Genomic DNA, 55,707 nt, shown 5'->3' with positions numbered 1-55,707 from the left:
CTCAGCATCAGCTCGAAGTTGAAGCTGTAGTCGCTGGTGCGGTGCTTGGACAGGTCGGCGTATTTCACCGAGGCAATGCCGACCACGCGGGCGATCTCGCGCAGCTCGTCTTCGCCGAGGTTCGGGTTCTTGCCCTTGACCAGCGCATAGGCGCGCTGCTCGGCTTCATCGAGCAGTTCGACCAGCTTCACCGTGCCGCCGTCGCGGGTCTTGAACGGGCGGCCGTCCGGGCCGTTCATGGTGCCGAAGCCCATGTGCTCCATCTCGAAGCTGGCGGGCACGAAGCCGGCCAGGCGCGCGCAGGCGAAGACCATCTGGAAGTGCAGGGCCTGGCGCTGGTCGACAAAGTACAGGGCGCGGTCGGCCTTCAGCACGCCGGCGCGGTAGCGGGTGGCGGCCAGGTCGGTGGTGGCGTACAGGTAGCCACCGCCGGCCTTCTGCACGATCAGCGGCAGCGGGTTGCCCTCGGCATTCTTGAACTCGTCCATGAATACGCACTGGGCGCCGTTGTCCTCGGTCAGCAGGCCTTTGGCGGCGAGATCGGCGATGACGTTGGGCAGGTCGTCGTTGTAGGCGCTCTCGCCTTTGACGTCGGCCATCGACAGCTTCACGCCGAGACGGTCGTAGAGCGCCTGGCAGTGGCTCAGGGAGATATCGTTGAAGCGGTTCCACAGGCGCAGGCACTCGGCGTCGCCGGCCTGCAGCTTGACCACCAGCTCGCGGGCGCGGTCGGCGAACTCGGCGGATTCGTCGAAGCGCTTCTTGGCGGCGCGGTAGAAGCCTTCCAGGTCGGCCAGCTCGCTTTCGGCGGCGGCCGGGTTTTCCTGCATGTAGGCCAGCAGCATGCCGAACTGGGTGCCCCAGTCGCCGACGTGGTTCTGGCGGATCACCGTGTCGCCGAGGAACTCCAGCACGCGCGCCACGCCGTCGCCGATGATGGTCGAGCGCAGGTGGCCGACGTGCATTTCCTTGGCCAGGTTGGGCGCCGACAGGTCGACCACCACGCGCTGCGCCGGGCCGTTCTTGCGCACGCCGAGCCTGGCGTCGGCCAGTGCCGCTTCGAGGCGCTCGGCCAGGGCGTCGCTGTTCTGGAAGAAGTTGAGGAAGCCGGGGCCGGCGATTTCCACCTTGCTGATGCCGGCGTCGGCGGGCAGGGCGGCGATCAGCTTCTCGGCCAGGTCGCGCGGCTTCTGCCCGGCCGGCTTGGCCAGCATCATGGCGATGTTGCTGGCGAAGTCACCGTGGCTCTTGTCCTTGGTGTTCTCCACCTGGATCACCGGGCTCAGCCCTTCGGGCAGCACGCCCTCGGCGGTCAGGCGGGTCAGGGCTTGCTGAATCAGGTGGCGAATGGTGTCTTTCATGGTCTGCTCGGTCGGCCGCGGCTGGTCGAAAACTGCGCATTATAGAAGCAGCCGCCAGTTGCAGGCCACAGGCGAGCTGTAGTGCGCATGCAATCCGGGGCGGAGGTCAGAACAGGTCGATGGGGTCGACATCCAGCGACCAGCGCACGGCGCGCCCGGCCGGCATCGCTTCCAGCACCGGCAGCCAGTGCGCCAGCAGCTTGTGCAGCGGCGCGCGGCTGGCGCACTGCAGCAGCAGCTGGGCACGGAAACGCCCGGCGCGGCGCTCCATCGGTGCCGGCACCGGGCCGAGCAGCTCGATGCCGTTCAGCTTGAGCTCCGCGCACAGCTGTTCGGCGTAGGTGCAGGCGTCATCGAGGAAGGCCTCGGCCTGGCCCGGCTTGTGCGCCTCGCCGCGCAGCAAGGCGAGGTGGGCGAACGGCGGCAGGCCGGCGCCACGCCTTTCGCTCAGGGCCTGTTCGGCGAACGCCGGGTAGCCCTGCTCGGTGAGCTGGACCAGCAGCGGATGGTCGGCCAGGTGGCTCTGGATGATCACCTTGCCCGGCTCCTCGGCGCGACCGGCGCGGCCGGCCACCTGCACGGTGAGTTGGGCCATGCGCTCGCTGGCACGGAAGTCGGCGGAAAACAGGCCGCCATCGGCATCGAGGATCGCCACCAGGGTCACGCGCGGGAAGTGGTGGCCCTTGGCGAGCATCTGGGTGCCGACCAGGATGCACGGCTCGCCCTTGTTGATGGTGGCGAACAGCTTGTCCATGGCGCCCTTGCGCGAGGTGCTGTCGCGGTCGATGCGTAGCACCGGGAATTGCGGGAAGAGCAGGGCCAGACGCTCCTCGGCGCGCTCGGTGCCGGCGCCGACCGGGCGCAGGTCGACCTGGTTGCATTCCGGGCAGTTGCGCGGCAGGCGCTCGACGTGGCCGCAGTGGTGGCAGCGCAGCTCGTTATGGCGTTGGTGCAGGGTCATGCGCGCGTCGCAGCGCGGGCACTGGCTGATCCAGCCGCAGTCGTGGCACAGCAGGGTGGGGGCGAAGCCACGGCGGTTGAGGAACACCAGCACCTGCTGGCCGGCTTCCAGCGTCTGGCGGATCGCCTGCTGCAGCGGGCCGGAGATGCCGGCGTCGAGTGGCAGGCTCTTCACGTCCAGGCGCAGGAAGCGTGGCTGCTGGGCGCCGCCGGCGCGCAGGGTCAGCTTGAGCAGGGCGTAGCGCCCGGCATGGGCGTTGTGCAGGCTTTCCAGCGACGGCGTGGCCGAGCCGAGGACTATTGGCAGGTGCTCCTGGCGCGCCCGCACCAGGGCCAGGTCGCGGGCGTGGTAGCGCAGGCCTTCCTGCTGCTTGTAGGAGGCGTCGTGTTCCTCGTCGACGATGATCAGCCCGGGGTTCTTCAGTGGGGTGAACAGCGCCGAGCGGGTGCCGATGACGATATCGGCTTCGCCATCGCGCGCGGCCAGCCAGGCATCCAGGCGCTCGCGGTCGTTGACTCCGGAGTGCAGCAGGGCGATGCGCGCGTTGAAGCGGCGGGCGAAGCGCTCCACCGTCTGCGGCCCCAGGTTGATCTCCGGGATCAGCACCAGCGCCTGCTTGCCGGCCTCCAGGCAGTGGCGGATCAGCTGCAGGTAGACCTCGGTCTTGCCGCTGCCGGTGACACCATAAAGCAGGAAGGCGCCGAAACCCTGCATGCCGGATTGCACGGCATTGAAGGCGGCGCGCTGCTCGGCGTTGAGCGGCAGTTCCGGCTGCGCCAGCCAGCCGCCGTGGCGCACCAGCGGTGTACTGCGGCGTACCTCGACGCGCACCAGGCCCTTCTCCAGCAGCAGGTCGAGGCTGTCCTTGTTCAACTGCAGCTTGCTCAGCAGGCCGTGCGGCACGCCGTGATGGTGCTGCGCCAGGGTTCGCAGCGCTTCGCGCTGGCGCGGTGCGCGGGCCAGGCGCGGGTCGTCCGCGCTGGCGCCCTCGGTGGCGTGCCAGTAGCGCTCCTGGCGCACCTCGGCGGGCTCGCCCTGGCGCAGCAGCACCGGCAGGGCCCAGCTCAGCGTGTCGCCGAGGCTGTGCTGGTAGTACTGCGCCGTCCACAGGCACAGCTTGAACAGCGGCGCCGGTAGCGGCGGCGTGCGGTCGAGCAGTTGCAGGGCCGGTTTGAGTTTGTCCGCCGGTACCTCGCTGTGCTGCACCACCTCCACCAGCACGCCCACCACCTCGCGGCGACCGAACGGCACGCGCAGGCGCACGCCTGGCTGCAACGCCGCGTGCGGCACACCCTGCGGCGCCAGATAGTCGAACAGGCGGCGCAGCGGCGAGGGCAGGGCGAGGCGCAGGATGGTGTCGGGCACGGCGAACTCCGAAAATCGAGGTCGCGATGCTAGCACGGCCGCACGTCGCCCGGCCGCTGGTGCGGCTTGCGCGGCGGCGGCGGTCTGATATAGTGCGCGGCCTATTTCCGTGCGGTACCCGGCAACGAGCCGAGTGGCGGCACACACCACCGAGGAAAAAGCGATGAAAGCCGATACCCATCCGCAGTACGAAGAAATGGTTGCAACCTGCAGCTGTGGCAACGTGATCAAGACCCGTTCCACCCTGTGCAAGCCGATGAGCCTGGACGTGTGCTCCGAATGCCACCCGTTCTACACCGGCAAGCAGAAGATGCTGGATACCGGCGGCCGTATCGACCGCTTCAAGCAGCGTTTCGGCGTATTCGGCAGCAAGTAAGCCGGATGGTGGTTCAGACCACACTGCTGAAAAAGGCGTCCCTGGTGGGCGCCTTTTTCGTTTCTGTCTGCCTGCAATCCGCGGCATGGGCCTTCTGCCCGCTGCAGCCCGAGCTGCAGGCGCTGCGCGTGGCCAAGGTGGTGGACGGCGACACCCTGCGCCTGGCGGACGGCCGCAGCGTGCGCCTGATCGGCATCAATGCCCCCGAGCGGGCGCGGGACGGGCGTCCGGCCGAGCCTTTCGCCGAGGCGGCGCAGCGCCGCCTGCAGGTGCTGGTGGCGGCCAATGGCGGGCGTGTCGGCCTGCGCCTCGGGACCAAGCCGCGCGATCACTACGGTCGCACCCTGGCGCATGCCTACGATGACACCGGTCGTAACCTTGAGGCGCAACTGCTGGCTGAGGGCTTGGGATTTCGCGTGGCCTTCGAACCGGCCAATGGGCTCGAGGCCTGCCAGCGCGACGCAGAGACCGAGGCGCGGGCGCGTCAGCTAGGGGTGTGGCAGCAGGTGCAGTGGATCAGTCCGTTCGACCTGCGCCGTGGCGGTTTTGCCCTGGTGCGCGGTCGCATCGAAACGGTCCAGCGCAATCGCGGCGGGCTGTGGCTGGAGATGGAAGGGCCGCTGGTGCTGCGCGTCGAGCCGAAGCTGCTGCGCCACTTCGATGCGGCGGCCCTGCAGCGCCTGGTCGGGCGTGAGGTCGAGGCGCGCGGCTGGGTCATCGACCGTTCCCGGCGCGGCGGCCTGCAGGCCGACCAGGCGCGCTGGCTGTTGCCGCTGACGCATGCAGCCATGCTGGAGGTATTGCCATGATCTGGCGCCTGTTGCTGCTGTCGTCCCTGCTGTTCCAGCTGGTGGGGTGTGCGGTCAACCCGGCCACCGGCAAGACCGATTTCGTGATGATGAGCGAGCAGCAGGAGATCGAGCTGGGGCGCAACTACGCCCAGGAAATCGCCAAACAGTACCCGCGCTACGCCGACGAGAAGCTGCAGGCCTATGTGCAGCGAGTCGGCGAGCGTGTTGCCCGCTATGGCCATCGCAGCCACCTGAGCTACCGCTTCACGGTGGTCGACAGTCCGGAGATCAACGCCTTCGCCATTCCGGGCGGGCACATCCACATCCACCGCGGGCTGATGGCCTACCTCGGCTCCGAGGCGGAGCTGGCCGCCGTGCTCGGCCATGAGGTCGGCCACGTCACCGCCCGCCACAGCGTGCGCCAGCAGAGCCAGTCCGCTGCCTGGAACATTCTCGGTCAGGCCGTGGCCATCGGCACCGGCGTCGGCGCGGCCGGCGATGTCACCAGCGCGCTGGGCACTGCCCTGGTACGCGGCTACGGTCGCGACATGGAGCTGGAGGCCGACGGCTTCGGTGCCCAGTACCTGGCGCGCAGCGGCTATGACCCGCAGGCGATGATCGCAGTGGTCAAGGTGCTGAAGAACCAGGAAGACTTCGCACGCGCCGAGGCGCAAGCGCGCGGGCAGGAGGTGGCGCCGAGCGGCTACCACGGCCTGTTCGACACCCACCCGGACAACGATACCCGCCTGCACCAGGTCGTCGCCGCCGCCACGCCGCTGGCCACCGGGCAGGGCGAGGTGGGGCGTGAAACCTACCTGAAGATGATCGACGGCATGCCATTCGGCGATTCCGCCGAGGCCGGTGTGCGCCGTGGCCAGCGCTTCTATCATGTCGGCCTGGATTTCACCCTGGCCTTTCCCCAGGGCTGGGAACTGATCAATCGCCCCGATGCGCTGATCGTTCATCGCGCCGACGAGCAGGCCTTTCTGGTCATGAGCCTGGAGGGATTGCAGGGTGGTGGCGGCTCGCAGGCGTTCATCCGCCAGCGCACCGGTGGTCGTGGTCTGGCAGCCCAGCAGAGCTTCCTTCAGAACGGCCTGGACGTGACCACCGGTGTGCTGCCAGGACGTGATGCCAAGCGGGTTGCGGTGGTGGCGCGTGGGCAGGAGGCATTTCTGTTCGTCGGCGCGGTGAAGGGGCGTGCCTCGCTGGAGGCAGCCGACGAGCAGTTCATGGCGGTGATCCGCAGTTTCCGTCCGTTGCAGGCCGATGAGCGAGCCTTGGGCCAGTCCCGGCGCCTGCAGCTGATGCGCTTCAAGGCGGGGCAGAGCCTGGAGGAGTTGAGTCGGCAGATGGGGGGCGAGGGTGACTCGTTGCAGCGCCTGCGTCTGCTAAATGGTCTGTATCCGACCGGCCAGCCACTTCCTGGCGATTGGCTCAAAGTGGTCCGCTGAGGCGCTGCGAGCCCCGGCCTTGTGGGCCTCGGCCATCTTGCGTATGCTCGCTCGCCTGCCTTTCACAGCAAAGCGGAAATAGCCGAAATGTCCGATCTGAAAACTGCCGCTCTCGAGTATCACGCTCAGCCCCGTCCGGGAAAACTCAGCGTTGAACTGACCAAGCCCACCGTCACCGCCCGTGACCTTGCCCTGGCCTACAGCCCAGGTGTGGCTGAGCCGGTACGCGAGATCGCCCGCGACGCCGAACTGGCCTACCGCTACACCGGCAAGGGCAACCTGGTGGCAGTGATTTCCGACGGCACCGCCATTCTCGGCCTGGGCAACCTCGGCCCGCTGGCCTCCAAGCCGGTGATGGAAGGCAAGGGTGTGCTGTTCAAGCGCTTCGCCGGTATCGACGTGTTCGATATCGAGGTCGATGCCGAGAGTCCGCAAGCCTTCATCGATACCGTCAAGCGCATTTCCATCACCTTCGGTGGTATCAACCTGGAAGACATCAAGGCGCCCGAGTGCTTCGAGATCGAGCGCGCGCTGATCGAGCAGTGCGATATTCCGGTATTCCATGATGACCAGCACGGTACCGCCATCGTTACCGCCGCGGGCATGCTCAACGCCCTGGAAATCGCCGGCAAGACCCTGCCGGAAGCCAAGATCGTCTGCCTCGGTGCCGGTGCGGCCGCCATCTCCTGCATGAAGCTGCTGGTGAGCATGGGCGCCCAGGTCGAGAACATCTTCATGCTCGACCGCAAGGGCGTGATCCATGCCGGTCGTGACGACCTCAACCAGTACAAGGCGGTGTTTGCCCACGCCACCGACAAGCGCAGCCTGTCCGACGCCCTCGACGGCGCCGACGTGTTCGTCGGCCTGTCCGGCGCCAACCTGCTGAGCCCGGAAGACCTCAAGCGCATGGCTCCGAACCCGATCGTATTCGCCTGCTCCAACCCGGATCCGGAAATCAAGCCGGAGCTGGCTCGCGAGGCGCGCCCGGACGTGATCATGGCGACCGGTCGTTCGGACTACCCGAACCAGGTCAACAACGTGCTCGGCTTCCCCTTCATCTTCCGCGGTGCCCTGGACGTACGCGCCACTCGCATCAACGAGGAGATGAAGATCGCCGCCGCCAATGCCCTGCGCGAACTGGCCAAGCTGCCGGTGCCCAAGGAAGTCTGCGATGCCTATGGCGGCATCGAGCTGAGCTTCGGTCGCGAGTACATCATTCCGAAGCCGATGGACGCGCGCCTGATCACCGTGGTGGCCGATGCCGTGGCCAAGGCTGCGATCGAGAGCGGCGTGGCGACCCTGCCCTACCCGCCGCACTACCCGCTGAAGTCGGTGGATGAGGTGTTCAACGGCTGATCGCCGCTGCAATGAAAAAGCCCCGCGAATGCGGGGCTTTTTTGTGGCTGGACGAAAGTCCTCAGAACAGGTCGATCGGTGTCGCCTCGTCTGCCGGTAGCGGGCTGCCGGGAATGCCCAGCGCCGGGTCCAGTTCGCTCATCGGTGGCGGCGAGTCCTCGCTCTTGAACAGCTCGAAGTAGGCGTCGGGCGAACCTGGCGATGCGGCGCGGCCGCTTAGCGGATCAACGCGCAGGCTGAGCAGGCCGGCCGGCTCGGGCGGCAGGTGGTCCGGCTTGTCCTTGAGTGCGGCGCCCATGTAGCTCATCCAGATCGGCAGGGCCACGGTGCCGCCGTACTCATGGCGGCCGAGGCTTTCCGGCTGATCGAAGCCGACCCAGACGGTGGTCATGTAGTCGGCGTTGTAGCCGGAGAACCAGCTGTCCTTGGACTCGTTGGTGGTGCCGGTCTTGCCTGCCAGGTCACCACGGCCTAGCGCCAGGGCGCGGCGGCCGGTGCCGCGCTTGATCACGTCCTGCAGCATGCTGGTCATGATGTAGGCGGTGCGCTCGTCGATGATCTGCTCGGCGGCGACGGGTTTCACCACTTCGGCATTCGGCTCTTCGAGCAGCAGCGAAGCGTTCTGTTCCTCGACCAGTTGCAGGCGCTCCGGCGTACGCGGCGGATTGGCAGTGAACAGGGTCTTGCCGTCGCGGCTGTCGATGCGCTGGATCAGGTAGGGCTGGATCTTGCGTCCGCCATTGGCGAAGACGCTCCAGCCGCCGGCGATTTCCAGCGGGGTCAGGCCGGCGGTACCGAGTGCCAGGGACAGATTGCGCGGCAGCTCCTGCTTGTTGAAGCCGAAGGCGCTGATGTAGTCGAGCGCATAGTCGATGCCGATGGTCTGCAGGACGCGGATCGACACCAGGTTGCGCGACTTGTACAGCGCCTCGCGCAGACGGATCGGGCCGAGGAACGTATTGTTGTCGTTCTTCGGGCGCCAGGCTTCTTCCATGCCGGCTTCCTGGAACACGATGGGCGCATCGTTGACCAGGCTGGAGGCGGTGAAGCCGGCGTCCAGCGCCGCGCTGTAGATGAAGGGCTTGAAGCTGGAACCCGGCTGGCGCTTGGCCTGGGCGGCACGGTTGTAGTTGCTCTGCTCGAAGGAGAAGCCGCCGACCAGCGCGCGAATGGCGCCGTCCTGCGGGTCGAGCGAGACCAGCGCGCTCTGTGCGGCCGGGATCTGGCGGAACAGCAGGGCGCCGCTCTCCTTGTCCGGCTCGACTCGTACAAGGTCACCGATCTGTGCCACATCAGCCGGCTTCTGCGGGCGCGGGCCCAGGCTGTTGGTGTTGAGGAAGGGGCGTGCCCATTTCATGCTGTCCCAGGCGACCGGCTGCTCTTCGCCGTTGCGCAGCAGGACCATGATGCCGCTCTTCTCGACCTGGGTGACGATGGCCGGCTGCAAGCCGCCGATGCTCTTGTGCTTGGCGAGTTCCGCCAGCCAGGCTTCGCGGGTCAGGCCGGGCAGGCGGGTCTCGGGACCGCGGAAACCGTGGCGCTGGTCGTAGGCGATCAGGCCTTCATGCAGCGCGTTGCTGGCGGCGTCCTGCAATTGCGACGGCACCGTGGTGATGACGCGGAAGCCTTCGGTGTAGGCGTCGCTGCCATAGCGGCCGACCATCTCGGCGCGCGCCATCTCGGCGATATAGGGGGCATTGAGCTCGATCGGCTGCACATGGTGGCGGGCGTCGATGGGCTCGGCCAGGGCGGCATCGTAGCGAGCCTTGTCGATCGCGCCGAGCTTGTACATGCGCCCGAGGATCCAGTCGCGACGTTCCATGCTGCGCTGCGGGTTGACCAGCGGGTTGTAGCGCGACGGGGCCTTGGGCAGGCCGGCGATCATCGCCAGCTGTGCCAGGCTAAGGTCGCGGATCGACTTGCCGTAGTAGACCTGCGCTGCAGCCTCGACGCCGTAGGCGCGGTTGCCCAGATAAATCTTGTTGACGTAGAGCTCGAGGATCTCGTTTTTGCTCAGCTCGCGTTCGATTTGTAACGCCAGCAGGATTTCATTGATTTTGCGTGAGAAGCTGCGCTCATTGGTGAGGAAGAAGTTCTTCGCCACCTGCATGGTGATGGTGCTGCCGCCAGTCTGGATGTGACCGCTCGCCAATAACTGCGTAGCAGCGCGCACCAGGCTGGTGAAGTCGACGCCATAATGGTTGGCGAAATTGTCGTCCTCGGCGGCCAGCAGGGCTCTGATGAAGTCGGGCGGAATGTCTTCGAAGCGGATCGGCGAGCGACGCATCTCGCCGAACTCGGCGATCAGCTTGCCGTCACTGCTGTAGACGCGCAGCGGTATCTGCAGCTGGATGCTGCGCAGCGACTCGACTGAGGGGAGGCCGGGACTAAGATAGAGAAAGGCGCCGCTGAAACTGAGCACCAACCCGCAAAAAGCGGCGACACAAGACCACCAGAAAAACTTCAGCAAACGCATCAAGGTTCTTGGAATTCCAGGTAAAAGAATGGGTTAAGTGTTGCGCGGTGCGAAAAGGGGAAAACTGTTCACATTATAAGCGGTTTTTTTGCAGGGGAGCCATTTGCGCTTCTGTCAAGACTGTTATTTAATGTGGAAAAACATAAATAGTCCGTAAGTCTCGGATGCAGATAGGAAATCGGTCGTGCTAGGGCTCTTCAATAAGAAAGCGAACACGCTTCTGGGGATCGACATCAGTTCGACCTCGGTCAAGCTCCTTGAATTGAGTCGCTCCGGAAGCCGCTACAAGGTAGAGGCCTATGCTGTCGAGCCGCTCCCACCCAATGCTGTTGTCGAAAAGAACATCGCCGAGCTGGAGGGGGTCGGTCAGGCTCTTGCTCGCGTTCTAAGCAAGGCGAAAACCAGCGTGCGTACTGCGGCAGTGGCGGTGGCCGGCTCTGCGGTGATCACCAAGACCATTGAGATGGAAGCCGGTCTCAACGATGACGAGCTGGAGAACCAGCTGAAGATCGAGGCCGACCAGTACATTCCCTATCCATTGGAAGAGGTGGCTATCGACTTCGAGGTGCAGGGCCTTTCTCCGCGCAACCCCGAACGGGTCGAAGTCCTGCTGGCTGCCTGCCGTAAAGAGAACGTCGAGGTTCGCGAGGCGGCTCTTGGGCTCGCCGGTGTTACGGCCAAGGTTGTCGATGTGGAGGCTTATGCGCTCGAGCGCGCCTATGGCCTGCTCCAGTCACAGCTTGGCGGCAGCGTCGATGAGCTGACGGTTGCCGTGGTCGACATCGGTGCCACCATGACCACCCTGAGCGTGCTGCACAATGGTCGCACGATCTACACCCGGGAGCAGTTGTTCGGTGGGCGTCAGCTGACCGAAGAGATCCAGCGCCGCTACGGTCTCTCCGTCGAGGAGGCTGGTCTGGCCAAGAAGCAGGGTGGTCTGCCGGATGACTACGAAAGCGAAGTGCTGCAGCCCTTCAAGGAAGCGGTCGTGCAGCAGGTTTCGCGTTCGCTGCAATTCTTCTTCGCGGCCGGTCAGTTCAACGATGTCGACTACATCCTGCTGGCAGGTGGTACGGCCTCGATTCCTGACCTGGATCGAATGATTCAACAGAAGATTGGTACTCCTACCCTGGTGGCCAACCCCTTCGCCGACATGGCGCTGGGAAGCAAGGTCAATGCCGGAGCCCTGGCTAGCGATGCCCCGTCCTTGATGATTGCCTGTGGCCTGGCGATGAGGAGTTTCGACTGATGGCGCGGATCAACTTACTTCCATGGCGCGAGCAGTTGCGCGAAGAGCGCAAGCAGCGCTTCTTGGTTGCCCTGGGCGGGACGCTTGTTATTGCGGGTGGATTGGTTGTCCTGGCGGGGCAATATCTCGATGGTGCTATCGAGCAGCAATCTGCGCGCAATGATTTTATCAAGAAAGAAATTGCTGTTCTTGATGAGCGGATAAAAGCGATCAAAGAGCTGAAGGAGCGTCGTGCCCAGCTGCTGGAGCGAATGAAGATCATTCAGGACTTGCAGGGTAATAGGCCGGTAATTGGTCATGTATTCGATCAGTTAGTGCGCACGCTCCCCGATGGAGTGTATTTCACCGAGCTGAAGCGATCTGAAAAAGTAATTTCTATTGCTGGTGCTGCGGAGTCGAATAACCGGGTTTCGAGCCTTATGCGCAATCTGGATGCTTCCGAGTGGTTGGTTGCCCCTAATCTGACTGAGGTTAAGGCGGTGACTGCTGGTGCTATTGATCAGGCGAATGTCTTTCAGTTGACTGTTCAGCAGACTCAGCCTGGCGAGCAGGTAGACAATGCCTCGGTCAAGGGGGCTGCACAGGGCGCAGTGAAAGAGGCAAAGAACGGCGGTAAACAACCATGAGCCTTACCGAAGCAATAGATTCGTTAAAGAAAGTTGATCTTGCTGAGCTGGATCTAAATAACCTAGGCGCTTGGCCTGCTGCGGTTAAGGTGATCGCTTGCTGCTTACTGTTAATTGTTGCGCTTGCCCTCGGGTTTAATTTCTATCTTAAGGATCTCCAGGCTGATCTAGATCGCCAGCGAGCTGAAGAGCAGACCCTGAAAGATCAGTTCTCCGCTAAGGCTTTTCAGGCGGCGAATTTGGATGCTTACAAGTCGCAAATGGCTGAGATGGAAGAGTCTTTTGGTTCTTTGTTGCGTCAACTGCCTAGTGATACTGAAGTGCCTGGTTTGCTGGAAGATATCACTCGCACTGGTTTGGGTAGCGGTTTAGAGTTTGAGGAAATCAAGCTGGAGCCTGAGATGGTTCAGTAGTTTTATATAGAGCTGCCAATTCAAATAGCGGTTGTTGGTGGTTATCACGATCTTGCGACTTTTGTCAGTGGTGTGGCGAGCCTTCCGCGAATTGTCACGCTGCATGATTTCGAAATAAAGTCTGTTGAGGGTGAGGGGGTTGTTGGTTCATCTAAACTCCGTATGACTATCCTTGCGAAGACATATCGTTATAACGACGAGGGGCTGAAGAAATGACAGGGGTTCGGCTCTTTCTTATAACTGCCGTGGCACTTGCTCTGGCGGGCTGTTTAGGTGGAGATGATTTCTCCGATCTGCAAGCGTACATGGATGAGGTGCGGGCGCGGCCGCAAGGTGCCATTGAGCCGTTGCCAAAATTCCAACCTTATGAAGCTTTTACATATAGTGCTGCGGCACTTAGGAGTCCTTTCCAGCCTCCTGTTAAGGTTGATATTGCCAGGCAGCAAAAAGGTTCGAAAGACGTAAAGCCTGACGAGGCGAGGGTTAAGCAGTTCCTTGAAGGCTTTAATATTGAGACCTTTGAGATGGTTGGTACTCTCGCAAGAGATGGCGGTGCCTATGGTTTGGTGCGAGGTGCCGGTGGTGTCCACCGTGTGAAGGTGGGCGATTACCTCGGGCGTAATCATGGGCGCATAGTTTCCGTTGATGAGACCAAGATAGACGTTGTAGAGATCGTGCCTGATGGTGAGGGTGGTTGGCTCGAGCGTCCACGGAGCCTTACTCTAAAAGAGCGTACATAGTCACGGAATCCGTATGAAAAAAAATTACGAAATAGTTAATTGGAGCCGGCTTATGAATAGCGCCCTCTCTCGCGTTGCCATCTCATTGATTTCAGGGTTTATTGCTTCGGCTGCAGTAGCAGCAGACCTCAGTGGATTGGATGTGGCTGCGCTCCCTGGTGATAGGGTTGAGCTTAAGTTGCAGTTTGACAGCCCCGTGGTGGCTCCGCGTGGCTATACGATAGAGCAGCCCGCGCGCATTGCTTTGGATCTGCCCGGTGTGGCAAACAAGCTGGGTGTTAAGAATCGTGAGCTTGGTGTGGGAAATGCGCGAAGCGTGACCATCGTCGAGACAAAGGATCGGACCCGTCTGATAGTTAACTTGTCAACTCTGGTCCCCTACGCGACTAGGGCTGAGGGTAACAATCTATTTGTGGTTGTGGGTGAGGCTGCGACTTCAGCTTCCAATGCGGTTGCCACTCCAGCGCAATCGTTGACTAAATCTGTCCCTGTCTCCGGTCGAGCGATCCAAGGTGTTGATTTTCAACGTGGTGAGGAAGGCGAAGGGAATGTCGTCATTGCTTTGTCGGACTCCTCGGTGACGGCCGATATTCAGGAGCAAGGCGGGAAAATCCAGCTGTCCTTTCCTAAAGCTGCCCTCCCTGACAGCCTCAAGGTTCGTCTCGATGTGAAGGATTTTGCGACGCCTGTTCAATATGTGAGTGCGTCTGCCCAGGCTGATAAGGTAAATATAAGTATTGAGCCTCAGGGTTTTTACGATTACTTGGTCTTCCAGGCGGATAACAAGCTGACAGTCAGTGTTAAGCCCCTGTCTTCTGATGATGTCGAGAAGCGTAAGCTTGAGCGTTTTGCTTACACCGGTGAGAAGCTTTCTCTTAATTTTCAGGATATTGATGTTCGATCTGTGTTACAGCTGATTGCTGACTTCACTGATTTGAATCTGGTGGCGAGTGATACTGTTCAGGGTAACATTACCCTGCGGCTGCAAAATGTGCCGTGGGACCAAGCTTTGGATCTTGTGCTGAAGACGCGTGGCTTGGACAAGAGGAAGGTTGGGAACGTATTGCTTATTGCTCCCGCGGATGAGATAGCGGCACGTGAGCGTCAGGAGTTGGAGGCGCAAAATCAAATTGCAGAGCTTGCGCCGCTGCGTCGTGAGCTGATTCAGGTGAATTATGCTAAGGCATCTGATATTGCAGCTTTGTTCCAATCTGTTGCGGGTATCGGTGGTGAAGGCGCTAAGGAGGAGAGGGGTTCGGTTACAGTGGATGATCGAACTAACAGTATTATTGCTTATCAAACACAGGATAAATTAGATGAGTTGCGACGTATTGTTGCTCAGCTTGATATTCCTGTGCGGCAGGTAATGATTGAGGCGCGAATTGTTGAGGCCAATGTTGACTATGACAAGGAGCTCGGCGTTCGTTGGGGCGGCAGCACCAATCTGCAGGGTGATAAGAACTGGACTGTCTATGGTAATGACGATCGCGGTGACGAGGGCGGGCGCACTGGTGCAACCCAAGGGCCCAACGTTCCTTTTGTTGATCTCGGCGCTGCTGGTCGTACCTCTGGTATCGGTATTGGCTTCGTAACAGACAATGTTTTACTGGATCTCGAGTTGTCTGCTATGGAGAAGACCGGTAACGGTGAGGTCATCTCGCAACCTAAGGTGGTCACCTCCGATAAGGAAACCGCGAAGATCCTGAAGGGCACTGAAGTTCCCTACGAGGAGTCCAGTTCTAGCGGTGCTACGACTATTGCATTCAAAGAGGCTGCACTGTCTCTTGAAGTAACTCCGCAGATTACTCCTGATAACCGCATCATCATGGAGGTCAAAGTCAACAAGGATGAGCCGGACTATCAGAACGCCCTTGCCAACGTGCCTCCCATCAAGAAGAACGAGGTCAATGCAAAGGTCCTCGTTAATGATGGTGAGACAATAGTTATCGGCGGCGTCTTCTCGAACGAGCAGTCCAAGGCTGTTGACAAGGTGCCGCTCTTGGGGGACATGCCTTTTGTCGGTCGCCTGTTCCGTCGTGACGTGGTAAAGGATACGAAGAACGAACTGCTGGTCTTCATTACTCCGCGGATCATGAACAATCAGTCAATCGCGGTAAGCAACTGATAGTGCAGAACGTGATCCTGGTAGGCCCGATGGGGGCTGGTAAGAGCACCATTGGGCGGTTGTTGGCCAAAGAGCTGAGGCTGCACTTCAAGGATTCAGACAAGGAAATCGAGCAGCGAACCGGTGCCGATATCCCCTGGATCTTCGATGTGGAGGGTGAGCAGGGTTTCCGCGAGCGCGAGCAATCGATGGTCGTGGAGCTCTGCGAACTTGATGGCGTGGTGATTGCTACGGGCGGTGGTGTGGTACTGCGGCCGGAGAATCGCCAGGCGCTGCGTGACGGGGGGCGGGTGGTATACCTGCATGCCTCGGTCGAGCAGCAGTTGGAGCGTACTTCCCGGGATCGTAACCGTCCGCTGCTGCGCAATGCCGAGCCTGGCAAGGTGCTGCGCAACCTGATGGAGATTCGCGATCCTCTCTATCGTGAGATCGCCGATATCATCATCGAGACGGATGAGCGTCCGCCGCGGTTGGTGGTGCAGGAAATCATCGATCGCCTCAAGGCGTTGCCTCCCCGTTAAAGAGCGGGCCCATCTGCGTTATCCTACGCCCTTTCTGTTCGGGGGCTTCATGCAGACTCTTACCGTCGATCTTGGCGACCGCAGCTATCCCATCTACATCGGCGAAGGGCTGCTGGCTCGTCCAGAGTTGTTCAAGCCACACCTTGCCGGTCGCCAGGTAGCCATCGTCACCAATGAGACGGTTGCGCCTCTCTATCTGGATCTGTTGCAGCAATCTCTATCGGGTCAGGACATTGCAACTGTGGTTCTGCCTGATGGCGAGGTATTCAAAACCTGGGAAACGCTGCAGCTGATCTTCGATGGTCTGCTGCAGGCGCGCCATGATCGCAAGACCACCATCATCGCCCTCGGCGGTGGCGTGGTGGGTGACATGGCTGGTTTCGCTGCGGCTTGTTACCAGCGTGGCGTCGACTTCATTCAGGTCCCTACCACACTGCTGTCTCAGGTGGACTCGTCGGTAGGGGGCAAGACCGGCATTAACCACCCGCTTGGCAAGAACATGGTCGGTGCCTTCTATCAGCCCAATGCGGTGATCATCGACACGACCGTGCTGAATACCCTCCCGGCCAAGGAGTTGTCGGCGGGATTGGCCGAGGTGATCAAGTACGGCCTGATCTGTGATCCGCAGTTCCTTGGTTGGCTGGAGGAGCATGTCGAGTCCCTGCGTGAACTCCAGCCGGCAGCCCTGATCGAAGCCATCCAGCGCTCCTGTGCCGCCAAGGCGCGCGTGGTGGGGGCCGATGAGCGCGAGTCCGGGCTGCGCGCCATCCTCAACCTGGGGCATACCTTTGGCCATGCCATCGAGACGCACATGGGCTACGGTGAGTGGCTGCATGGCGAGGCGGTGGCGGCCGGCACGGTCATGGCGCTGGAAATGTCGTCGCGCCTGGGTTGGATCTCTGCCGCTGAGCGCGATCGCGGCATCCGCCTGCTGGTGCGCGCCGGGCTGCCGGTGGTGCCGCCTGCCGAAATGCGCCCCGAGGATTTTCTCGAGCATATGGCGGTCGACAAGAAGGTGCTCGACGGCCGTCTGCGGCTGGTGTTGCTGAAAGGTCTCGGTGAGGCCGTGATTACCGATGACTTCCCGCGGGAAGTCCTGGATGCCACGCTGCGCGCCGACTATCGCGCGCTGCTGGCTCAGCTTGGAGAATAAGAGAGCTACATGAGCAGTCTGCACGCCGACGAGGCCTTCCTCGCGCACTACCAGTTCAGTCATGACCCCTTCGCTGCGCGGGTGCCGGGCTTCCGTTTCTTTCCTGCCCAGCGCAAGCCGGTGCTGGGGCAGCTCCATCATCTGGCGCGCTACAGTCAGCTGCTGCTGGTAGTGACCGGGCCGCATGGCAGCGGCAAGACGCTGCTGCGCCAGGCGCTGGTGGCCAGCACCAACAAGCAGTCGGTGCAGTCGGTGGTGATTTCCGCGCGCGGCGCCGGTGACGTCGGTGGCGTGCTGCGCCAGGTGGCCCAGGGGTTGGGCATGCAGCAGATGGACGTGCGCAGCATTCTCGCGCAGGTGTCGCAGCTGGCGCTGACCGGGCAGGAGGTGTATCTGCTGGTCGACGATGCCGAACAGCTGGCCGATGCGGCGCTCGATGCGCTGTTCACGCTGGCGGCTGGCAATGCCGATGGTCGTCCGCACGTCTTCCTGTTTGCCGAGAGCGATATCCTGCCGCGGCTGGAGCTTCTGGCCGATGGGGAGGAGCGTTTCCATGCCATTGAGCTGCTGCCCTACAGCGAAGATGAGACTCGCGAATACCTGGCCCAGCGCCTTGATGGTGCGGGTCAGGGTATCGATCTGCTCAGCGATGAGCAGGTTACCGACATCCATCTGAGCTCAGGTGGCTGGCCGGGCGCGATCAACCAGGCGGCGCGCGAGGTGCTGGTCGAGTCCATGTTGGCCAGTCGCGCCGGTGGTGCCGCAGCGGCCGGTGGCGGCCTGCCGAAGAAGCATCTGCTCGCGGTTGCGGTCGTCGCGGTTGCTCTGGGGGCCGCATGGCTGATGCAGGGGCGTACGGAAAGTACGCCACCCATGGTGACCGAGGCGCCGATCGAGCTGGTGCCGCAGGGGGCCGTGCCTGCTCCAGTCGATACCGACAAACCTGTTGCGCAGGCCGCTGCGGCGTCGGGGCAGGGGGCTGCAGTGGAGTTCAGTGGTTCCAGTCAGCCGCTGCCGTTGCCGCTGGTGGGTGAGGCGCAGCCGGTGATTCGTGAGCCGTTGGCGCAAGCCTCCGGCATGCAGGAAGGCGAGGAGGGCGGCGTTGCCGAGGCGCAGGCGCCAGTGCCGGCAGTTGCGCCGTCCGCGCCGGTGGTAACTCCGGTTCCGGTCAGTGCGCCTGTGGTGCCGACCGTGGCCAGTGCGCCGCCGGCGCAAGCGGTTGCGCCCAAACCTGTGCCTGTTCAGGCTCCGGTGCAACCTGTTGCCGCGGCCAAGCCGGTGGCGCCTACCCCGGCGCCGAAACCCGCGCAGCCCAAGCCGTCCGCGCCCGTGGCCAAGCCTGTTCCAGCCGTTGCCAGTGCGGCGCCGGCGCCTGGCGGCGAGTGGTACGCCAGTCGTCCTGCCGGCAACTATGCGCTGCAAATCCTCGGCACCCGCTCGGAGAGTAGCGCCAAGGCCTTCGTCAGCAAGAATGGCGGTGAGTACCGCTACTTCAAGAAGTTGCACCAAGGGCAACCACTTTACGTAGTGACCTACGGGCAGTTCTCCAGTCGCGCTGCTGCTCAGGCGGCCATCAAGTCGCTGCCGGCCGCCGTTCAGGCTGGCAAGCCCTGGCCGCGTAGCTTCGCCAGCATCCAGCAGGAAGCCGTGCGAGCCCGCTAAGAGGCGCGTGAATCGCCTTTCAATTGGTGACCGGCGGGTCCTAGCACGGGCCTCCGGTCGCCGCCTTTCGTCCAGGCGACAGAAGTTTTCATTTGGCCGTCACAAAAATTTGTGAGGGCCGGGGTCGCTATGTAAAATGATCCCCCTTTGCCTGCGCCAAGCCGGGGCCTACCCGTGCGCGGCCGGCAGCTAGGTCGATGAATTAGAAAGCAATTTGCCTCCCTGAGGCAGCCTGGTGAGAGTGTCTATGAAAGCAGGTCTGTACCATCCTGATCAGTTCAAGGATAACTGCGGCTTCGGCTTGATCGCCCACATGCAGGGCGAGGCAAGTCATCACTTGCTGAAGACCGCCATTGAAGCCCTGACCTGCATGACCCACCGCGGCGGTATCAACGCCGACGGCAAGACCGGTGACGGTTGTGGTCTGTTGATTCAGAAGCCCGATCTGTTCCTGCGCGCCATTGCCAAGGAGCAATTCGGCCGCGAGCTGCCGCAGCAGTACGCGGTGGGCATGGTGTTCTTCAACCAGGACCCGGCCAAGGCCGAGGCCGCCCGCACCAACATGAACCGCGAGATCGAGGCCGCCGGCCTGCAGCTGATCGGCTGGCGCAAGGTGCCGGTAGATACCAGCGTGCTCGGCCGCCTGGCCCTGGAGCGTCTGCCGCAGATCGAGCAGGTGTTCATCGGCGGCGCCGGCCTGGATGACCAGCAGTTCGCCATCAAGCTGTTCAGCGCCCGTCGGCGTTCCTCGGTGGCCAACGCCGCCGACACCGACCACTACATCTGCAGCTTCTCGCCGAAGACCATCATCTACAAAGGCCTGATGATGCCGGCGGACCTGCAGCAGTTCTATCCGGATCTCGGTGACGAGCGCCTGCAGACCGCGATCTGCGTATTCCATCAGCGCTTCTCCACCAACACCCTGCCGAAATGGCCGCTGGCGCAGCCGTTCCGCTTCCTCGCCCACAACGGCGAGATCAACACCATCACCGGCAACCGCAACTGGGCCGTGGCCCGTCGCCTGAAGTTCGCCAACGAGCTGATTCCGGACCTGGAAGAGCTGGGCCCGCTGGTCAATCGCGTCGGCTCCGACTCCTCGAGCATGGACAACATGCTCGAGCTGATGGTCACCGGCGGCATCGACCTGTTCCGCGGCGTGCGCATGATCATCCCGCCGGCCTGGCAGAACATGGAGACCATGGACGCCGACCTGCGCGCGTTCTACGAGTACAACTCCATGCACATGGAGCCGTGGGATGGCCCCGCCGGCGTGGTGCTGACCGATGGTCGTCACGCCGTCTGCCTGCTCGACCGCAACGGCCTGCGCCCTGCACGCTGGGTCACCACCAAGAACGGCTACATCACCCTGGCGTCGGAAATCGGCGTCTGGGACTACAAGCCGGAAGATGTGATCGCCAAGGGCCGTGTCGGCCCGGGCCAGATCCTCGCGGTGGACACCGAGACCGGCCAGGTGCTGGACACCGATGCTATCGACAACCGCCTGAAGTCGCGCCACCCCTACAAGCAGTGGCTGCGCCAGAACGCCGTGCGCATCCAGGCCAAGCTCGATGACGACCACGGCGTGGCCAGCTACGACGCTGACCAGCTCAAGCAGTACATGAAGATGTTCCAGGTCACCTTCGAGGAGCGTGACCAGGTGCTGCGTCCGCTCGGCGAGCAGGGCCAGGAAGCCGTGGGCTCGATGGGCGACGACACGCCGATGGCCGTGCTGTCGCAGCGTATCCGCTCGCCGTTCGACTACTTCCGCCAGCAGTTCGCCCAGGTGACCAACCCGCCGATCGACCCGCTGCGCGAGTCGATCGTGATGTCCCTGGAAATCTGCCTGGGCGCCGAGCGCAACATCTTCGAGGAATCCCCGGCCCACGCCAGCCGCGTCATGCTGAGCAGCCCGGTGATCTCCCCAGCCAAGTGGCGTGCGCTGATGAGCCTGACCACCCCGGGCTTCGAGCGTCACGTCATCGACCTCAACTACGACCCGGCCATCGGTCTGGAAGCCGCGGTGCGCAACATCGCCGACCAGGCCGAGGAAGCCGTGCGTGCCGGCAAGGTGCTGCTGGTCCTCACCGACCGCCACATCGCCCCGGGCAAGCTGCCGGCGCATGCCGCTCTGGCCACCGGCGCCGTGCACCATCGCCTGACCGAGAAGGGCCTGCGTTGCGACTGCAACATCCTGGTCGAGACCGCTACCGCGCGTGACCCGCACCACTTCGCCGTGCTGGTGGGCTTCGGCGCCTCCGCCATCTACCCCTTCCTGGCCTACGAAGTGCTGGCCGACCTGATCCGCACCGGTGAAGTGCTGGGCGACCTCTACGAGGTGTTCAAGTACTACCGCAAGGGCATCTCCAAGGGCCTGCTGAAGATCCTGTCGAAGATGGGTATCTCCACCATCGCCTCCTATCGCGGTGCCCAGCTGTTCGAGGCCGTCGGCCTGTCCGACGAAGTCACCGAGTTGTGCTTCCGCGGCGTTGCCAGCCGCATTCAGGGCGCGCGCTTCGTCGACATCGAAGACGAGCAGAAGCTGCTGGCCAACGAGGCCTGGAACAACCGCAAGGCCATCCAGCAGGGCGGTCTGCTCAAGTTCGTCTACGGCGGCGAGTACCACGCCTACAACCCGGACGTGGTCAACACCCTGCAGGCCGCCGTGCAGCAGGGCAGCTACGAGAAGTACAAGGAGTACGCGGCGCTGGTCGACCAGCGTCCGGTGTCGATGATCCGCGACCTGCTCAAGCTCAAGCTGGCCGACCAGCCGCTGAGTCTGGACGAGGTCGAGCCGCTGAACGAGGTGCTCAAGCGCTTCGACTCCGCCGGTATCTCCCTCGGCGCCCTGTCGCCGGAGGCCCACGAGGCCATCGCCGAGGCGATGAACCGCCTGGGCGCGCGCTCCAACTCCGGCGAGGGCGGTGAAGACCCGGCCCGCTACGGCACCGTGCGCAGCTCGAAGATCAAGCAGGTGGCCACCGGCCGCTTCGGCGTCACCCCGGAATACCTGGTCAACGCCGAAGTGCTGCAGATCAAGGTGGCCCAAGGCGCCAAGCCCGGCGAGGGCGGCCAGCTGCCCGGCGGCAAGGTCAACGGCCTGATCGCCCGGCTGCGCTATGCCGTGCCCGGTGTGACCCTGATCTCGCCGCCGCCGCACCACGACATCTACTCGATCGAGGACCTGTCGCAGCTGATCTTCGACCTCAAGCAGGTCAACCCGGCTGCGCTGGTGTCGGTCAAGCTGGTGGCGGAAGCTGGTGTCGGCACCATCGCCGCCGGCGTGGCCAAGGCCTACGCCGACCTGATCACCATCTCCGGCTACGACGGTGGCACCGGCGCTTCGCCGCTGACCTCGATCAAGTACGCCGGCAGCCCGTGGGAACTCGGCCTGGCTGAAACCCACCAGACCCTGCGCGGCAACGACCTGCGCGGCAAGGTACGGGTGCAGACCGACGGCGGCCTGAAGACCGGCCTCGACGTGATCAAGGCCGCCATCCTCGGCGCCGAAAGCTTCGGCTTCGGCACCGGCCCGATGGTCGCTCTGGGCTGCAAGTACCTGCGCATCTGCCATCTGAACAACTGCGCCACCGGCGTGGCCACGCAGAACGACAAGCTGCGCAAGGACCACTTCATCGGCACCGTCGAAATGGTGATGAACTACTTCACCTACGTCGCCGAAGACACCCGCGAGTGGCTGGCCAAGCTGGGCGTGCGCAGCCTCGGCGAGCTGATCGGGCGTACCGATCTGCTCGACGTGCTGCCGGGCGAAACCGGCAAGCAGGGCAACCTGGACCTGACTCCGCTGCTCGGCAGCGATCACATTCCGGCCGACAAGCCGCAGTTCTGCGAAGTCGAGAAGAACCCGCCGTTCGACCAGGGCCTGCTGGCCGAGAAGATGGTCGAGCTGGCCAAGGCCGCCATCGCCGGCAAGACCGGTGGCGAGTTCGAACTGGATATCTGCAACTGCGACCGCTCCATCGGCGCACGCGTGTCCGGCGAGATCGCCAAGCAGCATGGCAACCAGGGCATGAAGGACGCGCCGATCACCTTCCGCTTCAAGGGCACTGCGGGCCAGAGCTTCGGCGTGTGGAACGCCGGCGGCCTGCACCTGCGCCTGGAAGGCGACGCCAACGACTACGTCGGCAAGGGCATGACCGGCGGCAAGCTGGTGATCACCCCGCCGGCCGGCAGCCCGTTCAAGACCCAGGAGTCGGCCATCGTCGGCAACACCTGCCTGTACGGGGCCACCGGTGGCCGCCTGTTCGCTGCCGGTACCGCCGGTGAGCGTTTCGCCGTGCGCAACTCCGGCGCCCACGCCGTGGTGGAAGGCACCGGTGACCACTGCTGCGAGTACATGACCGGCGGTTTCGTCTGCGTACTGGGCAAGACCGGGGTCAACTTCGGCTCGGGCATGACCGGCGGCTTCGCCTACGTGCTCGACCTGGACAACAGCTTCGTCGACCGCGTCAACCACGAGCTGGTGGAAATCCAGCGCATCAGCAACGAGGCCATGGAGGCCTATCGCAGCCACCTGCGTGAAGTGCTGGTCGAATACGTGGCGGAGACTTCCAGTCCCTGGGGCACTCACCTGCTCGAGAACCTGGAGGATTACCTGCGCAAGTTCTGGCTGGTCAAGCCGAAGGCCGCGAGCCTCGGTTCGCTGCTCTCCAGCACCCGTGCCAATCCGCAATAACGCGCCTGAAGTGGTTTGATGAGGTTTTGAAATGACTGAACGTCTGAACAACGACTTCCAGTTCATCGAGGTCGGGCGCAAGGATCCGAAGAAGAAGCTCCTGCGCCAGCGCAAGAAGGAGTTCGTGGAAATCTACGAACCCTTCAAACCGGCCCAGGCCGCCGACCAGGCACATCGTTGCCTGGGCTGCGGCAACCCTTACTGCGAGTGGAAGTGCCCGGTGCACAACTTCATTCCGAACTGGTTGAAGCTGGTTTCCGAAGGCAACATCCTGGCCGCCGCCGAGCTGAGCCACCAGACCAACACCCTGCCGGAAGTCTGCGGCCGCGTGTGCCCGCAGGACCGTCTGTGCGAGGGTGCCTGCACCCTCAACGACGGCTTCGGCGCGGTGACCATCGGTTCGGTGGAGAAGTACATCACCGACACCGCCTTCGCCATGGGCTGGCGTCCGGACATGTCCAAGGTCAAGCCGACCGGCAAGCGCGTCGCCGTAATCGGTGCCGGCCCGGCCGGCCTGGGCTGCGCCGACGTGCTGGTGCGCAACGGTGTGACCCCGGTGGTGTTCGACAAGAACCCGGAAATCGGCGGCCTGCTGACCTTCGGCATCCCCGAGTTCAAGCTGGAAAAGACCGTGATGAGCCGTCGTCGCGAAGTCTTCACCGGCATGGGCATCGAGTTCCGCCTGAACACCGAGATCGGCAAGGACGTGACCATGCAGCAGTTGCTGGATGAGTACGATGCCGTGTTCATGGGCATGGGCACCTACACCTACATGAAGGGTGGCTTCCCGGGCGAAGACCTGCCGGGCGTGACCGACGCGCTGGACTTCCTGATCGCCAACGTCAACCGCAACCTCGGCTTCGAGAAGGCGCCGGAAGACTTCATCGACATGAAGGGCAAGCGCGTGGTCGTGCTCGGCGGTGGCGACACCGCGATGGACTGCAACCGCACCTCCATCCGCCAGGGCGCCAAGGCCGTGACCTGCGCCTACCGTCGTGACGAAGAGAACATGCCGGGCTCGCGCAAGGAAGTGAAGAACGCCAAGGAAGAGGGCGTGAAGTTCCTCTTCAACCGCCAGCCCATCGCCATCGTCGGCGAGGACAAGGTGGAAGGCGTCAAGGTGGTCGAGACCCGTCTCGGCGAGCCGGACGCCCGTGGCCGCCGTAGCCCCGAGCCGATCCCGGGCTCCGAGGAAATCATCCCGGCGGAAGCCGTGCTGATCGCCTTCGGTTTCCGCCCGAGCCCGGCCGCCTGGTTCAGCGACTTCAAGATCGAAACCGACAGCCAGGGCCGTGTGGTGGCGCCGGAGAAGAACCAGTTCAAGCACCAGACCAGCAACCCGAAGATCTTCGCCGGTGGCGACATGGTCCGCGGTTCCGACCTGGTGGTGACGGCGATCTTCGAAGGCCGCAACGCTGCCGAAGGCATCCTCGACTACCTGGGCGTCTGATTGGTGCCCGGCGTGAGCTGGGACAAATCGTCGCGATAGACAAAAGGCACGGCACTCGCCGTGCCTTTTGTTTTGTGGTCTGCGAAAATGCCCGCACTTTTTCTGCGCCAAGGCGCGCGGGTGCCTGTGATCCAGGGGCCCGCCCGGAGGAAGGGGGGCGCCGCCGCGCGGCCATCGCATACTCCCGCCGCAACGCTTCCCTGCCGATTTTCCAGGAACCCTGCCGATGTCCGCCCTGAAGAACGACCGTTTCCTGCGCGCCCTGCTCAAGCAACCCGTCGACGTCACGCCCGTGTGGATGATGCGCCAGGCCGGTCGTTACCTGCCGGAATATCGCGCCACCCGCGCCAAGGCGGGTGACTTCGTCAGCCTGATGAAGAACCCCGAGCTGGCCTGTGAAGTGACCATCCAGCCGCTGGATCGCTACCCGCAGATCGACGCCGCGATCCTCTTCTCCGACATCCTCACCATCCCCGATGCCATGGGCCAGGGCCTGTACTTCGAAACCGGCGAGGGTCCGCGCTTCAAGAAGGTGGTGTCGAGCATGGCTGATATCGAGGCCCTGCCGATTCCCGACGCCGAGCAGGACCTGGGCTACGTGATGGATGCCGTGCGCACCATTCGCCGCGAGCTGAACGGCCGCGTACCGCTGATCGGCTTCACCGGCAGCCCCTGGACCCTGGCCACCTACATGGTCGAGGGCGGCTCCAGCCGCGACTTCCGCAAGTCCAAGGCGATGCTCTACGACAACCCGCAGGCCATGCACGCGCTGCTCGACAAGCTGGCCCGCTCGATCACCGTCTACCTCAACGGGCAGATCCAGGCCGGTGCCCAGGCGGTACAGATCTTCGACTCCTGGGGCGGTGCGCTGTCCTCTGCGGCCTACCAGGAGTTCTCCCTGCGCTACATGAAGCAGATCATCGACGGCCTGATCCGCGAACACGACGGGCGCCGCGTGCCGGTGATCCTGTTCACCAAGGGCGGTGGCCTGTGGCTGGAATCCATGGCCGACACCGGCGCCGAAGCCCTGGGCCTGGACTGGACCTGCGACATCGGCAGCGCGCGCCAGCGCGTGGGCGATAAGGTCGCCCTGCAGGGCAACATGGACCCCGCCGTGCTGCATGCCAAGCCGGCAGCCATCCGTGCCGAGGTGGCGCGTATCCTCGCTGCCTACGGGCCGGGCAATGGCCAGGTGTTCAACCTCGGCCACGGCATCACCCCGGAAGTGCCGCCGGAGCACGCCAAGGCCTTCTTCGAGGCGGTGCACGAGCTGTCGGCGCAGTACCACGCCTGATCGAAACGCCCGGCTCATGCCGGGCGTTTTGTCTGGACGCCGATTCAGCTTGGTTTCAGCCTGGCTGGATAGTCTGATCCCACACCCACCCAGTAAGGATCGGAACCATGCAAGCTCGCTATCTCACTCTGCTCATCGCCCCTCTGTTCAGCACCGCCGTACTGGCCGCCGGTTACACCGGCCCGGGCGCCCAGGCCAGCAACAGCGTCTCGGCGGCCCAGGCGGCCGGTGACGATGCGCATGTGGTGCTGCAGGGCCACATCACCCGCAAGCTCGGCGACGAGAAGTACGAGTTCAAGGACAGCACCGGCACCATCACCGTGGAAATCGATGATGAAGACCTGCCGCCGGTGGCTTTCGATGACAAGACCCTGGTCAAGCTGACCGGGGAGGTCGATAAGGGCCTGCTGCAGCGGGAAGTGGACGTGGATCGGCTCGAGATCACCCAGTAAGGCAACGCCGGCGCTAGCCGGCGTTTCTGTCTTGGCCTGCTTGAAAGCGCAGCACACTGGATGCCTAGGGCCTTGCGGCCAGCAACTGGTCGATCACCGGCGTCATCTTGGTCTCGGTGCTCTGCCACTTTTTTACGGCGAGGAGGCCGCGGCCGCGGAAACGGTAGTAGGCGCTGGCCAGCTGGCGCCCTTCCTCATCGCGGATGCGCAGTTCGGCTAGCGACAGGTAGGTGACCACCGACCAGGAGCGCCGCGCCGTATAGCTGAGTACCTGCGGGCAGCCGCTGGCGGGGATCTGCTTGTACAGGCGGGTGTCGATGCCGTGACGGGCGAAGCCGCGCTGCAGGGTGCCGAGGAAGTCGTCCACCTGTACCGCGGGGTTCTCTTCGATACACAACGAGGCGAGCGGCGTCTTCAGCGGCTCGACGCGGATGGTGGTGCAGGCGCTGGAAAGCACGATCAGCGGCAACAGCAGGCACAGGCGCAGGGACATGCGGTGATCCTCGCAAGGGCCGCACGTGGACTGCGGATGCGCCCGGATGGGTAAGCCGGCCGCGCAGCCGCGGCCGGCATGGTGTTGCTGTTACTTGACGTTGGCCAGGTCGGCCTTCAGCGCGACACCGGCCATGATGGCGCCGGCGTGGCACTCGTACTTCTGCGCGTCGGAATAGACCACGTTCTTGTAGTTGCTGACGATGTTGACCACCGCATTGGCGCCAGCCTGCTTGGCGGCGTTCTGCATGCGGATCAGCGCCGACTGCAGGACCCAGGAGCAGGCTTCCTCGTCGCTCTTGTTGAAGGCGTTGGTCTTCTGGCTGGTGGTCACGCCCGACTTGACCACGCTGACGCTGCCGGCCGGCTTGTTGCCTGCCAGGTAGAACTTCACGCTGCCGTCCAGGCGGCCGGCGTTCGTGGCTTCCTGTACGGCCTGCTCGAACGGCAGGAAGTGAGTGGTGTCGCGTGCCTGGCTGATGCCCGGGATCAGCGCGAAGAGCAGGGCGGCCAGGGTCCAGTTTTTCAGTTGCATGGTCGTCTCCTTGACGATGGTTGACTCACAGGGTTTTCGGGAGCTTCAGCTGGTGCAGAATCTCGGCGCGCAGGCTGTTGACCCAGCGATTGTAGTTGCGATGAATTTTGCCGTCTTCGTACTCCAGGCCCTGGCTGTCGCGGTAGCGGATCAGAAAGCCGAAGGGGCTGTAATCGATGCTGATTCTGGCGAGGTGGCGCTGGCGCACGTTGATCGAAGCCTGAATTTGGCTGGGTTCGACACGCTCCACCTGCCAGCGCCGCGCCTCCAGGGCGCTGATGATGGCCTGCTGCAGCTGCACCTGGCTGTACTCGCGCTCCGCCGGCAGTTTCACCTCGGGCTGCAGCAGCGGCTTGGAGGTACAGGCGGCCAGGCCGAACAGGGTCAGGGCCAGCAACAGGGTCTTGAGCGTGCGAGTCATGCGTTATCTGCGTTCCAGCGTTTGAAGATCAGCGAGGTGTTCACCCCGCCGAAGGCGAAGTTGTTGTTCATCACGTACTGGTGGCTCATCTGGCGGAACTCGCCGCGCAGGTAGTCCAGCTCGCCGCACTCCGGATCGACGTTGTCCAGGTTGAGGGTGTAGACGTAGCTGTCGCTGTTCATCATCTCGATGCTGAACCAGGACTCCAGCGCGCCGCAGGCACCCAGGGTGTGGCCGAAGAAGCTCTTTTGCGAGCTGATCGGCATGCGCGGGCCGAACAGGCTGCTGGTGGCCAGGCTCTCGGCCACGTCGCCCTGGGCGGTGGCGGTGCCGTGGCCGTTGACGTAGCCAATGGCGGCGGGTTCCAGCCTGGCATCCTCCAGGGCCAGCTCCATGGCGCCGCGCATGGTCGCCTGCTCCGGCTTGGTGGCGTGGATGCCGTCGGAGTTGCAACCGAAGCCGACGATCTCGGCATGGATGGTCGCGCCGCGCGCCAGCGCGTGCTCCAGCTCCTCCAGCACCAGGATGCCGGCGCCCTCGCCGATCACCAGGCCGTCGCGGCCGCTGTCATAGGGGCGCGGCGACAGGTGCGGGGTGTCGTTCTTCAGGCTGGTGGCGTAGAGCGCGTCGAACACCATGGCCTCGGTCGGGCACAGCTCCTCGGCGCCGCCGGCCAGCATCATCTTCAGGCGGCCAAACTTGATCGCCTCGTAGGCGTAGCCGATGCCCTGGCTGCCGCTGGTGCAGGCGCTGGAGGTGGGGATCAGGCGGCCCTTGAGGCCGAAGAAGATGCTGATATTGGCCGCCGTGGTGTGCGGCATCATGCGGATATAGGAGTTGGCGTTGAGGCCGTCTGCTACGGAATTCAGCAGCATGTTGCCGAATGCCTTGATCTCGTCGGTGCTGCCGGTGGACGAGCCACAGGCCACGCCCATGCGCCCATCGCTGATGCATGGATCGCCGAGCAGGCCGGCATGTTCCAGAGCGCGTTCGGCGGCGTACACCGCCAGTTTGGACACCCGGCCCATGCTGCGGGTCTGCTTGCGCGTCCAGTGCTTGGGCTGGACGAAGTCGTCCACCGGGCCGCCCAGGCGGGTGTTCAGCTCGCTGAAACGGTCCCATTCATCCATGCGGCGGATGCCGCTCTTGCCGGCCTTGAAGTTGGCCGAGATGGTCGGCCAGTCGCTGCCCAGCGAGGTGATACCGGCCATGCCGGTGACGACAACACGTTTCATCAGCACAGACCACCGTTCACCGCGAGGACCTGGCGGGTAATGTACGCCGCCTCCTCGGACATCAGGAAATTCACCGCGCCGGCGACTTCTTCCGGGGTGCCCATGCGCGCGGCCGGCACCATCTTGAGGATCTCCTCCACCGGTACCTGCTCGTCGAGGATCTCGGTGTCGATCAGCCCCGGTGCCACGCAGTTGACCGTGATCTTGCGCTTGCCCAGCTCGATGGCCAGGGCCTTGGCCGCGCCGATCACGCCGGCCTTGGAGGCGCTGTAGTTGACCTGGCCGCGGTTGCCGATCAGCCCGGAGACCGAGGTGATGCAGACGATGCGCCCGGCCTGGCGACGGCGGATCATCGGCATGGTCAGCGGGTGCAGCACGTTGTAGAAGCCATCGAGGTTGGTGCGCAGCACCTGATCCCAGTCGTCGTCGGAGAGCGCCGGGAAGGCGCCGTCGCGGGTCAGCCCGGCGTTGCACACCACGCCGTAGTAGGCGCCGTGCTGCTCGACGTCGGCCTCCAGCGTCGCGCGGCAGGCGGCGCGGTCCGATACGTCGAACTGCAGGATGCGCGCCTGCCGGCCCAGCTCGGCGATCTGCGCCTGCACGGCTTCGGCCTCATCGCGGCGCGAGCGGCAGTGCAGGACGATGTCGTAACCGGAGCGCGCCAGGCGCAGGGCGATGGCCCTGCCGATGCCGCGGCTGGAGCCGGTGACCAGGATGGTTTCAGTCATTGCGTTTGCTCTTGTAGATAGCTCGCCACCTCGGGCGGGCGGAATACGTTGAGGCGCGCCTCGGCATGGATGTCCGGGCCATCCAGGTGGCACTCGAACACGCCCATGCCGTTGTCGTCCTGCAGCGAGCGCAGGGCCCTGATGCGCAGTTCGGCGCCGGCCGGGAAGCGCTCGACATTGCACTCGAACTTGCGCGTGCCGAGGAGGAAGCCAAGCTCCACCGGCAGGCCGGCCTGGCGTGCCTGGCAGCCGGCGTAGGCGGCGATGCTCTGCGCCATCAGCTCGATGCCGACCCAGGCCGGCAGGCTGCCGTCTTGCTGGTTGAACAGGCCGCCGGGGCGCACGGTCAGGCGGGTCTCGATGTCTTCGGCGCCGAAACTGACGACTTCGTCGATCAGGATCATGTCGGCGGCATGCGGGATCAGTTCGGCGATCGGCCACTGGCTCATGGCGCATCACCCAGGATCAGCGCGACGTTGTTGCCGCCGAAGGCGAAGGAGTTGCTCATCAGCCGGCGGCCCGACGTTCTCTGCAGGCGATCACCGGCGCCGACCAGGCGCAGCGGCGCCAGCGCCGGGTCGGCCTGGCCGTCCCAGCGATGCGGCGGCAGCAGGCCGTCGCGGTTGTACTCGCTCAGGGCGAGCCAGCAGAAGGCCGCCTCCAGCGCGCCGGCGGCGCCCAGGGTGTGGCCGGTCAGCGGCTTGGTCGAGGAGCAGGGCAGCGTGGCCGGGAACAGCCCGTGCACGGCATGGCTTTCCATGGCGTCGTTGTGCGTGGTGGCGGTGCCGTGCAGGTTGAGATAGTCGATATCGCTGGCCTGCAGGCCGGCGCTGGCCAGGGCCTTGTCCATCGCCGCGCGGGCGCCGAGGCCTTGCGGGTGCGGTGCGGAAATATGGTGCGCATCGGAGCTGGCGCCGCCGCCGAGGAAGGCGATCGGGCTGCTCTCGCGGGTCATGAGGAACAGCGCCGCGCCTTCGCCGATATTGATGCCGTGGCGGTTCACCGAGAACGGATTGCACGGCTCGGCGGATACCGCTTCGAGCGCCGAGAAGCCGTTCAGGGTCAGGCGGCACAGGCTGTCCACGCCGCCGCAGATCACCGCGTCGCACAGGCCCTGTTGCAGCAGGCGATGGGCGCTGAGCAGGGCGCGGGCGCTGGAGGTGCAGGCGGTGGACTGGCAGTACACCGGGCCGGCCAGGCCCAGCCAGTCGGCCAGGAAGGTGGCTGGCGCGGCCATCTCCTGCTGGGCGTAGTCGTAGTCGGCGGGCAGCTCGCCCTCCTTGAGGTAGCGCGCAATGCCGTCACTGGCCTCGCGGATGCCCGAGGTGCTGGTGCCCAGCACCAGGCCGACGCGGGTGGCGCCGTGGCGGGCGATGGCGGCGCGCAGCTCGGGCTCGATCTGCTGGGCCGCGGCCAGCAGCAGCTGATTGTTGCGGCTATGGGCGGCTTCGAAACCGGCCGGCATGGCCGGCAGTACCGCGCGCACGGCGCCGACGGTGAGGCGGCGGTCAGTGACCCAGCCGTCCTCGGCGTGCATGCCGGAGGCATCGCCGGCCAGCAGCGCGTCGGCCACTGCCTGCTTGCCTTCGCCCAGGGCGCACAGCAGGCCGAGGGCATTCAAATAGCTGGGCATCAGTTGCCTTCTTCTTGATTCAGCGCGCGCACCCGGTAGCTGAGCTGTGGTGCGGCGAGGGTGAAGTCCAGTGCGGAACGGTAGCGGATTCGCCAGTCCGGGTTAAGCCGGCGCTGACCATCGGCGTCGCGCTGCCAGCTGTCCTCGGGGTAGGTCGCCAGTGCGTCATCGGCGGTGAGGGCGAACAACAGGGCGGCGAACAGCTCGCGGGCCTCGGCGTTCGGCGGCAGCAGGCCGTCGTTGCGCCACTCGCCGTGCTCCAGCAGCTGGCGCGCCAGCGGCACGCCGAGCGGATCGAACAGCGACCAGCGCAGCGCCTTGCCTTCGGCCTGGATCACCAGCAGCCAGTCGCGTCGCTCACCACGCTGCGTGCGTTCGATCTGCAGGCTGATCGGCAGCCCGGCAGTCAATTCAGGGCTGCTCGCCGGTACGGGCGTGTGCCCGGCGCAGGCGCCGAGCAGCAGGGTCAGGGCAAGCAGCAGGACACGGCTCAGCACGGCTTGCGCGCCACCACATTGACCAGGGTTTCATCGCGCTGGCCGAACGGCTTGGCCTTCATGATGCCCCAGCGCTCCAGCAGGCCGAAGTCCTTGGAGCGGCTCCACCACAGGTAGGGGTAGGAGACGTTGCGTTCCTCGAACTGGAAGCCCTGCTGGCGCAGCATGCCCAGATATTCCTCGGCGCTCTTCTGCACGTGCATCGGGTGGCGGAACAGCCAGCGGATTACCCAGGTGTCGATGTAGAACTTGGTCGACTCGGCGAACAGCAGCAGGCCGCCCGGTTTCAGTACGCGCCAGAACTCGGCCAGGGCACGCTCCTGCTCGACCAGATGGTGGAAGGTCTGGTGGCAGAACAGGATGTCGACGGAGGCGTCCGGCAACTGGATGCTGGCGCAGTCGCTGGCGATCAGCTGCACCTCGAGACCCAGCTGCTCGGCCTCGGCGCGCGAGCAGTCGAGGCTGTGCGGGTCGGCATCCAGGCCGATCAGCCGCGCCGGGGCAAAGGCTTCCTGCAACAGGCGAAACGAGCGGCCCTGGCCGCAACCGGCGTCGAGCAGCACCGGCGCCTGCGGCAGCGGTGCCTCGATCAGGCGCTTGAGGTCGTTGATCGCCACGCGCAGCACGTGGTGCTGCCAGACGTGGCTCTGCAGGAACCAGAAGCCGAAGCGGGTTTCCTCGACATAGGTGGCGGCGGCGCGTTCCATTGCGGTGGCGGTCCTTAGTTGGGGGAGCAGAGTTCGGCGAGCACCCCGAGGCGGCGCTTGGGCTCGGCGACATAGGGGTTCTTCTCGTCCCAGGCGTAGCCGGCGAGGATCGAGCAGATCATGCGGCGGATATCCGGCTGGGCCTTCTCGTAGAAGATCACGTCCTGGAAGCTGCCATCGTACCAACCCTGCACATACACGCGGAACGTATCCACGCCGCGCTTGAGCGGGACGGCGAATTCGCTCTCCCAGTCCACGGTCTCACCGCTGAGCTGGCGATGCAGCAGGGCGGCGGCCATGCTCGCCGAGCGCATGGCGATGGTCACGCCGGAGCTGAACACCGGGTCGAGGAACTCGGCGGCGTTGCCCAGCAGGGCGAAGCCCGGGCCGTGCAGGCTCTTGACGTTGGCCGAGTAGCCACCGATGGCGCGCGCCGGGGTGTCCCACACGGCGTTCTCCAAGACCTTGGATAGGCTCGGGGTTTCCGCGACAAACTGCTTGAGGCAGGCGTCGAGATCCGTCGGGTAGCCTTCGTAGTGCTCGGCGGCAGACACCACGCCCAGCGAGCAGCGGCCGTTGCTGAACGGGATGGTCCAGAACCACACGTCCCTGAGCTTCGGGTGGGTGGTGATGAGGATCTTCTCGCGGTCGAAGCCGGAGGCCGGGTCGATGCGGTCCTCGATATGGGTGAACACCGCCTGGCGGATCGGGAAGGACGACGGCGTGTCGAGGTCGAGCAGGCGCGGCAGCACGCGGCCGTAGCCGCTGCCGTCGAGGACGAAGGCGCATTCGACGCTGTATTTGTGGCCGTCGGCCAGGCGGCGTACCGACAGGCGCGGGCAGTCACCGGCGAAGTCGGCGGCGAAAATCTCCTCCTCGTAGCGGATATCCACGCCCTGCAGCTCGGCCTGGTCGGCTAGCAGCTTGTCGAAGTCGGCGCGGATCACCTGGTAGGTCGAGCCCTTGCCCTCGGTGAACTTGTCGCGGAAGTCGAACTCGGTGTAGCGCTCGCCCCAGGCGAAGGCCGCGCCGTGCTTGGTCTGGAAGCCGGCAGCCTGCACCGCTTCGAGCATGCCGGCCTCCTCGACGAAGTCCAGGCAGTGCGACAGCAGGCTCTCGCCGATGGAGAAGCGTGGGAAGCGCTGGCGCTCCAGCACCAGCACATCGTGGCCCTGGCGCTTGAGGATGGCGGCGGCGATGGCGCCGGACGGGCCGGCACCGATGACGACGATCTGACGTTGTTCGACTTCAGGAGACTTCATAGCGGCTTCGTGCCTCGTTATGGACATGTCTGCCGAGCAGTGCCGGCAGCAGGGTGGAAAACAGGCTCATCAGCAGCAGGCCGAAATAGATCAGCGAGTCGATCAGCTGCAGCTGCAGGAGCAGGTTGAGGAAGACGATTTCGGTGAGGCCGCGGATGTTCAGCAGCAGGCTCTCGCGCCACTTCACCCGCGCCGCGGCGCTCGGGGCGGCCCAGTGCAGACCGAGCCAGCTGCCGAGCACCTTGCTCAGCACCGGCAGCGCCAGGAGGATAGCGATGACCGTCCAGGAGGTGTCTTGACCTATGCCATGGAAATCCACCCGCAGCACGCCGAAGGTCAGGATCAGCGGCACCGCCAGGCCGTTGATCAGCAGCTTCCACTGGCGCAGCGGCAGTGGCAGGACGAAGGGCTGCCGGAGCCAGGCCAGGCACAGCATGTAGGCTATGCCGAACACCAGGGCGTTGAGGCCCAGCTGCTGAAACAGCAGCATCAGGGCGAAGAACGGCAGGCTGTACAGCAGCGGCTGACGCAGCTTGAGCAGGCGCAGCGCCAGTGGCAGCGCGGCGGCCAGCAGCGGCCACAGCAGGGCGGCGGGATTGCTGCTGCCCTGGGCCAGGCCGAACAGGCTCCAGCACAGGAAGTCCATCAGGATCGCCGCGTGCAGCAGGCGCTTGGTCGCTTCCACCGGGTAGCCGATGTTCTGCAGGAACAGATAGAGCACCGGGATGGCGGTGATCGAGAACAGCAGGCCGATGCCGACTGCGCTCAGCCAGCCGTGCTCACCCGGCAGCAGCCAGAGCGCGCAGGCCAGGCCGGCCAGCATCGGCACCAGGAAGCTGGGCAGGGCGATTTTCACGCAGGCCGGGCTGAGGTCGAGGTCGATCACGTCGCTGAGGATGTAGCCGAGCAGCAGGGCAAAGCACAGGCCGTAGGCCAGGTTCAGCCAGGCCGGCGCCAGCAGGTCGGTGGCGCTCAGCTGCCAGTGCGGCTCGACCCACACCAGCAGCAGGGCGGGAATGGCGATGGCGGCGACCAGCAGCTGGCCGACGATGGGAATCAGCCGGCGCCCGCCGATCCAGGCCACTAGGGCGTAGATGGCCAGGGCCAGCAGCCAGAAGCCGAGTACGTTCATGCGCTCACCTCCTGGCGTGGCCGAGCGGCGGCCCAGGGCGAGAGCAGGAAACAGAACAGCAGACCGAGGCTGATGGCCAGGCCGAAGTTGGCGATGGCCGGGGTCTGGCTGAGCAGCAGCAGGCCGAACGACATCCACGCGGTGAGCGCCGAGAGCAGGGTGCCGAGCAGGCTCACCGCGGGGCCGCCGATGTTCTCGCGCATCAGGATGGCGTAATCGACGCCGATGGCGGTGATCAGCAGCAGGCCGAACAGGCTGAACAGGGTCAGCGGCTGGCCCAGCCAGCCGAGGCAGGCCAGCGCCGCCAGGGCCGAGAGCAGCGGCAGGCAGATCACCCGCAACGCGCCGCCGAGGCCGAAGGGCAGGCACAGCAGCAGGAGAATGGCGGCGCTGGAGATCAGCTTGAGCTCGGCGGCGCTGAGCTGGGTGGCGACGAACAGACCGTTCAGCTCGCCGAGGCGATCGACCAGCTGCACGCCCTCCAGTCCGGCGGCAGCCTGCTGCAGCAGCGCTGCGTCATTCAGGCCCTGCAGGCTGACGATGCCGGCGACTTGGTTGTCATGGCGGCCCAGCCACAGCGGACGCCAGGCCTCGCCCAGCGGGCCGGCCAGGGCCTGTTCCAGGCTGGGTTGCGGTGCGTGCAGCAACTCGTCCAGTTCGCCGCGCAGGGCGGCCTCCGGCAGGCCGAGGTCGAGCAGCGGTTGCCAGTGCTGCGGCAGCTGCTGCAGCGCGGCACGCAGCGGCGCCAGTTCGCTGTCCGGCGCTACCAGCTGGTTAAGGGCGCGATAGCCGCGCAGATGGCCGGCGGTGATGGCGGCGTCCAGGCGCTGGCTCAGTTCGGCCTGGCGTTGCAGCAGCTGTTGCTCGTCGGCGCCGCGGACCAGGAAGAACTGGCTGGTGGGCTGCTGCCCGGTCAGTTCGGCGATGCGCTTGGCTTCGGCCATCAGCTGCGGCTCCTGGCCCAGCCACTGGCGCAGGTCGTTCTGCGGCGTCAGCTGCCACAGGCCACCGGCGCAGAAGGCCAGCAGGGCGAGCAGCCACGGCCAGCTGCCGGTGCGCGCCAGCAGCGTTTCGCGGCGCTGCACCAGGCGCTCGGCGGCGCGGCGCAGGCTGGCCGGCGGCGCCAGGCGCAGGTTGTTCAGCCAGGCCGGCAGCAGGCACACCGAACACAGGTAGGCGCCGATCAGGCCGGCGGCGGAGAACAGGGCGATCTGGGTCAGCGCCGGGAACGGCGTGAAGGCCAGCGCCACATAACCGGCCAGGTTGGTGCCCAGGCTCAGGCTCAGGCCCGGCAGGGTCTCGCGCAGGGCCGCCCAGCTCGACCATTGGCCATCGCCCCAGCTCTTGCTCAGGTAGTGCTGCGGGTAGTCGGCGGCGACGCCGACCAGGCTGGCGCCGAGCACCAGGGTCAGCGCGTTGATCTGGCCGAACACCAGCACGCAGGCCGTGCAGCCGGCCAGCAGCGCCACGCCCATCGGCAGCAGGCTGACCAGCACGCGCGGGCGGCGGAAGGCCAGCAGAAGCAGCAGCAGGGTGCCGAGGGTGGCGCCGCCGCCGATCAGGGCGATTTCGCGGGTGGCCTTGGCCTGGCCAGCCGCCGCGTGCAATGCGCCACCGGCGGCGAGCAGCTGGCCGCCTTCACTATCGACGTGCTGGCGCAGTTCGGCGACGGCGGCGGCGATCTGCGGCGGGGCCTGCATGTCGAAGGCATCGCCACGAGTGCGCAGGCGCAGCAGGGCCCAGGTGGTGGACCCGTCCTGCAGCAGCAGAGCGCCGCTGCCGAGGTCGGCCTGGATGCGGCTGCCGGGATTCAGCGTCTGCTGGGCGCGCAGGCCGAGACCGAGCCAGTCCTGCTCGGTGGGCAGCAGACCGAAGCCGGCGAAGGTGTCGAACAGCTGCTGGGCGCGCTGCTGGATGAAGGCGTCCGGCTGCTCGATCAGCAACTGACGGTCGGCCGGTGCCAGCAGGGCCAGGCGGCTGGCGCTCAGTTGTTCGCGCAGCGGTGCGAGGTCGGCCTGCAGGCTCCACTGCACCTTGTCGAAGCGGCCGCTTTGCTGCCACTGCTCGCCAGCCTGGCGCACCAGCTCGATGGCGCGCTCGCGCTGTGGGTGGCCGATGAGAATCAGCAGCTCGCGCGACAGTGGCTCCTGCATGCGCTGCTCGGCCTGCTGTACCAGCTCGTCGCCGGCGGCTTTGGGCAGCAAGGCGAGCATGCTGGCCTGCACCGGCGGGCCGTTGCGCCACTGCCAGGCGGCCAGCGCCAGCAGGGCCAGGAGCAGGGCGCCGAACAGGCGCGGCAGGGTTTTCTGCAGGCTAGGGGACAAGGTCGGCGCGCTCCTGCGCGGTCAAGGCATCGCCAGCCTGGCTCTGCGGCATTTTCAGGACGGTGCGGTCTCCCTGGGTCTCGATCAGTTCGATGCGCTCGACCAGCGCGCCGCCGTCGATGCGGATGGCGCTGAAGATCTGCTTGAGCAGCAGGGAATGGGGGGTGAGCTGGAGCTGCCAGGCGTCTTGCTCGCCGCTGAGCTTGAGCTCGAAGTCGCGCTCAAGGCCCGAGCGGTCGCCCTTGAGCACGGCGAGGAACAGGCGGCTCTGTTGGGCGGCGACGTCCTGGCCCGGTTGCTGTTGCCAGCCCTCGGGCGTGCGGCGGGCGATGCCGCTGTCGGCGATGCGGTAGTCCTGCTTCAGGGGCTTCTGCGGCAGCCAGAGCAGGCCGTGGTCGCGGGACAGGGTGAACTGGCCCTGGCTGGTCAGCGGGGTGGGGAGGGCACGCAGGTGCTTCTCTTGCACGAAGGGGCCGCGGACCACGGCGGGCTTGGCCAGCTGGGCGCTGAGGTCGGCCAGGTCGAAGGCGTGGGCCAGTGGGCTGGTTAGCAGCAGCAGGCTTGCGGCTTTGAACATCTGGCTGATTGCCGAGCTGGCTTTTGGTTTTGGGTTTCGCCCCCCCGGGCGAGTTACTTTCTCTTTGCTCGTGCAAAGAGAAAGTAACCAAAGAGAAAGCACGCCCGGCATACGGGTCTCGCTGCGCTCGACTTCCCTCGCGCCATCATTGCTCCAGGGGCCCGCCGCGAAGGGCCATCCTTGGCCAATCGCGGCTCTCGCGGCATCCATGCCGCTCAACCCCTTACGCAACGATTCTGCTCGGCCTTCTGACGGGGTAGGTCTCGGCCCGATCTCCTGCAGGAGGCTGGCAGACAGGTGTTGGCTTTCGACTTGGCTAGAGAGCTTCAGGCGCGCCGAAGTCCCCGTCAGGAGGCCGAGCGGAGGTGTTGCGCAGGGGGACGAGCCGCATGGATGCGGCGAGAGGCTTAAAGGGCCATGGATGGCCCTTGTAAGCCGGCCCCCGGAGTGGCACCGGAGGGAGGGAACCCCGCCGAAGGCGGGGCCGGATGTCGGGGTGCCCTTCTTTTTGGTTACTTTTTCTTGGGCAAACAAGAAAAAGTGACGCGCCCGAGGGGGCGCAACAAAAAGCGAAGAGCTACCGCGGTAGTTGGCTAGGCGATAGCGTAGCAAAGAGTCAGCAACTCGCCCGGCGGGGCGAAACAGAGCGCTCAGAGGGCGCAGGAAACCAGCCGGGCTCAACAAGCTCACGCCAGCACCCTCTCCACCGCCTCAACAAACACCTTCGGCGATGCCAACAGCATCTCGCGAGTAGCGATCTCCACCGCCACCTGCACACTGCTGCCGCGCGTCATCCGCTCACCCGATTCCACATCGGTAATCAGGTAATTGATCTTCAGCCGGTTCTCCCACTCCACCAGATCGGCACGCACACGGATGCGCTGACCAAACTGCGCGCCACGGATATAGCGCACCTGCAGATCGATGATCGGCCAGGCATAGCCCGCATCACGCATCTGCCGGTAGTTGTGTCCCAGCTTGTCGAGCAGGGCGCAGCGCGCCTCCTCGAAGTACTTCACGTAGTGGCCGTGCCAGACCACTTCCATCATGTCCACGTCGAAGAACGGCACGACCAGCTCGATCTCCGCCTGCAGCACGCCTTCCTTACGCATACAGCCCCCAGTGGCGGCTGCGGATGCGCGCCAGGCACAGGCGCAGCTCGGCCTCCAGGGCGCGGTCCTCGATCACCGGCGGGAAGTCCGTGGCCAGCTGTTCGCGCATGGCGGCCAGCGGTGCGGGGATGTCGGTCTTGCCGGCGCGTTCGCGCAGCCACACGCCCTGGTTGGCGGCCAGCAGTGTGGCGGCGGCGACCTGTTCGGTCAGCTCCAGGCTGCGCAGGGCGTCGCGCGCGGCGATGGTGCCCATGCTCACCTTGTCCTGGTTGTGGCACTCGGTGGAGCGCGAGAACACGCTGGCCGGCAGGGTGTTTTTCAGCGCCTCGGCGGTCCAGGCGCTGGTGCCGATCTGCACGGCCTTGAAGCCGTGGTTGATCATCGCGGTCTCGGCCGGCGCGCCGGACAGGTTGCTCGGCAGGCCGTGGTTGTAGCGGGTGTCGACCAGCAGGGCGAGCTGGCGGTCGAGCAGGTCGGCGACGTTGCCGACCAGGTTCTTCAGGCTGTCCATGGCGAAGGCGATATGCCCGCCGTAGAAGTGCCCGCCGTGCAGGGTGCGCTCGGTTTCGGCGTCGAACAGCGGGTTGTCGTTGGCGCTGTTCAGTTCGATCTCGATGAACTGCCGCAGCAGCCCCAGGCTGTCGGCCAGCACGCCGAGCACGTGCGGTGCGCAGCGCAGCGAGTAGCGGTCCTGCAGGCGGTGCAGCGGCGGCAGCGGCTCGGCCACGGCCAGGTCCTGGCGCAGCCAGGCGGCGACCTGGGTCTGGCCTGGGTGTGGCTTGGCGGCGAACAGGCGCTCGTCGAAGTGTTCCGGGTTGCCTTCCAGCGCCACTACGTTGAGCGCGGTGATGCGGGTGGCCAGCTGCAGCAGGTAGTCGGCGCGCGAGTAGGCCAGGCAGGCCAGGGCGGTCATCACCGCCGTGCCGTTCATCAGCGCCAGCGCTTCCTTCGGGCGCAGGATCAGCGGGGTCCAGCCGAGTTCCTTGTGCACCTCGGCGGCGCTACGGCGTTCGCCCTTGTACATCACCTCGCGTTCACCGCTGAGGGTGGCGGCGACGTAGGACAGCGGGGTCAGGTCGCCACTGGCGCCGACCGAGCCTTCTTCCGGGATCAGCGGCAGCACATCGTGTTCGAGGAAGGCCTGCAGGCGCTCCAGCAGCTCCACGCGCACGCCGGACACGCCGTGGCACAGCGACTGTAGGCGCGCAGCCAGCACGGCGCGGGTGCTGGCCTCGTCGAGCAGCTTGCCCAGGCCGCAGCCGTGGAAGGTGAACAGGTGCTTGGGCAGCGCCTCGACCTGGTGCAGTGGCACGGCCACCACGCAGGAATCGCCGTAGCCGGTGGTGACGCCGTAGATCACCCCTTCCTTGTCCAGCAGGGTGTCGAGGAAGCGCGCGCCCTTGGCGATCTTTTCGCGGTAGGCGGCATCGCCCTGCAGCTGGGCGCGGGCGCTGCGCTGGGACAGGGCGACCACCTGCTCGATGGTCAGCTGGGCTTCGCCGAAGGTCACGTGGTCAGTCATGGGCATTCCAGAACGGGTAGAAGTTGAACCATTGCTGCGGAGCGTTCAGGCAGCGTTCGCCGAGGCGCTCGGCATAGCGTTGTACCCAGCCGCGGATCACCGCGTCGCGCTCGCGGCGCGTCCACTGCACGGCGTCGGCGAAGCTTTCCAGGATCACCTGGTAGCGGCCGTCGATCTTCAGGCAGTGCATCAGGTTGACCGGGCATTGCAGCAGGCCGGCCAGCAGCCAGGGGCCCTGGGGGAAGGCGGCCGGCTGGCCGAGGAAGTCCACCGTGACGTTGCGCCCGCCGTGCAGCGGCACGCGGTCGCCGGCAATCGCCAGCCACTCGCCGCGTTCCAGGCGCTCGGACAGCTGCAGCATCACGGCCGGGTCCAGCTCGCTGACCTGGATCAGGCGCAGGTGGCTGGCGCCGGCCTCGCCGAGCAGGCGGTTGAACTGCGCGGCGTGCTTGGTGTGCACCAGCACGTTCATCTGCACCTTCTCGCCCAGTTCGGCGAGGGCGCGGCAGACCTCCAGGTTGCCCAGGTGGGCGGTGACCAATAGCTGGCCGCGACCGCCGACATGCAGTTGCTGGCGCAGGCCTTCGGGGTCGACCAGGCTGACCTGCTCCAGGCCGAGGCGGCCGTTCCACACGTCGAGCTTGTCCAGCAGGGCATCGGCGAAGGCCATGAACTGGCGGAACACCGAACCATGGCTGGGGCGCAGCTCGGTACGGCCACTCCAGGTGGCCAGGTTGCGCTGGTAGTCCCAGATGCTGCGCCGCGCCCGGCGGCCGAACAGGTAGAAATACAGCACGATGGCGTACAGTAGCGGCGCCAGCGCGCGACGGCCGAGCAGGCGCGCGGCGGTGGCGGTGAACTTCATCAGCAGGAAGCTGCCGCGCTCGCGCTGGCCGGCCCAGTGCTCGGCCTTCTGCCCGCTCATCCGCGCCACCTGCGCCAGAGGATCAGCGGCGCGCGCAGCAACATGCCGAAGAACAGCTTGGCGTGCATCTTCGAGATCAGCGCGTTGTCGTGCAGCAGGCGGAAGTGCGACAGGCCGTCGAGCGGGTAGTGCACCTTGGTCGGCAGCCACTGCATCGGCTGGTTGCGCCAGGCCAGGCGCACCAGGATCTCCGGGTCGAAGTCCATGCGCTTGCCCAGCGCGGTCGATTCGATCAACGCCACCGTGGCCGGCAGCGGGTAGACACGGAAGCCGCACATGGCGTCGCGAATCGACAGCGACAGGCTGTTGATCCACACCCACACGTGGGTCAGGTAGCGCGCGTACAGGCGGCCCTTGGGCACGCTCTCGTCGTACTGCGGATAGCCGCAGACCAGCGCCTGCGGATGCGCGCGGGAGGTGGCGAGGAAGGTGGCGATATCGGCCAGGTCGTGCTGGCCGTCGGCGTCTACCTGCAGGGCATGACTAAAGCCCAGGCGCTGCGCTTCGCGCAGGCCGGCCATGACCGCGCCGCCCTTGCCCTGGTTGACCGGTAGGCGCACCAGGTAGGTGTTGGCCTGGGTGGCCAGTTGATCCATTACCGCCGCGCAGGCCGGGCTGGAGGCATCGTCGACCAGCACACAGGGCAGGCCGGCTTGGTGCAGGGCGGTGACCACCACGGGCAGGGCGTGCTCGTGGTTGTACACCGGGATCACGGCGCAGGGGTTATGCATGGTTTTCCCCCACCAGTACGCCGGCCGCCCCAGCCCTCTCCCGGAGGGAGAGGGAGCTGGCCGTGCGGGAGGCGAGGGCGTGCTTCCCCTCCCCCTTTGGGAGAGGGGCCAGGGGTGAGGGTCTGCCAGGCACGAACAGGCTCACTGCCCCGCCCCCAGCAGGATGCGTCCGGACGAGCACGGCGCGTCGCCATTGCGGTAGGCGAAGTACAGCTTGCCGCGCTCGGCGTCGAAACGCAGGCTCAGCTGGATGCGGTCGCCGGGGCGTACCAGCTGCTGGAACTTGAGCACTTCCATGCCGCAGAAACGCGGCGGCAGCTCGGCGATCAGCTCGCGGGCCAGGCGTTGTGCCCAGTCGATCTGCACCACGCCGGGCAGCACCGGGGTCTGCGGGAAGTGGCCGGTGAAGTGGGCCAGGTCCGGCGGCACGTCCAGTTCCAGCTGCCATTCGCCCTCGACCAGCTCTGCCTTGTGCGGCGTGACTTGGGTCGGGCGCGGTGCGGCGACCAGTTCGTCGACCTTGCTCTGCGCCAGTTTGCCCTGGCTGCTGTAGGGCAGCTCCAGCAGCAGGCGCCAGCGGCGCGGCAGGGCGATGGCCTCGCAGTGGCCGGCCAGGTGTTTGCGCAGGGCCTCGGTGACGGTCTTGCGGCCCTGGTTGCGCAGGGCGTGCAGGCCGGCCGGGCTCAGCGCCAGCAGGGCGCCGAGGAAGGCGCGGCCTTCCTGGATCACGCCGAGGCGGGCGTCGGCGACCCAGTCGTGCTGGATCAGTGCCTGCTCGAGCATGGGCAGGGAGATGCGCTTCTCTTCCAGCTTGACGATACGGTCCAGCCTTCCGCGCAGGATGAAGCGACCATCGGCCTGCAGCTCGGCGGCGTCCGCGCTCTGCTCGACATGCCCGGCCGGCAGGTAGGGCGAGGCGATGCGCAGCGCGCCCTCGTCGTTCAGGCTCAGTTCGACGCCGGGGAAGGCGCTCCACAGCTCGCCGCCCTGGCGCCAGGCGATGCCGCCGGTCTCGGAGCTGCCGTAGATCTCGGTCGGCTGCTGGCCGAGCTGGCTGCCCAGCTCGACGGAGACTTCCGCCGGCAGCGCGCCGCCGGAGGAGAACACCCGGCGCACGGCGCTCAGGGCGTTCCAGTCGAGATTATCACCCATGCGCTTGAGCAATGCGGGGCTGGCCACCCAGGCGAACGCCGGCTGGGTAAGGCTCTCGCGCTGCAGGTCTTCGGGGAACGGCAGGGCGCGGCGCCAGAACGGGCGGCCGGCGCACAGCGGCCAGAGCACGCGGAACAACAGGCCGTAGATATGCTGGGCGGCGACGCTGCCGAGGATGCTCGCGCCGGCAAGCTCGGCGCCCCACAGTTGCTCCAAGGCGTCGACCTCGTTGGCCAGCTGGCGCAGGGACTTGTCGATCAGCTTGGGCTCGCCGCTGGAGCCGGAGGTGCACAGCACCAGACGACAGGCGTCGAGGTCGAGAGCGGCGGGTGGCAGTGCTTCGCCGTCCAGGCCTCCGAGGTCGTCCAGCCACAGATCGGCCTGCGCGCCCAGGCGCTGGCGGCTCTGTGCCTGGGCATCGGCCGGCAGCAGCACGGCTGCGCCGGCGCGCCAGGCACCGAGCAGGGCGATGGCCAGCTCGCCGGCATCCTCCAGGTACAGCGCCACGCGCTGCACACCGCGCGCCTGCAGGGCGCCGGCCAGGCGCAGGGCGCGCTGTTGCAGCTGGGCGTGGTCGAGCGCCGGCGCCAGCGCCACGGCGCGGCCGGTCAGGGGGTGTAGCAGCAGCTCGGCGAGCGGCAGCCAGGTCATCCATGTCTCCTTACGCGCTGGCGGATCAACCACTCAGCGGCAAACAACAGGCCCATCAGGGCGTAGGCGATCAGCCCGGTGTAGAGCGTCCACCAGCTCAGCGGCGCCCACAGGGTCAGGGCCGTGACCACCAGACCGTTGGCCAGGAAGAAGCCGGCCCACACGGCGGTGACCTGGCGCGTATAGCGCACCGCATGTTCCGGCAGCTCCGGCTCCTGCAGGCGCGCCAGGCGCTCCACCAGCGGTGGGCCGAACTTCAGCGACAGGCTGAACAGCACCAGCAGCATCAGGTTGAGCAGCACCGGGTACCAGCGCAGCAACGCCGGCTCGCCGGCCAGGCCGAGCAGGGCGCAGAAGGCCAGGGCGGCACCGGCCATCCAGCGGCTGCCGGGCTGGCCGCGCTGGCTGATGGCGCGCGCCAGCCACAGGCCGCCGAGCAGGGCGGCGAACAGGCGCGGCGACAGGTGCTCCATGCCGTAGTACACGGCAAACGGGTAGAGCAGGCCGGCCACCACCAGCAGCAGGCCGAACAGACGCCCCATGGCTTAGCTGGCGGCCGAGTCGGCGTTGACCACCTGGTAGACGGCTTCGACCACGTCGCCGACGGTGCGCACGGCCTTGAACTCCTCGGCGGCGATCTTCTTGCCGGTCTGGCGCTTGATATGGTCGATCAGGTCGACGGCGTCGATGCTGTCGATTTCCAGGTCCTGATAGAGGTTGGCCTCCAGCGTCACGCGTTCGGCGTCCAGCTCGAACAGCTCGACCAGGGCATCGCGCAGGGTGGCGAAAATCTCTTCACGGCTTTGCATCGCGGACTTCCTCAGGCGGCCTGTTTCGCGGCGACGAAAGCCGCCAGGCTGGCCACGTTGGCGAAGTGCTGGCGGGTGTCCTTGGCTTCGGCATCGATCTTGATGCCGAAGCGTTTCTGGATGGCCAGGCCGAGCTCGAGGGCGTCCACCGAGTCCAGGCCCAGGCCTTCGCCGAACAGGGTGAGGTCGGCGGCGATGTCTTCGGCGGCCATGTCTTCCAGGCCCAGGGCCTCGATGATCAGGTGCTTAATCTCGGTTTGCAGATCGCTCATCTGTTGCGAGCTCCTTCATGAAATGTTGATGCAGATGGTCATTGAGCTTGCGCGAGGCAATCGGCAGCGGAGCCTGCTCGGTGAATTGCCGCGGATCGATATCCTCCCCGACCCGCAGGCGAAAATGGAAACGACGCGACGGAATGCTGTACCAGGGCTCGGCCTTGGTCAGGGTGGTCGGCGTCACGCTGATCACCACCGGGGTGACCACGCTGGCGCCGCGCACCGCGATGGCGGCGGCGCCGCGGTGGAACTCGGGCACCTGCCCCGGCGTGGTGCGCGTACCCTCGGGGAACACGATCAGGGTCTGGCCCTGCTGCAGGGCACCGGCGGCCTCGTCGAGCATGTCCAGGCTGCCACTGTTGCTGATATAGCCGGCGGCGCGGATCGGCCCGCGCATGCTGGGATTGTCCCACAGGCTCTGCTTGACCACACAGTTGGCGTCGCGGATGAAGGCGATCAGCACCACCACGTCGATCAGCGAGGGGTGGTTGGCGATCACCATCTGTCCCGGACGGCCCAGGCGCTCGGCGCCTTCGACTTCATAGGTCAGCACGCCGCTGCGGTACATGAACTGGACGAACCAGTAGAAGGTGCGGCTCACCACGGCGCGTGCGCGCGTGCGGCGCACCAGGGCGTCGCCAGGCAGCAGGGCCAGCAGCGGAAACACGACGACGCGCAGCAGTACGCCGCCGATGCCGAACAGCGAGAAGCTCAGCGCGGTGGCGATCAGGCGCCACCAGTAGGGCGCGCTGTAGCGGCTCAGGCCTTGATACGCGACCAGTTCCATTGCCGGCGTTTCCAGTGATGTTGCAGGGAGTCCGCGTCGCCACACAGGGCGCGGACCAGTTCCAGGGCATGCGGCCAGGTACTGCGGGGGCCTTGGCCCTCGCCGAGCTGCAGCTGCCATTGCGCGCCCGGACGCAGCAGCAGGGCCACGGCGTAGGGGAAGGGCACGTCATCGATAAAGGGGGTGTACAGCTCCGGCGGGGCTTCCTCGGCGACAATCAGCAGTACGCCGGGAGCGCCTTCGCCGAGCAGGGTGGCGGCTTCCAGCAGGGCCTGCTCGAGACCGTCGCCTTCGGCGGCCAGGGCGGTCATTTCGCTGGTGTCGCCACGCTGGATCGACCACAGGCCGATGATCGCGTTGTGCACCGAGAGGCTGAACTGGGTGGGCGAGAGCGGTTCGTCATGCGCCAGGTCGCTGAGGATGGCCAGGGTGCGCGGGGTCTCGCCGTGGCGCGAGGCGAAGACCAGGGGCAGGGGGCCGGCGGCGTCGGCCAGCGGCCAGGCCACGTGGAAGGCCATGCGTGCCAGGCGGCTCAGGCGGCGGCGCTGCAGGGCCGGAAGAAAGCCCACGTCGGGCTGTTCGCCGCCGTCCTGCGGGGCGAAGGGCGCCTGCTGCCAGGCGTGCCAGTCGGCTGCACTGTCCAGGCCGGGAGCCCAGGCACGCCATTGTTCGATCCTGAATTGAGTCACGCTGAGAGCTCTTCTCGGCCCCTTCCGAGGGCGTCCTTGTCTACTGCGATCCCGCCAGCGGGAAGGGTTGGCCGGGACCATGGCGAGGTGCTGGCATTATCCAGACCGTGCGCGGCCCGCGCAAATTTTGGCACGTTCGTCCTGACCGGAGGTCGGCGCTCGCCGCGCTTACTCCTCGCCCTTGACACGGCCTTTGCATAGAATCCGTCCATCTGCGATCAGGGAGGTGTCACATGCGGCGCGTGGTGTTCAATCAGAAGGGTGGTGTCGGCAAGTCCAGCATTGCCTGCAACCTGGCGGCGGTGAGTGCGGCCGAAGGCTACCGTACCCTGCTCATCGACCTGGATGCCCAGGCCAACTCGACCCACTACCTGACCGGGCTGACCGGTGACGACAGCCCGGTGGGCATTGCCGACTTCTTCAAGCAGACCCTCTCGGCCACCTCCTTCAAGAAGGGCAAGGTCGACATCTACGAGACGCCCTTCGACAACCTCCACGTGGTCACCGCCACCGCCGAGCTGGCCGACCTGCAGCCCAAGCTGGAGCAGAAGCACAAGATCAACAAGCTGCGCAAACTGCTGGAAGACCTGGCCGAGGACTATGACCGGATCTATCTGGATACTCCTCCGGCGTTGAACTTCTATACGGTTTCCGCGCTGATCGCTGCCGATCGCGTGCTGATCCCCTTCGATTGTGACAGCTTCTCGCGTAATGCCCTGTACGGCCTGCTGCAGGAGATCGAAGAGCTCAAGGAAGACCATAACGAAGACCTGGAGGTCGAGGGCATCGTCGTCAATCAGTTCCAGCCGCGCGCCACCCTGCCGCAGCAGCTGCTCGACGAGCTGATCGCCGAGGGCCTGCCGGTGCTGCCGGTGAACCTGATGAGCTCGGTGAAGATGCGCGAATCGCACCAGGCCTGCACCCCGCTGATCCACCTGGATCGCAGCCACAAGCTGACCCAGCAGTTCATCGAGCTGCACAACCTGCTGGAAAGCTGAGTGCCGGGCAGGCAATGAAAAAGGCGCCCGAGGGCGCCTTTTTTGTCGCGGGTCCGGGGCCTAGCGCACCACGAACACGTCGCAGGGCGCCTTGTGCAGGTAGTGCTGCGCCAGGCTGCCGAGCAGCGCCTGGGACAAGGCGCTGCGCCCATGGCTGCCGAGCACCAGCAGCTGCGGCTGCTGCTGAGTGATGTGCTCCTGCAGGCTGCGCAGGATGCCGCCGACCTTGACCTCATGGGTGAGTTTGGGCGCGTCGGCAGGCAGACGCTGGGCTTCGTCGAGGATCAACTGGTCGATCAGGGCGCGCTGGGTCAGCAGCTCGGCTTCGGCCACCGCGCCGTTCTTCTGCGGCTCGAACACGTGCATGGCATGCATGCTGGCGTCGCTCGGCAGCAGCAGGCAGCCCTGATGCAGGGCGGTGCAGGCGCACAGGGAGAAGTCGATGGCGGCCACGGCGCTGCGGTAGGGCGTGGCCTCGTCACGCGCGACCAGCAGCAGCGGTACCGGGCAGCGCCGGGCGATGCGGTCCAGGGTGGTGCCGGAGAAGAACTCGTGGCGCTGGTGATGGGCGCCGAGCACCAGCAGGTCGGCGCCACTTTTTTGCACCTGTTCCAGCACGCCTTCGGCGGGCTTGCCCTGGCAAAGGCGCAACTGGCTGCCGGGTGGGGCAAATTCGGTGAGGCTGCGGTCGAGGGCCTGTTCGATGCGCTCGCGTTCCGCGTGATCCAGCTTGGGGTCGAAGACGTGCAGGAGGGTCAGTTTGGCGCCATGCTGGCGGGCCAGCTGGGCGGCACGCCGCAGCGCGAGGTCGGCAGTGCTGCGCAGGTCATGCGCGATCAGGATGTGTTCCGTCATGTTTCCCTCCGTGGCGCGGCGCGAGGCGGCGCATCGAGTCTCTCTGGGCCCTTACAGTGATCTCCCTTGATAGACCTGCTTTTGATCCACGGCAAGTCCTAGTGTTTACGTAATTGATACAGCGCTCGGGTTTGCGCCACCACTTCGCCGCTGGCATCGCACAGTTGCAGCTCCAGGTGGTAGTCGGCCTTGCCGTTGCGCTCGGCCTCGGCCTGGATGCGGGTGATCTCTTCGTCGCTCAGGCGGGCCTCGACGGTGATGTCGCTGGTCGCCGGGCGGCGGAAGCGCAGGTTCATCTCCTTGATCAGCGGATAGAAGCGCTGCACGTCGAAACTGGTGAGGAAAAGGGCGCCGCCGGGGATCTCGGCCAGGGTGAACAGGGCGCCGGCATACAGGGTGCCGATATGGTTCTGGTTGCCGCTCAGCGGCATGCGCAGGCGCACGAAACCGGGTTCCAGCTGCTCGGCCTTGAGCCCGCAGCGTTTGACGAAGTCGATCTTCTCTTCGGTGAAGACGCGGGCCATTTCGGCGGGTAGTGGCATGTGCGGGGCTCCTCAGGCTGGAGTCCCGAGACTAGCTGCTGTGGCCCCGCCGGCAATGACCGCCGCGCTCGTGGCGGCTGACCGATCCGCTCAGGCGATGCCCTGGCTGCGCAGCCAGGCGAGCAGTTGCGGCAGCGGCAGGGCGCCGCTCTGGCGGGACACTTCGACACCACCGCGGAACAGGATCAGGCTGGGGATGGAGCGTATGCCCAGCTGTGCGGACAGCTGCGGGTTGGCCTCGCTGTCCAGCTTGCCCAGGCGGCAACGCCCCTGCAGCTGTGCGGCGGCCTGCGCGAAGGTTGGCGCGAAGGCCTTGCACGGCCCGCACCAGTCGGCCCAGACATCCACCAGCAGCGGCAGGTCGCCCTTCAGCTGGGCGGCGAAGGACGCCTGGCTCAGGGTAATCGGCGCCACCGGCAGGACCGGGCTTTTGCAACGCCCGCAGCGCGGCGCATCGCCCAGGCGTTCGCTGGGGATGCGGTTGAGGCCGTTGCAGGCGGGGCAGGGAATCAGTGCGGGGGCGCTCATGGTCGGCTCCAGTAGGGCAGTGGCCTCTATCTGGAGCCGACCAGGGCGCTTTGCAAGGGTTAACCGCGTGCGGCCAGCAGGGCCTGTTCGAGGTCGGCGCGGATATCGTCGAAGTGCTCGATGCCGATCGACAGGCGCACCATGTCGCGCGGCACGCCGGCCTTCTGCAGTTCCTCGTCGTTGAGCTGGCGGTGGGTGGTGGAGGCCGGGTGGCAGGCCAGCGACTTGGCATCGCCGATGTTGACCAGGCGCACCACCAGCTTGAGCGCGTCGATGAAGCGCGCGCCGGCTTCCTGGCCGCCCTGGATGCCGAACGACAGGATCGCCGCTGGCTTGCCGCCCATGTAGCGCTGCGCCAGGGCGTGCTCGGGATGATCGGCCAGGCCGGCGTACTTCACCCAGGCCACCTGCGGGTGGCTCTGCAGGTACTGCGCGACTTTCAGCGCATTCTCGCAGTGCCGCTCCATGCGCAGGGCCAGGGTCTCCAGGCCTTGCAGGATGAGGAAGGCGTTGAACGGCGACAGCGCCGCGCCGGTGTTGCGCAGCGGCACCACGCGGCAGCGGCCGATGAAGGCGGCGGGACCGAAGGCCTCGGTGTAGGTCACGCCGTGGTAGGACGGATCGGGCGTGTTGAGCAGCGGGAAGCGCGCCTGGTTATCCGCCCAGGGGAACTTGCCGGAGTCGACGACGATGCCGCCGATGCTGGTGCCGTGGCCGCCGATGTACTTGGTCAGCGAATGCACGACGATGTCGGCACCGTGCTCGAAGGGGCGGCAGAGGATCGGCGTGGCCACCGTGTTGTCGACGATCAGCGGCACGCCGTGGCGATGCGCGGCGTCGGCCAGGGCCTGGATATCGACGATGTTGCCGGCCGGGTTGCCGATCGATTCGCAGAACACGGCCTTGGTCTTGTCGTCGATCAGCGCTTCCAGGGCGGCAATGTCGTCGTGCGCGGCGAAGCGGGTCTGGATGCCGAAGCGCGGCAGGGTGTGGGCCAGCAGGTTGTAGGTGCCGCCATACAGCTTGGCCACCGAGACGATGTTGTCACCGGCTTCGGCGACGGTCTGGATCGCATAGGTGATGGCCGCCATGCCTGAGGCCACGGCCAGCGCGCCGACGCCACCTTCCAGCGCCGCCACGCGCTCTTCGAGCACGGCGTTGGTCGGGTTCATGATGCGCGAGTAGATGTTGCCGGCGACCTTCAGGTCGAACAGGTCGGCACCGTGCTGGGTGTCGTCGAAGGCAAAGGAGCTGGTCTGGTAGATCGGCACGGCCACCGCCTTGGTGGTCGGGTCGGGGCTGTAGCCGGCGTGGATGGCCAGGGTTTCCAGTTTCATGCAAGACGTTCCTTCGGGCTATTGGAAGGCTCGCAGCATGGGGAAAACGACGAGGCCCGGTCAATGCGCTGAGTCAATGATCCGGGCCTCGGGGCTAGAACGTTTTGATCGATGCTTAGATGGCGATCACGCCAGTGCCTTGTAGATGTTGAAGGCGCTGATCAGGGTGATCAGGCAGCCGACGATGGTCATCAGGGTGCGCGCCGGAATCCTTTTGCACAGGTAGGCGGCGAAGGGCGCGGCGAACATGCCGCCGAACACCAGACCGGCGACCATCAGCCAGGTGTCCAGTTCGCCGGCCAGGAGGATGAACGAGGCGGCGCTGGACAGGGTCAGGAAGAACTCGGCGAAATTCACCGAGCCGATGGTGGTGCGCGGATCGCCGCCCGAGCCGATCAGGCTGCTGGTGACCACCGGGCCCCAGCCACCGCCACCGGCGGCATCGACGAAGCCGCCGAACAGCGCCAGCTTGGCCACGTGCTTGGGCGCCTTGCGCTGGGCTACATGCAGATAGGCCTTGCGCAGAATGTACAGGCCCATCAGCAGCAGGTAGGCGGAGATGAAGGGCTTCATCACGTCGCCGTCGAACTGAGTGATCAGTACTGCGCCGAGCACCGCGCCGATGATGCCGGGCAGCAGCAGACGCAGGAACAGTGACTTGTTGACGTTGCCCAGTTTGACGTGAGAGATGCCGGAAAGACCGGTGGTGAACACCTCGGCGATGTGCACGCTGGCACTGGCTGCGGCAGGCGAGGCGCCGGCGCTGAGCAGGAAGGTGGTGGCGGTGATGCCATAGGCCATGCCCAGTGCGCCATCGACCACCTGGGCCAGGAAGCCTACGGCCACCGCGCTCCAGAAGGTAGGGCTGCTCAGTGCGCTCTCGATGATCTCCAGGCCGCTGTGACCGCCGTTGTCGCCGAAGAACAGGCGCCAGGCGAGGAAGCCGATCAGGCTGAACAGGATCAGTACCGCGGCCCACATGGCGGCACGCAGTACCGGGTGGTTGTCCGGGTGGGAAACGTAGTCTTCGACGGGGGGCAGGCCAAGTGCTTCGTGCTCCGCATTGAGCGGGCTCTGGCTGAGGTCGAGGTCGCGGATCTTCATGCAGCGGCTGCCTGACAGTGGGTGGTAGAACAGGCTGGAATAAGCAGACGGCGAAGATAATGGGCTTTTCTTAGATAGTCTAAGACTGTTTCTGTAGGTTTATATTCTATTTGGTTTTGTTGCCTGGTCGCTCTGCACTGCCCTAGGCTTGGCCATCTCCAACGCATGGACGCTCCATGACACTCAGCTATCGCCCCGCCAACACCACCCTGGTGCTCCTGGCTTCCCTTTATTGCGCCCAAGGCCTGCCGTCTGGCCTGGTGGCTCATTCGCTACCGGTATTGCTACGGCAGAACGGTGTCGACCTGGCGCTGATCGGCCTGCTCAAGCTGCTGGCGCTGCCTTGGCTGCTCAAGGTGTTGTGGGCGCCCTGGATCGACCGCATCGGCTCGCGCCACCTCGGCCATCACCGTGGCTGGATTCTGCCGCTGCAGGGTACGGTGATTCTCTGCCTGGCCGGCCTGGCCCTGATCGCCCCGCAAGCATTGTTCGGTTCGGCCTTCTGGCTGCTGCTGGGCATGTTGCTGCTTATCAACCTGGCCGCCGCCAGCCAGGACGTGGCCACCGACGGCCTGGCCGTGCGCCTGCTGCCGGAGCGCTGGCGCGGCCTGGGCAACAGCCTGCAGGTGGGCGGCTACAAGGTCGGCATGCTGGCCAGCGGCAGCGGCCTGCTGCTGGTCATCGGCGGGCTGGGCTGGAACCTGTCCGTCGGCCTGCTGGCGGGTGCTTTGCTGCTGCTGACCCTGCCGATCATGCTGTTCCCGGAGACGCGCCTGCTGCCACAGCACGTCGAGCAGGCCGAGCCTGCCGGCCCCGGTCTGCTCTGGCGCCATTACAAGGGGCTGCTGGCGCAGCCGGGCATGCTCGCCTGGCTCGCGGTGGTACTGACCTTCAAGCTCGGCGACGCCCTCGGCTCGCCGATGATCAAGCCGATGCTGGTGGATCAGGGTTGGGACACCAGCGCCCTCGGCCAGCTCACCCTGATCAGCAGCCTGGCCGGTATCGGCGGTGCGCTGCTCGGTGGTCTGCTCTATGCGAGGATTGGCGCGCTGCGCTCACTACTGGCTTTCGGCGCCCTGCAGGCACTGGGTATTGCCGCTATGGCGTTGCTAGTGGGGCGCGGCGGCGACGCCGTGCTGGTGTATGCGGTTTCGCTGTTCGAACAGGCCGCGGACGGCATGTCCACCGTCGCCCTGTTCGCCGTGATGATGCGCATGTGCCGCCCCGAGCACGAGGGCGCCGACTTCACCTTGCAGGCCAGTGCGCAGGTGTTGCTGGCGGGTGTGGTGGGGGCCTGCAGTGGGGTGTTGGCCAAGGTGGTGGGGTATCAGGGGCTGTTCGTCGGGGCGGCGTTGTTGGGGTTAGCCATGCTTGTGTGGGTGGTTCGCTATTTTCGAGGTCAATGGCAGCCCAAGGCTGCCTAAGTTATCGCTACTCCGTTGAATATTCGCCTTTCCACTGGGCGTTGCATGCGGCTATTTCGCTCTGTGGACCCACAAGATGAATGTCTATCCTGTGGGGCATCAATGGAGACAGTCGCTGTAAATCGCTCATCACCAAGTGCAATGGGCGGAAGGTATTGATCAGCAAGTGTGGGAACTCACCTGAGCGAGAGGTCTTGATACGGTATTGCCTCCAGCGATGCGTTCCGTGCCGCCCTTCATGTACTGCCTTCGATTCCAGAGTGATCGACTCGATTTCGGCAAACGAAATCCGGATAGTGGTACTGAGCTCTGGAAAGTGACCGCACTCGAACTCTAGTAGAAGCCCATCCTGTTCCGCATATGCCTCGACCCTGTCCGGCGGTATGCCGCGCTCAAGCCACCAGAAAACTGCGAACGGGAGGATCGGCGTCGCTATGAGCATGATGCACGACAACCAGCTCTGCTCTGTCACCAAGCCCAACAGGAATAGCCCGAATGGAATCAGGGCACATGCGCTGAAGACTTTCCCTCGGTGGGTGTTTGGCTGGCGCACCAGCGGTTTGAAACGATCAAATTCGTTGTCAGTGAAGTGAGCGTTGTTGGCGAAAAGTCGAATCCGTTTCTGCTGCATGGCCATTCCCTGTGAAATTTGATCCACCGCTCCGCCTTGACGCTGTTGGTATGGGGCGTGTTGGAATAGTGGTTTATTCCCCATGTTTGTCTGATATGCCTGGTGCCGAGCTACCCGTTCCGGCCCTTGCGACTCGGCAAGATATTGGCGGGCGTATTCTCGGGCGATCCGCTGAAAGAGGCCTTGAAGTACTGCATAAAATCCAGGCCGCGGGCATAGGCGGCCTGTAGTTCGGCACTCTGTTTCAACAGTTCTGCGCTGGGTTTGGCCCATTGCTCGGCAGGCAGGGGCTGAGACCATTCGCGAACGGCTTTGGGAAAACCGGCCTTGGGCGGGTGACTGAACCACTCGGCAACATGGCAGGGGATGGTCCAGCCGGTGAAGCACTGCAATAGCCACCAGCTGCGATAGCGGATAAAGCCGAGCTCTTCGCGATAGATCTCAATGGCCGCGCGGAAGTAGGCCAGGCTGCCCTCTTCATACTCGGCTGGCGGTGGTGGTGGCAGGGCGTCGGGGCCCTGTTCCATAAAGACGCGCAATGCCTCCCACTCGCTGACGGCGAACATCAGGCTGGGCGATGGCACGGTGAGCCAGTACATCTGCCCTTCCAGCGTGTCGCGAAAGCCAAGGCGTAGGGCGAAATGGCTGTTGACCGCATATTGGGTGATGGTCTGCTCCGCCGAGACGCAGGCGATCAGTTCTTCCCAGGGGATAAAAGCTGGTTTGCCCTTGGCGGGGATATAACAGACCTCGCGGCGCTGGCGATTGAAGCGTATGGGGGGATGCCGGGTTTCCTGGTAGACGGCATAGGCGAAGATGCCTCCAAAGACTGTGGCGAAGAACAACATAAAGAGCCACATGTACCAGTTCATAAAGAAGAACTTCAGAACAAAGTCCCAGATTGATGAGCCACGATCAACATAGTCGACCCATCCTAGGAAAACGGTACATGTAAAGAAAAAGACTAAGCCTGCGATAAGGGTCCCCATGGTGACCCGTACACCAAACTCGATACGGCCAGTGCCTTGGGCAAAGTCCAAGTAGGTGGAGTTGATTTCGCGGTGCATCTGCTGGGCGCTGATTGCCGCTTGACCGGTCGGCACTGGGCGGGGCGCCAGATAGAGAATTTCCAGCCCCGTATGGCGCTCGATATCACCTGCTTGAGGTAGACGTTCGTACTGGCTGTCAGGCATGCAGGTGCTCCGGCATGATCGTGATAAAGGTGGTTGTCGAGCTAAGTGGCGGGCTGGTCTTGGCTGCGGTGATCGGCTTTTTCAGTCGGGTCATCGCCAGGGGCAGGCTGTAATGCAGGTAGCCTTTATCGCCCAGCAGCGGCTTTGCGGCCATTTCCGGTTGGCAGACCAAGCGTAGCGATAGCATGCTTTGTGGGCCGAACCAGTCAGGGGGCAGGCGTAACTCCAGATTTATTTTCCAATTTTCAGAATCCCAGCTTTCCAGGAAAATAAGAGAGCGGTGGGTGGGTGGCTTTCCACTCCTTGGCAAAGGCTTGTGCCTGCTCGATCTGCTCCGGTGTCATCCGTGCTGCAATTCTAGGTAACTCATCCTTAGGGAAA

The 55,707-nt window shown here is 65.1% G+C and carries 51 protein-coding genes and 2 pseudogenes (1 of these 53 only partly in view); 18 read left to right on the top strand and 35 right to left on the bottom strand.

Annotated features, from left to right (window positions below; all coding sequences use genetic code 11):
* Window positions 1-1,361: the 5' portion of an arginine--tRNA ligase gene (argS, locus tag PA6_RS00255; protein WP_021698841.1), read on the bottom strand. It extends 379 nt beyond the left edge of the window; 1,361 of the gene's 1,740 nt are visible here — the first part of the coding sequence; the start codon lies at window positions 1,359-1,361; its stop codon lies off the left edge, out of view.
* A 106-nt stretch (window positions 1,362-1,467) separates the two neighbouring features.
* A complete protein-coding gene (locus tag PA6_RS00250) occupies window positions 1,468-3,687 on the bottom strand; it encodes a primosomal protein N' (RefSeq protein WP_021698840.1) in 2,220 nt (739 codons plus the stop codon).
* A 163-nt stretch (window positions 3,688-3,850) separates the two neighbouring features.
* Here PA6_RS00250 and rpmE point away from each other — a divergent pair, with 163 nt between their 5' ends.
* The 4 genes from rpmE (at window position 3,851) to PA6_RS00230 (ending at window position 7,664) form a co-directional block, all read left to right on the top strand.
* Window positions 3,851-4,063, top strand: a complete 213-nt coding sequence (gene rpmE / locus PA6_RS00245) for a 50S ribosomal protein L31 (protein ID WP_021698839.1) — start codon at window positions 3,851-3,853, stop codon at window positions 4,061-4,063.
* Between the two features lie 5 nt (window positions 4,064-4,068).
* Window positions 4,069-4,872 carry a thermonuclease family protein gene (locus PA6_RS00240; protein ID WP_021698838.1) on the top strand — a complete coding sequence of 268 codons (804 nt, stop codon included), beginning with the start codon at window positions 4,069-4,071 and terminating at the stop codon, window positions 4,870-4,872.
* On the top strand, window positions 4,863-6,308 hold the full coding sequence (locus PA6_RS00235; protein ID WP_255209899.1) for a M48 family metalloprotease: 1,446 nt from the start codon (window positions 4,863-4,865) through the stop codon (window positions 6,306-6,308). Before PA6_RS00240 ends, PA6_RS00235 begins: the two co-directional genes overlap by 10 nt.
* An 87-nt stretch (window positions 6,309-6,395) precedes the next feature.
* Window positions 6,396-7,664, top strand: coding sequence for a malic enzyme-like NAD(P)-binding protein (locus tag PA6_RS00230; RefSeq protein ID WP_021698836.1), 1,269 nt, complete (start codon window positions 6,396-6,398; stop codon window positions 7,662-7,664).
* Window positions 7,665-7,725: 61 nt separating this feature from the next.
* Here PA6_RS00230 and PA6_RS00225 read toward each other — a convergent pair whose 3' ends face one another.
* Window positions 7,726-9,951 carry a penicillin-binding protein 1A gene (locus PA6_RS00225; RefSeq protein WP_394295726.1) on the bottom strand — a complete coding sequence of 742 codons (2,226 nt, stop codon included), beginning with the start codon at window positions 9,949-9,951 and terminating at the stop codon, window positions 7,726-7,728.
* Between the two features lie 373 nt (window positions 9,952-10,324).
* On the opposite strand from PA6_RS00225, the gene PA6_RS00220 reads away from it, so the two are divergent.
* From PA6_RS00220 to PA6_RS00165, 12 genes and pseudogenes are all read left to right on the top strand, one after another.
* The gene (locus PA6_RS00220) at window positions 10,325-11,389 is read left to right on the top strand and encodes a pilus assembly protein PilM (RefSeq protein ID WP_021698834.1); all 1,065 of its coding nucleotides are present in this window, start codon (window positions 10,325-10,327) and stop codon (window positions 11,387-11,389) included.
* A complete protein-coding gene (locus PA6_RS00215; protein ID WP_021698833.1) occupies window positions 11,389-12,015 on the top strand; it encodes a PilN domain-containing protein in 627 nt (208 codons plus the stop codon). Before PA6_RS00220 ends, PA6_RS00215 begins: the two co-directional genes overlap by 1 nt.
* A pseudogene (gene pilO / locus PA6_RS00210) lies at window positions 12,012-12,644 on the top strand (type 4a pilus biogenesis protein PilO). The gene PA6_RS00215 and the pseudogene pilO overlap by 4 nt, the downstream one beginning before the upstream one ends.
* A complete protein-coding gene (gene pilP / locus PA6_RS22615) occupies window positions 12,641-13,168 on the top strand; it encodes a type 4a pilus biogenesis lipoprotein PilP (protein WP_021698831.1) in 528 nt (175 codons plus the stop codon). The pseudogene pilO and the gene pilP overlap by 4 nt, the downstream one beginning before the upstream one ends.
* 52 nt (window positions 13,169-13,220) lie before the next feature.
* A complete protein-coding gene (pilQ, locus tag PA6_RS00200) occupies window positions 13,221-15,293 on the top strand; it encodes a type IV pilus secretin PilQ (protein ID WP_043216064.1) in 2,073 nt (690 codons plus the stop codon).
* Window positions 15,294-15,295: 2 nt separating this feature from the next.
* On the top strand, window positions 15,296-15,814 hold the full coding sequence (aroK, locus tag PA6_RS00195; protein WP_021698829.1) for a shikimate kinase AroK: 519 nt from the start codon (window positions 15,296-15,298) through the stop codon (window positions 15,812-15,814).
* A gap of 49 nt (window positions 15,815-15,863) precedes the next feature.
* Window positions 15,864-16,967 (top strand): 3-dehydroquinate synthase, encoded by a 1,104-nt coding sequence (aroB, locus tag PA6_RS00190; protein WP_021698828.1) that lies wholly within the window; start codon window positions 15,864-15,866, stop codon window positions 16,965-16,967.
* A 9-nt stretch (window positions 16,968-16,976) separates the two neighbouring features.
* Window positions 16,977-18,629 (top strand): SPOR domain-containing protein, encoded by a 1,653-nt coding sequence (locus PA6_RS00185; RefSeq protein ID WP_021698827.1) that lies wholly within the window; start codon window positions 16,977-16,979, stop codon window positions 18,627-18,629.
* 247 nt (window positions 18,630-18,876) lie between these two features.
* Window positions 18,877-23,322 carry a glutamate synthase large subunit gene (gltB, locus tag PA6_RS00180; protein ID WP_021698826.1) on the top strand — a complete coding sequence of 1,482 codons (4,446 nt, stop codon included), beginning with the start codon at window positions 18,877-18,879 and terminating at the stop codon, window positions 23,320-23,322.
* A gap of 31 nt (window positions 23,323-23,353) precedes the next feature.
* Complete coding sequence (locus PA6_RS00175) at window positions 23,354-24,772, top strand: FAD-dependent oxidoreductase (RefSeq protein WP_021698825.1); 1,419 nt, start codon at window positions 23,354-23,356, stop codon at window positions 24,770-24,772.
* Window positions 24,773-24,998: 226 nt separating this feature from the next.
* Window positions 24,999-26,066 (top strand): uroporphyrinogen decarboxylase, encoded by a 1,068-nt coding sequence (hemE, locus tag PA6_RS00170; RefSeq protein WP_021698824.1) that lies wholly within the window; start codon window positions 24,999-25,001, stop codon window positions 26,064-26,066.
* A gap of 107 nt (window positions 26,067-26,173) precedes the next feature.
* Window positions 26,174-26,518, top strand: a complete 345-nt coding sequence (locus PA6_RS00165; protein ID WP_021698823.1) for a YgiW/YdeI family stress tolerance OB fold protein — start codon at window positions 26,174-26,176, stop codon at window positions 26,516-26,518.
* A gap of 64 nt (window positions 26,519-26,582) precedes the next feature.
* On the opposite strand, the gene PA6_RS00160 is transcribed toward PA6_RS00165, so the two are convergent.
* The 23 genes from PA6_RS00160 to PA6_RS00050 all read right to left on the bottom strand — a co-directional run bounded on the left by PA6_RS00160 (window position 26,583) and on the right by PA6_RS00050 (window position 46,714).
* Window positions 26,583-27,011: an Sbal_3080 family lipoprotein gene (locus PA6_RS00160; protein ID WP_021698822.1), complete on the bottom strand. Its 429-nt coding sequence runs from the start codon at window positions 27,009-27,011 to the stop codon at window positions 26,583-26,585.
* Window positions 27,012-27,101: 90 nt separating this feature from the next.
* Entirely contained in the window at window positions 27,102-27,545 is a 444-nt protein-coding gene (locus tag PA6_RS00155) for a hypothetical protein (RefSeq protein WP_021698821.1), read from the bottom strand.
* A gap of 25 nt (window positions 27,546-27,570) precedes the next feature.
* Window positions 27,571-27,966, bottom strand: a complete 396-nt coding sequence (locus PA6_RS00150) for a hypothetical protein (RefSeq protein ID WP_021698820.1) — start codon at window positions 27,964-27,966, stop codon at window positions 27,571-27,573.
* Entirely contained in the window at window positions 27,963-29,201 is a 1,239-nt protein-coding gene (locus tag PA6_RS00145) for a beta-ketoacyl-ACP synthase (protein ID WP_021698819.1), read from the bottom strand. Before PA6_RS00145 ends, PA6_RS00150 begins: the two co-directional genes overlap by 4 nt.
* On the bottom strand, window positions 29,201-29,929 hold the full coding sequence (fabG, locus tag PA6_RS00140; protein WP_021698818.1) for a 3-oxoacyl-ACP reductase FabG: 729 nt from the start codon (window positions 29,927-29,929) through the stop codon (window positions 29,201-29,203). The genes PA6_RS00145 and fabG overlap by 1 nt, the downstream gene beginning before the upstream one ends.
* A complete protein-coding gene (locus PA6_RS00135) occupies window positions 29,926-30,378 on the bottom strand; it encodes a hotdog family protein (protein WP_021698817.1) in 453 nt (150 codons plus the stop codon). Before PA6_RS00135 ends, fabG begins: the two co-directional genes overlap by 4 nt.
* Window positions 30,375-31,562, bottom strand: a complete 1,188-nt coding sequence (locus tag PA6_RS00130; protein WP_021698816.1) for a beta-ketoacyl-[acyl-carrier-protein] synthase family protein — start codon at window positions 31,560-31,562, stop codon at window positions 30,375-30,377. The genes PA6_RS00135 and PA6_RS00130 overlap by 4 nt, the downstream gene beginning before the upstream one ends.
* Window positions 31,562-32,056, bottom strand: coding sequence for a hypothetical protein (locus PA6_RS00125; RefSeq protein ID WP_043216072.1), 495 nt, complete (start codon window positions 32,054-32,056; stop codon window positions 31,562-31,564). Before PA6_RS00125 ends, PA6_RS00130 begins: the two co-directional genes overlap by 1 nt.
* Window positions 32,053-32,766: a class I SAM-dependent methyltransferase gene (locus PA6_RS00120; RefSeq protein WP_021698814.1), complete on the bottom strand. Its 714-nt coding sequence runs from the start codon at window positions 32,764-32,766 to the stop codon at window positions 32,053-32,055. The genes PA6_RS00125 and PA6_RS00120 overlap by 4 nt, the downstream gene beginning before the upstream one ends.
* Before the next feature lie 14 nt (window positions 32,767-32,780).
* Window positions 32,781-34,028, bottom strand: coding sequence for an NAD(P)/FAD-dependent oxidoreductase (locus PA6_RS00115; protein WP_021698813.1), 1,248 nt, complete (start codon window positions 34,026-34,028; stop codon window positions 32,781-32,783).
* Complete coding sequence (locus tag PA6_RS00110) at window positions 34,015-35,160, bottom strand: cation:proton antiporter (RefSeq protein ID WP_021698812.1); 1,146 nt, start codon at window positions 35,158-35,160, stop codon at window positions 34,015-34,017. Before PA6_RS00110 ends, PA6_RS00115 begins: the two co-directional genes overlap by 14 nt.
* On the bottom strand, window positions 35,157-37,484 hold the full coding sequence (locus PA6_RS00105; protein WP_021698811.1) for an MMPL family transporter: 2,328 nt from the start codon (window positions 37,482-37,484) through the stop codon (window positions 35,157-35,159). The genes PA6_RS00110 and PA6_RS00105 overlap by 4 nt, the downstream gene beginning before the upstream one ends.
* Window positions 37,474-38,061, bottom strand: coding sequence for an outer membrane lipoprotein carrier protein LolA (locus PA6_RS00100; RefSeq protein ID WP_021698810.1), 588 nt, complete (start codon window positions 38,059-38,061; stop codon window positions 37,474-37,476). The genes PA6_RS00105 and PA6_RS00100 overlap by 11 nt, the downstream gene beginning before the upstream one ends.
* Before the next feature lie 686 nt (window positions 38,062-38,747).
* The gene (locus PA6_RS00095) at window positions 38,748-39,173 is read right to left on the bottom strand and encodes an acyl-CoA thioesterase (protein WP_021698809.1); all 426 of its coding nucleotides are present in this window, start codon (window positions 39,171-39,173) and stop codon (window positions 38,748-38,750) included.
* Complete coding sequence (locus PA6_RS00090; RefSeq protein WP_021698808.1) at window positions 39,166-40,695, bottom strand: HAL/PAL/TAL family ammonia-lyase; 1,530 nt, start codon at window positions 40,693-40,695, stop codon at window positions 39,166-39,168. The genes PA6_RS00095 and PA6_RS00090 overlap by 8 nt, the downstream gene beginning before the upstream one ends.
* The gene (locus PA6_RS00085; protein WP_021698807.1) at window positions 40,688-41,620 is read right to left on the bottom strand and encodes an LpxL/LpxP family acyltransferase; all 933 of its coding nucleotides are present in this window, start codon (window positions 41,618-41,620) and stop codon (window positions 40,688-40,690) included. Before PA6_RS00085 ends, PA6_RS00090 begins: the two co-directional genes overlap by 8 nt.
* Window positions 41,617-42,351 carry a glycosyltransferase family 2 protein gene (locus PA6_RS00080; RefSeq protein ID WP_021698806.1) on the bottom strand — a complete coding sequence of 245 codons (735 nt, stop codon included), beginning with the start codon at window positions 42,349-42,351 and terminating at the stop codon, window positions 41,617-41,619. The genes PA6_RS00085 and PA6_RS00080 overlap by 4 nt, the downstream gene beginning before the upstream one ends.
* A 141-nt stretch (window positions 42,352-42,492) precedes the next feature.
* Window positions 42,493-44,154: an AMP-binding protein gene (locus tag PA6_RS00075; protein WP_021698805.1), complete on the bottom strand. Its 1,662-nt coding sequence runs from the start codon at window positions 44,152-44,154 to the stop codon at window positions 42,493-42,495.
* Complete coding sequence (locus tag PA6_RS00070; RefSeq protein WP_021698804.1) at window positions 44,151-44,696, bottom strand: COG4648 family protein; 546 nt, start codon at window positions 44,694-44,696, stop codon at window positions 44,151-44,153. The genes PA6_RS00075 and PA6_RS00070 overlap by 4 nt, the downstream gene beginning before the upstream one ends.
* A 3-nt stretch (window positions 44,697-44,699) precedes the next feature.
* Window positions 44,700-44,963 carry an acyl carrier protein gene (locus tag PA6_RS00065; RefSeq protein WP_021698803.1) on the bottom strand — a complete coding sequence of 88 codons (264 nt, stop codon included), beginning with the start codon at window positions 44,961-44,963 and terminating at the stop codon, window positions 44,700-44,702.
* Between the two features lie 11 nt (window positions 44,964-44,974).
* Window positions 44,975-45,235, bottom strand: coding sequence for a phosphopantetheine-binding protein (locus PA6_RS00060; protein WP_021698802.1), 261 nt, complete (start codon window positions 45,233-45,235; stop codon window positions 44,975-44,977).
* On the bottom strand, window positions 45,210-46,025 hold the full coding sequence (locus tag PA6_RS00055; RefSeq protein ID WP_021698801.1) for a lysophospholipid acyltransferase family protein: 816 nt from the start codon (window positions 46,023-46,025) through the stop codon (window positions 45,210-45,212). Before PA6_RS00055 ends, PA6_RS00060 begins: the two co-directional genes overlap by 26 nt.
* Complete coding sequence (locus PA6_RS00050) at window positions 45,998-46,714, bottom strand: beta-ketoacyl synthase chain length factor (RefSeq protein WP_021698800.1); 717 nt, start codon at window positions 46,712-46,714, stop codon at window positions 45,998-46,000. The genes PA6_RS00055 and PA6_RS00050 overlap by 28 nt, the downstream gene beginning before the upstream one ends.
* Before the next feature lie 233 nt (window positions 46,715-46,947).
* On the opposite strand from PA6_RS00050, the gene PA6_RS00045 reads away from it, so the two are divergent.
* Window positions 46,948-47,712, top strand: a complete 765-nt coding sequence (locus tag PA6_RS00045) for a ParA family protein (protein WP_021698799.1) — start codon at window positions 46,948-46,950, stop codon at window positions 47,710-47,712.
* 60 nt (window positions 47,713-47,772) lie between these two features.
* Here PA6_RS00045 and PA6_RS00040 read toward each other — a convergent pair whose 3' ends face one another.
* The 5 genes from PA6_RS00040 to PA6_RS00020 all read right to left on the bottom strand — a co-directional run bounded on the left by PA6_RS00040 (window position 47,773) and on the right by PA6_RS00020 (window position 52,078).
* Window positions 47,773-48,567, bottom strand: a complete 795-nt coding sequence (locus PA6_RS00040; protein ID WP_021698798.1) for a universal stress protein — start codon at window positions 48,565-48,567, stop codon at window positions 47,773-47,775.
* A gap of 98 nt (window positions 48,568-48,665) precedes the next feature.
* Window positions 48,666-49,109, bottom strand: coding sequence for a PaaI family thioesterase (locus PA6_RS00035; RefSeq protein WP_021698797.1), 444 nt, complete (start codon window positions 49,107-49,109; stop codon window positions 48,666-48,668).
* 90 nt (window positions 49,110-49,199) lie between these two features.
* Window positions 49,200-49,637, bottom strand: a complete 438-nt coding sequence (gene trxC / locus PA6_RS00030) for a thioredoxin TrxC (protein ID WP_021698796.1) — start codon at window positions 49,635-49,637, stop codon at window positions 49,200-49,202.
* 59 nt (window positions 49,638-49,696) lie between these two features.
* Complete coding sequence (locus PA6_RS00025) at window positions 49,697-50,974, bottom strand: bifunctional O-acetylhomoserine aminocarboxypropyltransferase/cysteine synthase (protein ID WP_021698795.1); 1,278 nt, start codon at window positions 50,972-50,974, stop codon at window positions 49,697-49,699.
* Window positions 50,975-51,100: 126 nt separating this feature from the next.
* Window positions 51,101-52,078: a sulfite exporter TauE/SafE family protein gene (locus PA6_RS00020; protein ID WP_021698794.1), complete on the bottom strand. Its 978-nt coding sequence runs from the start codon at window positions 52,076-52,078 to the stop codon at window positions 51,101-51,103.
* A gap of 176 nt (window positions 52,079-52,254) precedes the next feature.
* Between PA6_RS00020 and PA6_RS00015 the strand changes: the two genes are divergently transcribed.
* Window positions 52,255-53,502, top strand: coding sequence for an MFS transporter (locus PA6_RS00015; protein WP_021698793.1), 1,248 nt, complete (start codon window positions 52,255-52,257; stop codon window positions 53,500-53,502).
* Between the two features lie 7 nt (window positions 53,503-53,509).
* Here the strand turns inward: PA6_RS00015 and PA6_RS00010 are convergent, their stop codons facing one another.
* The 4 genes and pseudogenes from PA6_RS00010 to PA6_RS24125 form a co-directional block, all read right to left on the bottom strand.
* Window positions 53,510-54,133, bottom strand: a complete 624-nt coding sequence (locus PA6_RS00010; protein ID WP_043216058.1) for a hypothetical protein — start codon at window positions 54,131-54,133, stop codon at window positions 53,510-53,512.
* Window positions 54,134-54,243: 110 nt separating this feature from the next.
* The gene (locus PA6_RS23890; RefSeq protein WP_021698792.1) at window positions 54,244-55,326 is read right to left on the bottom strand and encodes a hypothetical protein; all 1,083 of its coding nucleotides are present in this window, start codon (window positions 55,324-55,326) and stop codon (window positions 54,244-54,246) included.
* Window positions 55,319-55,480, bottom strand: coding sequence for a hypothetical protein (locus tag PA6_RS23275; protein ID WP_155948005.1), 162 nt, complete (start codon window positions 55,478-55,480; stop codon window positions 55,319-55,321). Before PA6_RS23275 ends, PA6_RS23890 begins: the two co-directional genes overlap by 8 nt.
* A 91-nt stretch (window positions 55,481-55,571) precedes the next feature.
* Window positions 55,572-55,707 (bottom strand): annotated as a pseudogene (locus PA6_RS24125) (sel1 repeat family protein); the annotation flags it as partial.

The sequence above is a fragment of the Aquipseudomonas alcaligenes NBRC 14159 genome, assembly GCF_000467105.1.
GTDB classification, from domain to species: Bacteria; Pseudomonadota; Gammaproteobacteria; order Pseudomonadales; family Pseudomonadaceae; genus Aquipseudomonas; species Aquipseudomonas alcaligenes.
The sequence above is the reverse complement of the archived record's forward strand: the minus strand, read 5'-3'. Positions and strand labels throughout refer to the sequence as shown.

What these genes read in the sequence shown, in the direction of transcription:
- PA6_RS00225 (WP_394295726.1), bottom strand. Translation starts at nt 9,951, where the DNA reads ATGCGTCGCTCGCCGATCCGCTTCGAAGACATTCCGCCCGACTTCATC.
- PA6_RS00020 (WP_021698794.1), bottom strand. Translation starts at nt 52,078, where the DNA reads ATGAAGATCCGCGACCTCGACCTCAGCCAGAGCCCGCTCAATGCGGAG.
- PA6_RS00130 (WP_021698816.1), bottom strand. Translation starts at nt 31,562, where the DNA reads ATGCCCAGCTATTTGAATGCCCTCGGCCTGCTGTGCGCCCTGGGCGAA.
- pilQ (WP_043216064.1), top strand. Translation starts at nt 13,221, where the DNA reads ATGAATAGCGCCCTCTCTCGCGTTGCCATCTCATTGATTTCAGGGTTT.
- PA6_RS00060 (WP_021698802.1), bottom strand. Translation starts at nt 45,235, where the DNA reads ATGAGCGATCTGCAAACCGAGATTAAGCACCTGATCATCGAGGCCCTG.
- PA6_RS00025 (WP_021698795.1), bottom strand. Translation starts at nt 50,974, where the DNA reads ATGAAACTGGAAACCCTGGCCATCCACGCCGGCTACAGCCCCGACCCG.
- PA6_RS00120 (WP_021698814.1), bottom strand. Translation starts at nt 32,766, where the DNA reads ATGGAACGCGCCGCCGCCACCTATGTCGAGGAAACCCGCTTCGGCTTC.
- PA6_RS00175 (WP_021698825.1), top strand. Translation starts at nt 23,354, where the DNA reads ATGACTGAACGTCTGAACAACGACTTCCAGTTCATCGAGGTCGGGCGC.
- gltB (WP_021698826.1), top strand. Translation starts at nt 18,877, where the DNA reads ATGAAAGCAGGTCTGTACCATCCTGATCAGTTCAAGGATAACTGCGGC.
- PA6_RS00160 (WP_021698822.1), bottom strand. Translation starts at nt 27,011, where the DNA reads ATGTCCCTGCGCCTGTGCCTGCTGTTGCCGCTGATCGTGCTTTCCAGC.
- PA6_RS00070 (WP_021698804.1), bottom strand. Translation starts at nt 44,696, where the DNA reads ATGGGGCGTCTGTTCGGCCTGCTGCTGGTGGTGGCCGGCCTGCTCTAC.
- aroB (WP_021698828.1), top strand. Translation starts at nt 15,864, where the DNA reads ATGCAGACTCTTACCGTCGATCTTGGCGACCGCAGCTATCCCATCTAC.
- trxC (WP_021698796.1), bottom strand. Translation starts at nt 49,637, where the DNA reads ATGAGCGCCCCCGCACTGATTCCCTGCCCCGCCTGCAACGGCCTCAAC.
- rpmE (WP_021698839.1), top strand. Translation starts at nt 3,851, where the DNA reads ATGAAAGCCGATACCCATCCGCAGTACGAAGAAATGGTTGCAACCTGC.
- PA6_RS00075 (WP_021698805.1), bottom strand. Translation starts at nt 44,154, where the DNA reads ATGACCTGGCTGCCGCTCGCCGAGCTGCTGCTACACCCCCTGACCGGC.
- PA6_RS00065 (WP_021698803.1), bottom strand. Translation starts at nt 44,963, where the DNA reads ATGCAAAGCCGTGAAGAGATTTTCGCCACCCTGCGCGATGCCCTGGTC.
- PA6_RS00145 (WP_021698819.1), bottom strand. Translation starts at nt 29,201, where the DNA reads ATGAAACGTGTTGTCGTCACCGGCATGGCCGGTATCACCTCGCTGGGC.
- PA6_RS00100 (WP_021698810.1), bottom strand. Translation starts at nt 38,061, where the DNA reads ATGTTCAAAGCCGCAAGCCTGCTGCTGCTAACCAGCCCACTGGCCCAC.
- hemE (WP_021698824.1), top strand. Translation starts at nt 24,999, where the DNA reads ATGTCCGCCCTGAAGAACGACCGTTTCCTGCGCGCCCTGCTCAAGCAA.
- PA6_RS23275 (WP_155948005.1), bottom strand. Translation starts at nt 55,480, where the DNA reads ATGGCCGCAAAGCCGCTGCTGGGCGATAAAGGCTACCTGCATTACAGC.
- PA6_RS00045 (WP_021698799.1), top strand. Translation starts at nt 46,948, where the DNA reads ATGCGGCGCGTGGTGTTCAATCAGAAGGGTGGTGTCGGCAAGTCCAGC.
- PA6_RS00040 (WP_021698798.1), bottom strand. Translation starts at nt 48,567, where the DNA reads ATGACGGAACACATCCTGATCGCGCATGACCTGCGCAGCACTGCCGAC.
- PA6_RS23890 (WP_021698792.1), bottom strand. Translation starts at nt 55,326, where the DNA reads ATGCCTGACAGCCAGTACGAACGTCTACCTCAAGCAGGTGATATCGAG.
- PA6_RS00135 (WP_021698817.1), bottom strand. Translation starts at nt 30,378, where the DNA reads ATGAGCCAGTGGCCGATCGCCGAACTGATCCCGCATGCCGCCGACATG.
- PA6_RS00010 (WP_043216058.1), bottom strand. Translation starts at nt 54,133, where the DNA reads ATGCAGCAGAAACGGATTCGACTTTTCGCCAACAACGCTCACTTCACT.
- PA6_RS00080 (WP_021698806.1), bottom strand. Translation starts at nt 42,351, where the DNA reads ATGCATAACCCCTGCGCCGTGATCCCGGTGTACAACCACGAGCACGCC.
- PA6_RS00095 (WP_021698809.1), bottom strand. Translation starts at nt 39,173, where the DNA reads ATGCGTAAGGAAGGCGTGCTGCAGGCGGAGATCGAGCTGGTCGTGCCG.
- PA6_RS00035 (WP_021698797.1), bottom strand. Translation starts at nt 49,109, where the DNA reads ATGCCACTACCCGCCGAAATGGCCCGCGTCTTCACCGAAGAGAAGATC.
- PA6_RS00240 (WP_021698838.1), top strand. Translation starts at nt 4,069, where the DNA reads ATGGTGGTTCAGACCACACTGCTGAAAAAGGCGTCCCTGGTGGGCGCC.
- PA6_RS00110 (WP_021698812.1), bottom strand. Translation starts at nt 35,160, where the DNA reads ATGAACGTACTCGGCTTCTGGCTGCTGGCCCTGGCCATCTACGCCCTA.
- PA6_RS00085 (WP_021698807.1), bottom strand. Translation starts at nt 41,620, where the DNA reads ATGAGCGGGCAGAAGGCCGAGCACTGGGCCGGCCAGCGCGAGCGCGGC.
- PA6_RS00185 (WP_021698827.1), top strand. Translation starts at nt 16,977, where the DNA reads ATGAGCAGTCTGCACGCCGACGAGGCCTTCCTCGCGCACTACCAGTTC.
- pilP (WP_021698831.1), top strand. Translation starts at nt 12,641, where the DNA reads ATGACAGGGGTTCGGCTCTTTCTTATAACTGCCGTGGCACTTGCTCTG.
- PA6_RS00155 (WP_021698821.1), bottom strand. Translation starts at nt 27,545, where the DNA reads ATGCAACTGAAAAACTGGACCCTGGCCGCCCTGCTCTTCGCGCTGATC.
- PA6_RS00230 (WP_021698836.1), top strand. Translation starts at nt 6,396, where the DNA reads ATGTCCGATCTGAAAACTGCCGCTCTCGAGTATCACGCTCAGCCCCGT.
- PA6_RS00215 (WP_021698833.1), top strand. Translation starts at nt 11,389, where the DNA reads ATGGCGCGGATCAACTTACTTCCATGGCGCGAGCAGTTGCGCGAAGAG.
- fabG (WP_021698818.1), bottom strand. Translation starts at nt 29,929, where the DNA reads ATGACTGAAACCATCCTGGTCACCGGCTCCAGCCGCGGCATCGGCAGG.
- PA6_RS00115 (WP_021698813.1), bottom strand. Translation starts at nt 34,028, where the DNA reads ATGAAGTCTCCTGAAGTCGAACAACGTCAGATCGTCGTCATCGGTGCC.
- PA6_RS00055 (WP_021698801.1), bottom strand. Translation starts at nt 46,025, where the DNA reads ATGGAACTGGTCGCGTATCAAGGCCTGAGCCGCTACAGCGCGCCCTAC.
- PA6_RS00015 (WP_021698793.1), top strand. Translation starts at nt 52,255, where the DNA reads ATGACACTCAGCTATCGCCCCGCCAACACCACCCTGGTGCTCCTGGCT.
- PA6_RS00165 (WP_021698823.1), top strand. Translation starts at nt 26,174, where the DNA reads ATGCAAGCTCGCTATCTCACTCTGCTCATCGCCCCTCTGTTCAGCACC.
- PA6_RS00150 (WP_021698820.1), bottom strand. Translation starts at nt 27,966, where the DNA reads ATGACTCGCACGCTCAAGACCCTGTTGCTGGCCCTGACCCTGTTCGGC.
- PA6_RS00090 (WP_021698808.1), bottom strand. Translation starts at nt 40,695, where the DNA reads ATGACTGACCACGTGACCTTCGGCGAAGCCCAGCTGACCATCGAGCAG.